Below are 57,671 nucleotides of genomic sequence, written 5' to 3'. Positions count from 1 at the left end.
CCTGCGGCGCCAGTAGCGATCTACACCTGCGTCGAGTTGGCGTTCGATCCAAGCTGTGGCCGCATCCTGTTGGTATTCAAAGGGCCAGACAAACTGTTCACCGAACAAATCTTCGACGGCTCGACGAGCAAGACGGTCGCCTCGGAACCATTCGAATGCAACGCGGTGCTTCCTCAGTTGCGAGTGAGCGAGCTCCTCGAAATGGCCAGCGCCAGGAAAAACAGCGACAAGGCTAATCGCACACTGGCCGACCACTCGCAGTTGTTGCTGGCGCTGAGCTGGATTGCCGCTACGGCCGATCTTGATCAGCCCGTGCATGTTTTGCATGACGTACAACGACATCGCGCGCGTTTCGTCATTTAGCAACGAGGGGAGTTCAGAGAATTGTGCTAGCTCGAACAGGATCATGACTGGTCAATCACCTAAATTTGAGATGCGAAGTGGACGAGAGTCGTTGTACGTCGATGAATCTGGACTCCAGATCATGGAACCGGTTGCTCCTATTCAAGCCCCCTGAGTTAGGGACGCACGATAGCGTTGGCATCGCTCGAGGTTCTGCGACACGATTACTCTTGCGGCATGCTCTGGATTGTCACTATGCTTCCGAGCAACGCTTGGTTGCTGCAAACTCTCACGGCTCGACTTTGAACTTCAAAGCAGCATCCTAGACTATTGATCCGAACGATGAGCCCTCTTGAAAAGCACCAGTCATTAGAGTCCCTGACGCTGCAGTACTTGGCAGAAGTTTGGCCTCCAGTGGAGCAACGTGATCTTGAAGCCGCAATGGCTGCTATGGAGCTGCCGGTTGCGATTGCACTATGGATAATGACATTCAGGCCCGGGCTCGCTCAGAAATCTGAGCTAACCATCGCTCTCCTTGGAGATCACTTTTTCCCCGATCAAGGCGAGTGGTTGCTTTCACTGCCATTTCTACTCGGCAACGCTCAGCTGCATGTGCGATTCTTGGTTGGAAGCCATGAACCAGGAAGGCGGCTTCGAAGTACAGGACTTCCGGTTCATCAAAATCCGGGGCAGATCCGCCGAATTGCTGCCGATTTCTCCGGAGTCCAGGCCATCCTGGAGGAGCGGTCACTCGATCTTGCGCTCGTCAACGGTATCGCAGTATTAGTTGATCCAGCCTTTCGCGAGGAGTCTGATCGAGCGCGTGCCGACAGCGAGATCCTCGCCATCACCAAGATGTTTTCGAGCGTGGGCATGATCGGCGGTATTTCCACGTCAGAGGCGGCGTTTGCCTTGGACAGTGGTGTATTGTCGGCGGCAGGCTTCGGAATGGAGTCTAAACCGTGCGTGAACGCCATAACCTTGGACGGCAAGACCGCAATCCAGGGGCCCTATCACACATTATGGAAGGTCAGCAGTTACATCCCACCGAAGGATCACGATACGGTTTCTTTAGTCATTGCAAGGTTCGCTAGCATCTTCGACGCATTTGCAGCCCTTGCGCCACTTGCAGACCCAAATCTGGCCAAGTGGGGAGTTCTTCTTGGTCAGGATATTGACTCGGAAGGCGACATTATCGTTGGGTTGCCTGGGGCCTTAGTTGCCGAAATCGATACGGGCGAGATCAAGTTGGAAGTTAGCCCCGGCGAGTTAATGGAATCAGAGTTCCTGAGTGCAGTCGTGGAGCGTGAGCCCGAGCTTCGTGATGCAATTCGATCATGGAACGAAAACCTCAGTGTTCTAGAAAGGATGCGGTGGGCGGCAGACATCTTCAATCGGTGGATTGAACCGCATATGCAGGTATTGGGGCCGCAGTTGCTTGCTATTGCTTTCCATGAGCATATGGGGGATCTCAGAGCAGGCCTCGAAGAGGAAGATGACAGCCAGGCAGTAGACGAATTGGCGGACGACCTGCGAGATGTTGTGATTGCCGCTGAGTCCTCACCAATGGTTGCGCTGCAGTCCGCCTTGACGATTGCTTTGGAAGCGGTGGAGCAACTTGTAGAGGAGCCCGGAAGGGCGTTAGACGATTCGGTGCTTTACCGAGAATTGTTGGATAGGCGAATGCTGGCTGCAGCGGTCCATTTTCTTAGCGACCGACCAAGTCTCGTAAACCATCTCGACAGTGACGGCGTGGAACTAGAACATCTCCTTGCCATTGCCAGTAGATTTGATCTCTTATGCCACCTGATTACTGAGCACGAACCAGAGTTTTCAGAGGAATCTGCTACACACCTTCTGTGGCACTTGTGCGAGGACGATTACAAGCCGACAGGCTTTGAACAGAAGACAGTGTTTTTATTGTCGACAAGATACGCGGACCTGAATGTGCAAGCACTTGATTTTTCCACGCCCTTAGCAAAAGCCATTGAAACAAAGAAGTGGGATGTGTGCAGAGCCCTGTGCGAACTTGGTGCTCACTTTGACGCGAGATACTTTGCAGGCCGTCTCAACTCGATCAAGCAGTCATTGCCATCTGACTTACTAAGCCATTTTGAGCAGCTGAAGCGGTGAACCAGGTCAGCGTAGCGCCAAAGAGCAGCCTCGAGCGCCCAGCAACGCAACAGCCGTAAACCTACCGTCCTGACGCGCATAATGTATATTATGTTAACCATAGAGCACATTTCGACTGTCAGGCACATCGACGTGCTGGTGGACGGAAGCAGTTGTTCATTCTCGACTGCCCGTCCCGTCCATCGTTGAGGTCCGTTCCCGTAGGGCGTCTGTATCTGCCAGCTTTGCGAGCAACTCGCGTTGGCATGCCATGACGAGTCCCTGCCAGCCTGGTGCGTCAGGATCAACACCATACCTTGCCCGCACCAACTGCTTTGCTTCGCTCTCGACAGCCGCCAGTTCTGCGGCTGTTGGTCCCGGTGCCGGCACGTCACGCGCAGCCGACGGCCTCGCAATAAACATTGCGCCTGTCCGCACGGACTGAACAAGCGGGCGCGCTCCGCGGGAGTGGCGGCGCAACCTTTCCTGCGCATGCTGAAACTCCGCCTCAAATCGCGCGACCAGTTGTTCTGCATTCTGCGCAAGAATCTGCCGCTCATCAGCACTAAGCAAGCGACCAATGGTGCTGCCATAGCGAGGAGAACTCGCCCTGGTTATGTGCCTGAATAAGCGATCAAAGCAATCGGACCCGTACACTCTGACAAGACCGTCGTGACGGACGACATGGATTCGCTTGTAGACGGCATGTCCACATCCAGGCGCTTGGCACGTCACCCGTTCAGGGGTAATCGTACTTTTCGTGCAAAATCTGGCGGTTTCCCCACAAGGCCTTTATTCATAAGGCTCCCAGGTCTTTGTCGACAATTGTCTGCTGTCCTCAAGTGACTTCAGGAGTACGATGTTCGCCCGCGATTTCGGATCGCGCCACCTTGATGGGGGCTGAAGATGCCGGGCTTGGAATTTCGCTATGTGGGAAAGGACTCCTTGCCCACGCGGTTGTCAGAGTTCGACGTCGACCGCTACTTCGCGCTGACCGAGAGCGATATCTTCGCGATCAACCAGAAATTCCGGCGTGACGGCCGCGCAGGAGCCGCCATCCAACTGGTCTTTCTTCGCGCCAGCGGTCATACCCTCGACCAACTCAACACCCTTCCCCGGCAGTTGCTGCGCTATGTCGGCGCAAGGCTGGGGGTGTCGACGCCAACCATTGCTTCGCTGCGCACCATTTATCAGCGATACAAGACCCTTTACGAACATCAGGTTTGGGCATGCGACTACCTTGGCCTGACGCGGCTTGATGGCGACCAGTGGACTGGGCTGGAAGCCTGGATGCGGCAGGATGCCGCCGAATCGCTGACGATCGATGAGTTGCTCCAGCACGCTCACTTCTGGCTGTATGAGCGACGGATTCTGATCCCTTCTACCCGCGCACTGCTGGATATTGCCCGCTCCATTTGGGCCGGCATCGAGCGCGAATTGCTGGCCATGATTGAGGCGGTTGTTCCGCTAACGCAGATCGCACAGGCCGAAGCGGCTGTGTTCGTTCAGCATGCAACATCGGGTACGACCATACTCGAATGGCTCAAGACCCCACCAGCCCGGCACAGCCCGTCAACCATGACCGAGACGCTGGACAAGATCCGCTTCCTGAAGGATCTCGGCGCACATACCTGGGCATTCGATGCTGTCCCCATCGAAAAACAGCGCGCCTACGGCCAGCGCATCCAGGCTCGCCGCCCCGCCAAAGTCCGCGAACTGAAAACCTCCACGCGCACGATCGAACTGGTGTTCTTCCTGCGTGTGACCCTGCTGGAGCTGACGGATGCGATGGCCTACCAATCCGGGCGGCGCGTTTCCGACCTGGTCCGCCGGGCTTACAACAAGACCACGGCCAAGCAAGTGCGCTCGGCGGTTGAATACCGGCAGCAGTTGGTCGACATCAAAGCGCTGGTTGACGATACCCGTCGTTCAGCGGAAGACCGGCTGGCCGACATCGGCAAGTTGCTGGAGGGCTTCTCGACCAAACCACCCGCGAGCCACGCGGCCAGTGTGCGAGAGACGCTCACCGAAGACCCACACCGTATCCGCAATCTCCTGACTGCTCTGCGCGGCTTGGAGTTTGCCAGCAACGGCGCCGATCCTGCTGTGCAGCAGCTAGAGTTCGTCGGCAGATTGCATGATCGAGGGGCGACGGAGTTGCCGCCCGACTGCCAGGTGCCAGTCAGTGCCAGTTGGCGCGACTTGGTTAACAGCGAAGACCGTCAGCGCGCGATGCGCGCCATGGAAGCCAGCGCGATGCTGGGCTTGCGCCGAGGGCTGCGCCGCGGCACGGTGTGGATCAACCACAGCCTGTCGTTCCGTGAGCGCGATCAGTTGCTGATCCCACCTGCGCAGTGGGATGCCGAACGTGACCGGTATCTGTCCTCGCTCGGCTTGCCGAGCCAAGCGGACACCTATCTCAACCGGCTGACGGACCACCTGAAAGCGAGTCTCGCCGCACTGAACGAGGCCCGCGAAGCCGGCCACTTCACCATTGATGCAAATGGCGTGCTCCATCAGTCGCCGCTCGAAGCGGCGGACACGGACGGCATACCCACGCGCACCCGTGATCTGCTGTTCAAGGACATCGGCAACGCGCAGTTTGCCGACATGATCCTGGAGATGGATGCGCGTACCAATTTCAGTGAAGTGCTGCTGGCCCGCAAGGCCAGAGACTCGCAAGAACTGATCGCGCTCTACGCAGGGCTCATTGCCCACGGCACCGAACTGGATGCCAAGGGTGTGGCGGCCATGATCCCGCAACTGGACCCCGCTCACGTCTCAACCGCGATGCGCGCCCTGGAGATGCCTGGGCGGCTGCGCCGTGCGAACGAGCGGGTGGTGGAATTCCAGCGCACGCACCCGATCACCGAGCTGTGGGGAACGGGGCAACTGGCGTCGAGCGATTCGATGAGCCTGGATACCTCACCCCACCTGTTCTACGCTCGCGCCGACCCACGCCGCCGCACCCATGCTGTCGGGATCTATACGCACGTGCTGGACCAGCACGGGATCGTCTACAACCAGCCCATGGTGCTCAACGAGCGCCAGACTGGCGTTGCGATCGAAGGCGTGATGCGCCACAACGAGACCCGCGCCGACGGCGGGTTGCTCCGTCTTGCCGTGGATACCCATGGATACACGAACGTGGGGATGGCGGTAGCCAAGTTGCTCGGCTTCGATCTGTGTCCCTGGCTGCGCAATCTGTCGGAGCGCAAGCTGTACCTGCCGCGCGGCCTGCAGGTGCCAGACGGTTTGGAGGGTGCCGTCTCGCTCGACATCTCGCCCAAGGCGATCCGTGAAGGCTGGGATGGTTTGCTGCGCCTGGTGGCCTCCATTCACTCTGGGCGCGTGAGCGCAATCGTGGCGCTGCAGCGATTTGGCAGTGCTGCCCAGGGCGACCCGATCCACCGGGCAGCCGATCACCTCGGCAAGCTGTTGCGCACGCTGTTCCTGTGCGATTTCTTCAGCAACAGCGAGTTTCGGCGGGAGCTGCGCACGCTGCTCAACCGTGGCGAATCGGTACACCAGCTCCAGCGGGCCATCTACTCCAGCAAAGTCCAGCACGATCGTGGGCGGCGTCAGGACGAGATGATGGCGATTTCCGGATCGCTCACGCTGCTGACGAATCTGGTGATCGGCTGGAACACGCAACGGATGCAAGTCACAGTCGACGCATGGCGCGGTAAGGGGCAACGCGTCGACGATGACTGGCTCCGACGCATGGGGCCGGCACACTTCGCACATGTGAATTTCCGGGGCATTCTGAGCTTCCCGATCCACCAGTACCAGGACGCATTGTTGGAGGCGGCACCTCGGCGACGCGCAAGCCAAGCGTGACGGACAACTTGGTGCGGGTGCGGCGTCACGTCTCATGCGCCCTAGTCAACCCCAATCGTGCCCGTTAGCGGGTCATGCAAGGTCGCTTCGCCAAAGCAATTGAAGAGGTCCGCTTGATCGAACCTGTCAGCCTGCAATGCCCGGCGGCGGTGCGACCGACAGCGCTGCTTCGATCCGATGCTGTGCAAAGGGGTCGGCCGCGTCGATATAGCGCATGGCCGAGCGTACGTCCTTCCAGCCGACGTACTCCATCAGCATCTTGAGATCCCACTGGTTCGAATTCGCCCAGGTTGCAAAGCCGCGTCGCAGCGAGTGACTGCTGTAGCGGTCCGATTGCGGCAGTCCCGCGCGATGGAGCAGCGCGCGCAACAAAGGCACGATGCTGCTGGCCTGCAGTCCATCGGTGGCGATTCGGCTCCAGCGGTCAATCCTGCGGAACACCGGGCCCTCAGTCAGGCCGGACGCCGCCAGCCAGGCCTCGTAGGCGGCGACTGGGCACAAGCGCGACAACGTGGGCGCCTTGTGGGTCGTGCCGACATGGTTGCGATCCGTCTTGGTGCGCGGCAGGAAAATCGTCATGCCCCGGCCGGGCTCCACCGTGATGTGCTCGATCTGCAGCCGACTCAGTTCGTCCGACCGGAAGCCCCGCCAGAAGCCGATCAGCACCAGCGCCTTGTTGCGGGTATGCACCTGGAGTTGATGGGCGTTGCCCTCAGACGAGGCGGCGATCTGCGTATCCAGCCAGGCAACCATTTGCTCCAACTGGGCGAGCTGCAACGGCTTGGCACGCCGCTCCTGCGCTGGGTGCAGTGCCTGAATGCCCTTGAGCACCTTGCGGACATGCGGTGCTCGGGTGGGATCGGGAAAGCCCTGCGCAACATGCCATTGCGCGATCGCAGCCAACCGTTGGCGCAGTGTATTGATGGAGAGCACCTGCGCGTGCTCGGCCAGATAGCGCGCGATGCTGTCAGCGCTGGCCGGCAGGAAGCCACCCCATTCCCGCTCGAAATGACGGATGGCGGACTGATAGCTGCGCCGCGTGTGATCGCGGGTCGCAGCCTGCAAATACCTGTCGATATCCGCCATTGAACTGTCAAATACAGGTGGGGACTACGCTTTGCTCGATGCCTTCTGCGATCGTAGGTTATACGCGATGCTGAGCGCAATAATGAACAAGATCGCCACTTGTGCGATTACCGTCTGCACGGAGGGATAAATGCCGAGCATGTCGATGCGTGGCATCGAAATCGGCGTGATGTGCAGGAAGCCGACTTTCTGCAGTGCAGCGACCCCTTTTCCGATCAGCACCACCGCCAGGACAGCAACCAAGGCCGAACTGAAGGCAAAGAATTGGCGGATCGGCAGGCGCGCGGAGGAGCGCAGCAGAACGACGGCGATGACCGCCAGGATCGCAATCCCCGAACCCAAGCCGGCCAGCAGGTAGATGCCGTTCCCTTCGCTCCACAGCGCGGCGTAGAACAGCACGGTCTCAAACACCTCGCGATACACCGTCACGAACGACAGCACGAACAGCATGATCGCCGAGCGCTTGTTCAGCGCGGAGGACAGCTTCTGCTTCACGTAGGCCTGCCAGCGGCCGGCCAGGCTCTTCTGGTGCATCCACATGCCCACGCCGAGCAGGACCACGGCCGCAAAGATTGCCGAGAAGCCTTCGGTCATCTCGCGGCTGGCACCGCTCAGGTCCACCAGGTAGGTAGCGACGGCCCAGGTCAGCCCACCGGCGGCCAGCGCAACAATCCAGCCCGCATGGACGTACGGCAGCACGTCGGTGCGTTCGGCCTTCTTCAGGAAGGCCATCATGGCGACCACGACGAGCAGCGCTTCCAGGCCTTCACGCAGAAGGATCGTCAAGGCGCCCAGGAACGTAGAGAGCGGATCGTTAGTGCCACCCAGTGCATCCTGGGCTTCAGTCAGCATCGTCTGCAGATGCTGCGCGATGTCCCGTACCTGCTCGGCCTGACCGGTAGTGATCGCGTTGCGATACAGGCCCATCGTTTTTTCGATGTCCTGGAACAGTGCCTGGTTCTTGGCGGCCAAGGCGGGTTCAACCGGCTCGAAGCCATCGAGGTAGGCGGAAAGCGCTAGGCGTGAGGCAGTTGCCTTATCGCCCTGGCCGAAGGCGGCCACGCTTTCTTTCAGTTTGTCCTTGGCGATCGCGAGACTGTCTGTATTGGAGGCGCTCAGCACGTCCGGCGCGCTTCTCAAATACGCCGTCAATTGCCGTGCCGCATCCGGGCTGACTGTCTTGGCGAGCGACGCCTCGGGTGTCTGGCTGAGCTTGGCGAGTGTGGGCACTGCGCTATGCAGCTCCGGGCGGGAAGCCCACAGTTTGGCGCCGGCTTGCCGATCCGCATCGGAATACGACAAGGTCGACGCGAAATAAGCCAGCGCCCAGCGATCGTCGTCAGTGAGCTGCGCGAAACTGGGCATGGAGGTGCCCTCAACACCGCGCGTGATGATCTGCTGGAGCGCGAAGACGCTGCGCTCCTGGGCCCGCTGATGGTCGGCCAGGGCAATGGGCGGCGGGCTTAGTTTGGCGGCCAGCGGGCCATCTGCGTGTCCGGAGCTGCCGTGGCAGGACGCGCACTGGCTTTGATACAGCGTGGCCCCGTGCTTGAGGTCCGGCACCTTGCTGGGCGCCATCGGCACCGGATAGGCGGCCAGCAAGCTGTCCGCGAGCTTATGTGCCTGTTCACCGACGACGGTGGGTGCGGCTTTGTCGGCGATGAGCGTGCGCAATGCCCCTGCATCCTTGAGCAAGGCTTGCGTCTGCGGCCCCGCCGGCAACTCGGCAATCTGACGTTCCGCCGCATGCGCAAACTCCTGCATTTCGGCGTACTCGTCGGCATTGGCCACCTGGCCGTCCTTGACGGAGCGACCATAATCGACCGCCAGATAGTCGAGCAACTGCCAGACTTGCTTGGTCTTGTCTTGGGTGGACAGCGTGTCGGCGTACGCGCTTGAGACCGATGTCAGCAGGTAAAACAGGATGAGGGAGACGACGCGCTGCAGTTGCATGAAGAGCCTACCGGCGAAGCGGGAGAAATGGCTTTAAATGAGAATGATTGTAATTCATGTTTCGCGACGCGGATATCGCGCTGACCGAAAAACAAGCGGCCGAGGTGCGGTCATGCTGCGAACCCACCTCGCCACACCCCCCCGTGTCAGTGCGGGTGCGTGACGTCTCCAGCGCATGCGCAGCCGCCGTCGGACAACCCCTGCAGGATTCCACAGGCTTCAGCGGCTCGCCCATCGGAACAGGTTTCACGCAGAACGCACAAGTGGCGCTTTAGAACCGTCAGCGCGTCGATACGCCGCTCGACTTCCTCGATGTGCTTGTCTAGGAGGGTGTTCACCGCGCCGCAATCCTCGTCTGGTCGCTCGCGGTAGCGCAGGAGCGTCCGCACGTCGTTCAGCGGCATGTCCAGCGACCGGCAGTGGAGGATGAACTGCAGTTGCTCGATGTGCCGCTCGCCATACAGCCGGAAGTTGCCCGAGCTGCGGTCCGGCGGGAGCAAGAGGCCCTCGCGCTCGTAATACCGGATGGTTTGAACCGAGCAGGCTGTGCGCTTGGCTAGCTCGCCAATCTGAATGCTCATGATGTCGGACAGGGAGATCTTGACTCTATAGTAACTATAGAGTGTGTACTTGAGTCCGATCCATTTCAAGCGACAAGGAGATGCTGTGAGTGATTGCGGCTCCAAGGGATGCGGTTGTGCTGCCGCCAACATGGTGACGCCGGCGGACGGCGATACGGCGGCTGTCGACCTGAAACGATCTCGCTACCGGATCGACAACATGGACTGCCCGACGGAAGAAGCGCTCATTCGCAATAAGCTGGCGGCGCTGCCGGGCGTGGTCAACCTTGAGTTCAACCTGATGCAGCGTTCGCTGGCCGTCCAGCACCGGCTGCCATCCCCGGCGCCGATCGACCAGGCGCTCTCAGCTATCGGCATGCGGGCGGTTCGCGCGGATGAAAGCCCCGCCGGGCAGAGCACGGTCCTGACCATTCGTCAGATGGACTGCCCGACAGAAGAAACGCTGATTCGCGGCAAGCTGACGGGTATGCCCGGCGTGTCAGGCATGCAGTTCAATCTCGTACAGCGCACACTCGCCGTTCAGCACGCTGCGGACGCGCTACCGCAAGTGCTGGCTGCCATTCAATCGCTCGGTTTCGATGCCGAGGTCCGTGACACCTCTGCTGCCGCACCCGCTCACGTCCAGGATGCTGCGCCCACCAAATGGTGGCTGCTTGCCATTGCCGGTGCGAACGCCGTGCTGGCAGAAGTGGTCTACTGGCTCAACGGCGGCAATCACTGGGTGGTGGTGATCCTGGCGCTGGCCGCGATCCTGACCGGCGGGCTGTCCACTTACAAGAAAGGCTGGATCGCACTCAAGAACCGCAACCTGAACATGAATGCCCTCATGTCGATTGCGGTCACGGGCGCGATGGTGATCGGCCACTGGCCAGAAGCGGCGATGGTGATGGTCTTGTTCGCGCTGGCGGAAGTCATCGAAGCCCGCTCGCTTGACCGCGCTCGCAACGCGATTCGTGGTCTGATGGATCTCGCGCCCGAGACCGCCACGGTTCAGCGTAGCGATGGGAGTTGGTCCGACGTTGATGCCAAGACCGTTGCGGTTGGCAGCCGGGTGCGGGTCAAGCCGGGCGAGCGTATCGCGCTCGATGGCTCGGTCCTGCAGGGGCGCTCCTCCGTCAATCAAGCGCCGATCACGGGCGAGAGCCTGCCGGTCGAGAAGGCTGAAGGCGACCCGGTGTTCGCCGGCACCATCAATGAGTCCGGGTCGTTCGAGTACCGTGTCACCGCGGCGGCAAGCGACTCCACGCTGGCGCGCATCATCCACGCTGTGGAGGCCGCTCAAGGCAGTCGTGCACCTACGCAGCGTTTCGTTGACCAGTTCGCCCGGTTGTACACGCCCATCGTGTTTGCGGTCGCGCTGCTGGTGGCGATTTTCCCGCCGCTCCTATTCGGTGCCTCCTGGTTGGATTGGATCTACAAGGCCTTGGTGCTGCTGGTGATCGCCTGCCCCTGTGCCCTCGTGATCTCGACGCCGGTGAGCATTGTCAGCGGTCTGGCCGCCGCCGCGCGGCGCGGCATCCTCATCAAGGGCGGGGCCTATCTCGAGGAAGGCCGCAAGCTGAAATGGTTGGCGCTGGACAAGACCGGCACCATCACACATGGCAAGCCGGCGCAGACCGACGTCGTGGCTTGGAGCGGTGCGGACACTTCGGCCGCCGAGAGGCTCGCCGCCAGTCTGGCGGTTCGCTCCGACCACCCAGTCTCCCAGGCGGTGGCCCGCGCGGCGCGGGACCAAGGTCGAGCCCTGCGCGACGTTACCGACTTTGCGGCCTTGCCCGGGCGTGGCGTCCGGGGTTATATCGACGGTGCGCTCTATCACCTGGGCAACCATCGCCTGGTCGAGGAACTCGCGGTGTGCTCGCCGGCGCTGGAAGCCAACCTTGCCGCGCTTGAAACTCAGGGCAAAACGGTCGTGATGCTGATCGGTCCGGACGGCGTACGCGCGCTGTTCGGTGTGGCCGACACCGTCAAGGACAGCAGTCGCCAAGCGATCAAGGACTTGCATGCGCTGGGCATCAAAACCCTGATGTTGAGCGGAGACAACCCGCATACCGCAGAGGCGATCGCTCAGCAGGTCGGTATCGACGAAGCTCGGGGCAACCTGCTGCCGGAAGACAAGCAGCGCGAAATCGAGCAGCTATCCGCACAGGGGACCATCGGCATGGTCGGCGATGGCATCAACGACGCGCCTGCATTGGCCCGGGCCGATATCGGTTTCGCGATGGGGGCCGCCGGGACGGACACGGCGATCGAAACGGCCGACGTCGCGCTGATGGACGACGATCTGCGCAAGCTCCCGGCCTTTGTGCGGCTGTCCCGGTCTACGGCGGGTGTTCTGAAGCAGAACATTGCGCTGGCGCTCGGCATCAAAGCCGTATTCCTGGTGCTGACCTTTACCGGCCAGGCCACCATGTGGATGGCGGTGTTTGCCGACATGGGCGCCAGCCTGCTGGTGGTCGGCAATGGGCTGAGGTTGCTGCGCAAATGACTGGGAAGTTCCAACCAGCGACAACCGTGACACCGCAAAAGCTTCTGGAAGGACCTCTTTGATTGCGCCATGGTCATGCTTCATTCATCACGAACAGACGAGTGGCCGCGCTGGCTGTTGCTGGCGGGGCTGATCGCGCTGTTCGATCAAGCCGTCAAGCTCGGCGTGGCAGTCTTCATACCGCTCGGCACGCGTTTGGAGATCGCACCGTTCTTCAATCTCGTGCATGTGCGCAATCCTGGCGCGGCGTTCAGCTTTCTGGCCGGGGCCGGCGGTTGGCAACGATATTTCTTGATCGCACTCGCCTTCGCCGCATCTGCGTGGTTGATCTGGATGCTCCGCCGCAAGTTGCCTCGATTGGAATCTGTGTCCTATGCGCTGATTCTCGCGGGCGCTCTCGGCAATGCAGCGGACCGGATGGGGCGTGGGCAGGTCGTCGATTATCTGGACTTCTATTGGCGAGCGTGGCACTGGCCCGCGTTCAACTTGGCTGATGTAGCGATTTCACTTGGCGTGATCTGTCTCTTGGGGGCCACCAGGACGCAAAGTCGGTGCGCCCGGTCGGGCGCCGAGTCAAGTTGAACGATACCAAGTACTACCCTTTACACCCGTGCTTCAATTTTAGATTACCGCTAAGCCACACAGATGAACTTGCTACAGATTCTTGTCCTTGCCGTCATTCAAGGGGCAGCCGAACTCCTGCCGGTATCTAGCTCGGCCCATGTCATTGCGGCCGAGAAGCTGATGGGGCTGGATCCAACGGCGCCTCAAATGACGCTTTTGCTGGTCATGCTGCATACCGGCACGATGTTCGCGGTCATTGCCTATTTCTGGAAATCGTGGCGCACCACCTATTTCAGTTCAGGGCAGGCATTTCGCACTAACGCCCTGTGCATACTGGTTGCAACGCTCGCAACCGGTATCGTGGGGGTGGCGCTGCTGCAATTCATTAAGCACGTAGTGGTAGCTGATTCATCGAATTTCGAGATCGAACATCTGTTTGGCAACTCGCGTCTGATAGCCGCTGCCTTGGCTGCAGCCGGCCTGTTGATCATTGTGTCTTCCCGTCTCCAGGATCGGGGGATCGATAACCTCACCCTGCGCCAATCGGCATGGATTGGCGCCGTGCAGGGGCTGTGTCTTCCATTTCGCGGTTTCTCTCGTTCGGGAGCCACTATCTCGACCGGGCTTGCCTTAGGTGTGACGCGGCGGCGTGCCGAAGAGTTTAGCTTTGCGTTGGCCGTAGTATTAACCCCAGCAGTGATCGCCAAAGAAGCGTATCGACTCTACAAAGAATACGCAGCTACCACCACAGCAATGCACTCGGATGGACTCTTGCACCTCATGGGGCCAAGCATGATCGGCATGGCGCTGAGCTTCTTGGCAGGTTTGGTTGCGCTGCGGTGGCTGTCACGCTGGCTGGAGCAAGGCCGATGGCATTTCTTCGGCTGTTACTGCTTGTTGGCTTCGCTGTTGGTACTGTGGATTGGCTAACCACGTTTGTCATGTGCTTCTGCCGAATTGGAGCTTTTTCAGAAGGCTTCGATATTCGGCCTTTCGCTATAGCGAGGTCAGCCGGTTGAGTGATGTGAATCGACGCTCCATGTTACTTCGACGCGCCATTGTCATCGGGCCAGCGATGCTGGCCCTCTTGATCGCCATTGGATTCCTCACAGTGGCATGGCAGATTGTCAGTTACGGAGAGCAGTCGTTTAATGCTCCCGTGGATGCGGCTGTTGTTCTTGGCGCTGCAGCATGGGGGAATAGGCCGTCTCCCGTTTATCGGGAGCGGATTAACGAGGCGATTGCACGCTACCAGAACAAGCAGGTGAAATACCTGGTTTTCACCGGCGGGACACCGGGGGCAGGTTATCCCAGCGAAGGCGAGGTCGGCCGCGAGTATGCGATCAAGCACGGTGTTCCACCTGACGCGATCTTGGCGGAGACCACCTCGCGTACGACTTGGCAAAACCTTGTCAATGCAAAGAAATTATTAGACCCACTTGGGATTCGCACGGTTCTGTTGGTCAGCGATCCGCTACATTTGCGAAGAGCAACGGCAATGGCTAACGATCTTGGACTCCAGGCCCTGCCTGGGCCTACGTCCTCTAGCCGTTTCGAATCCTTGACCACTCGAGCGAACTTTCTGTGGCGCGAAATTTGGCTTTATCTCGACTACCTTGTCTTTAAAAAGCCGTCCTGAAAACCCAAATACATCCAGGTACGCCACGCATGACTCAGGGACAGCCACGTTGCTGCGACGGGCCATTGCTTTCCCTGTGGATGCCACGACAAGGCGCTTTCGTGAGCAGCCCACCCGACTGATCCCGCTCAGCCGGGTGGCGCACGACCGTTGGCCCGTACGCCGCCGACGGCTTACTTGCTCCGCAAATCGACGACGGTCGGCTGACCATCGACCGTATCAAAGACCGCCCACACAGCTTGGCCCTCCCTGAAATTCTTCAGCGACGCCTTGTCCTTGACGGAAAACGTCATCGTCATGGCGCCCATGCCGAGGTTGTCGATGGCGCCATGCTTGAGCGTGACCTTGCCGGTGTCGGGGTAGACCTTGCGGACTTCTGCTGAAACGGGCTTGGGTGCTTGCTGAGACTGCGCTGCCGGCTTCATATCCATACCTTCCATCGGCGTGGCGGCAAAGGCTGCGGGGGCGGATGCCAGCATCAGGGCGAATGTAAGAGCGGAAACGTATTTCATCGTGAGACTTCGTCATGAGAGGGTGGTTGGGAAACAGATGTTGTGTCTGGCCGATGGATGTCCGGGTCGCCGCACTCCTGACTCGAGCGCATGCCGCGATTTATGCGACTGGATGCTTCGAAGCGGCCCAGGCTTTACCCAATGGGGGCCGCAGGGCGGTGACTTACTTGCGGCGGCGGCTCGCGGTCTTGCGAGAACGCGTGCGCGCGCGGGCTTGTCCACGCGGATGACCGGTGCCATATCGTCGGCGCAGGTACCAAGCGAATAAACAGATCGCACAAAATGTCAGCGCCACGGCGACCAAGATGGTCACAATGACATTGAGCGGAAGATCGAAGACGGGGGCTCTATTCACAGTGAGTCACACGCATTGCGATTTGCATCGACGGTCGACTGAAAGCCAGGAACGCCTCAGCATCCCTTGCTTCTTCATCATGCAGTTGGCGGGACAGCGTCAGGCCGCTGATGTGTTCCGACCTGTCAGCGCGTTGCGGCCATCGGTGTACGGGTCGCGCGGATCGTTCACCGAGCGTGCGCCGTCGGTGTAGATATCACGCTTGTCTGCGATGTGCGCACCATCGTGGTAGGGGTCTACCTTCTGCGCGGCCATCACCACACCGGCGGTTGCGCCAAGAGACACCAGTACCGTGCTGGCGAGAATGATCTTCTTGATCGTTTGCATGATATTTCTCCAATCGTGCGGATCTGAGTGGGCTGCGTCGCCATCGCTCAGAATCCCGTGTTGCTCATATCCAGTGATGCGGCGCGAAATGCGCCGGCTCCTGAGATTCCGTCAGCTCACCGCGAGTTGATTTAGTGGCCGGCGTACAGGCCGGTGCCGTTTGGATAGGCCCAGACACCCTTGGCGGCAGGAATCTCCGGAAAGAGCGTGCTCAGCTCGACGGCGGAGTTGCCCTGCCGCGCGGCGAAGGTCCATGCGGTTGAGCTCTGACCGAAGTCAAAGCGCACCGTTTCGCCAGCGCGCACGGGAACGGCTTTCATCCCCGGGACGACGACAACCGTGCGCGAGCCTACGGGCATCGCCGCAGCCCGCTCGCCGAACAGCGCGGCGCCCGCATTGCTCGGCTGGCTGTCCGACCGATGCATCATTTGCTGGTGCATCTTGTCTCCTGTTGCAGACATCTGCCCCATCATTGCGCAGTGATCGCGCATCGCTTGATCGCTCGCATCGCCCGCACTCGCAACCCGTTGTTGTTGCGCGGCCTTGCGGGCACTGTTGATGGCGTCCCAGTTTGGGCCTGCAAAGGCGGATGCACTGAGTGCGGCGAAGGTAATAGCGGAAAGAACTTGGATAGCTTTCATGATTGATCCCGAATGTTGACTGTCAGAGGCGCGACACCACATGGCGTGCATTGTTCGCAGCAAGGTGTGCGCATGGTTTCTGCAATTGGCAGCAGCAACTGCTGCCATTCGGGGTCAATCAGAGTCGTAGTCTGGCCGTCTGAAGATAGATCGGCGCAGATACCACCGTGTAGAGCGACAGGGGATGCAAGGCATCGCTGCGCCCCAACATCTCCGGGCGGGGATAGCGAGCTTCCCGCACTGGTGGCCCATCGCCATCGGGTGGATGGCCCTTGTTGTCGGCCCAGAGACGCCCATCGCCAAACGAGTCGGCACACAGCACCAACTGGTCGCCGCCGGCATTCAGGCAGTCGTCGCGCGACACCAGATTCTGGTGCGCCGGCTCGTACACCGATTCCATCGGGCACACATACCCTGCTGCCGCCAGACGGGTGAAAAGTAAGCTGGCCAGGACGACCCAGCCGGCCAATCGGCGGAGGATCCCGCTGCCGGCCCTCATCGGAGCGACCCCGTTTGCAAACCTGCGACGAGGTTGCGGCCGTGGACATCAAACCGGCCGCGCGCATGCCACCGCCCGGCAAAGCCAGCCGGTGTGGGGAGCATGTCCATGACCTGAGTTCTCACGACGGGGATTCCTGTTTGGTAGTCGAAGCGATGACTTCAAGATAAACCTTCCATTCGTGGGAAGGTCAGGGGGTGCATCGAAAATATTCGAAATCCTGCGGCTCATCATTTTTCGAGCCGCTGCGCGTTGAGGCACACTCCCGCGCTCATCAGCGGGAGCGCACTCTGGCATTTACTTGCGCTGAATATCCACCACGGTTGGTTTGCCACCGACCTTATCGAACATGACCGAGACCGACTCGCCTTCCTTGAAGTTCTTCAGCGAAGCGCGGTCCTTGACCGGAAACGCCATGGTCATGGCCGGCATGCCGAGGTTCTCAATCGCAGCATGTTTGAGGGTGACCTTGCCCGCTTGCAGGTCGATCTTCTGGATATCCGCGGCAACCGGGCTCGGCGCCTGCTTGGCGTGGCCCGCCGGCTTCATGTCCATGCCATCCATGGATTCGGCCGCAAATGCCGCCGGTGCAGCAGCGAGAGCAAGCACGATTGCAAAGGTCTTGATGTGTTTCATAGTGATTCCTCTTGATGTGAGGGGTGGGTGGAAAGCGGTGACGATTCCGTCTGCCGACGGCGGATCAGCAGATACACGGCCGGGACGACGAACAGGGACAGCAATGGCGCGGTGACCATGCCGCCAACCATCGGAGCGGCAATGCGCTGCATGATCTCGGAACCTGTGCCGTGCGCCCACATGATCGGAATCAGACCGGCCAGAATGACGGCGACCGTCATGGCCTTCGGGCGCACGCGCAGGACGGCGCCTTCCTGAATGGCTTCCAGCAGCGCCTCGGTTGTGTTGCGGCCGGCTTCCTGTCGCTCCGTCCAAGCCTGTTTGAGATAGAGCAGCATGATCACGCCGAACTCGGCTGCCACCCCGGCCAGCGCGATGAAGCCGACAACCCCGGCCACCGACAGGTTGTAGCCCAGCCCGTAGAGCAGCCAGAAGCCGCCGATCAGCGCCAGCGGCAGCGTGCCCATGATGAGCAGCGCCTCGTCGATGCGGCCAAACACGAGGTACAGCAGCACGAAGATGATGAGCAAGGTGAACGGCACGACCACCTTCAGCTTGGCGCTGGCGCGCTCCAGGTACTCGAACTGGCCGGACCAGCTCAGCGCGTAGCCAGCCGGCATTGGCACCGCTTTGGCCACCGCCGCCTGCATGTCCTGCACCGCCGAGCGCAGGTCGCGCCCCCGAATGTCCACGTACACCCAGCCGGACAAGCGGGCGTTCTCGCTGCGCAACATCGGTGGCCCTTGCACCACCTGGATTCGGGCGACATCAGACAGCGTGATCTGCTGGCCGCGGTCGGTGACGATCGGCAGGCCGCGCAGTTGCTCGACCGAGTCGCGGTAGTCGCGCGGGTAACGCACATTGATCGGGAACCGGGCCAGGCCGTCGACCACTTCACCCACGTTATCCCCGCCCACCGCCGACGACACGATGCTCTGGACATCTTCGATATTGAGGCCATACCGCCCGGCGGCCATCCGGTCGATGTCGACATTGACGTAGCGCCCGCCGGACAGCCGCTCCGCCAGCGCCGAAGTGACACCGGGCACGGTCTTCACCGCCGCCTCGATCTGCGTGGTCAGCCGGTCGATTTCCTTCAAGTCCGTGCCCGCCACCTTGATGCCGACCGGGCTCTTGATGCCGGTGGCCAGCATGTCGATGCGGTTGCGGATGGGCGGCACCCAGATGTTAGACAGGCCCGGCACCTTGACCACGCGGTCCAGCTCTTCGACCAGCTTGTCGGTCGTCAAGCCAGGCCGCCATTGGTCGCGCGGCTTGAATTGAATGGTGGTCTCGAACATCTCGATGGGCGCCGGGTCGGTCGCGGTATCAGCGCGGCCGGCCTTGCCGAACACGGTGGCAACCTCCGGGACGGTCTTGATGAGGCGGTCGGTCTGCTGCAACAGTTGGGCCGCTTTGCCTGCAGACAACCCCGGCAGTGCCGATGGCATGTACAACAGGTCGCCCTCGTCCAGCGGCGGCATGAACTCACCGCCCGTGCGCAGGATCGGCCAGGCCGTGGCCGCAAGCAGCACGGCGGCGATGACAACCGTCGTCTTGGGATACGCCAGCACCCTAGCCAACACCGGTTGATAAAGCCGGATCAGCCAGCGGCTGAGCGGATTCGATTGCTCGGTCGGGATGCGCCCGCGGATCAGGTAACCCATCAGCACCGGCACGAGTGTCACGGACAGCCCCGCGGCAGCGGCCATCGAGTAGGTCTTGGTGAAAGCCAGCGGCGAGAACAGCCGGCCTTCCTGCGCCTCCAGTGTGAACACGGGGATGAACGACAGCGTGATGATCAGCAGCGAGAAGAACAGCGCCGGGCCCACTTCCGCCGCCGACTCGCCGATCACGCTCCAGCGCTCGTGTCCGGTCAGCTCCCGGCCGGGATTGTCCGCATGCCAGTGTTCCAGATGCTTGTGCGCGTTCTCGATCATGACCACGGCTGCGTCGACCATGGCACCGACGGCGATGGCGATGCCGCCCAGCGACATGATGTTGGCATTGACGCCCTGATAGCGCATCACCAGGAAGGCGGCGAGCACGCCCAGCGGCAGCGAAACGATCGCGACCAGCGCCGAGCGCAAGTGGAACAGGAACACCAGGCACACGAGCGCGACGACGATGAACTCCTCGATCAGCTTGTGCGTCAGGTTCTCTACCGCGCGGTTAATCAACTCGGAACGATCGTAGGTCGGCACGATCTCGACGCCGGCAGGCAGGCTCTTCTGCAGCGTGGCGAGCTTGGCCTTGACGGCTTCGATGGTTTCTAATGCGTTCTTGCCGGAGCGCATCACGATGACGCCGCCGGCGACTTCACCCTGGCCATCGAGATCAGCAATACCGCGGCGCATCTCTGGCCCGAGCTGGACGGTCGCGACATCGCCCAGGCGAACGGCGATGCCTGCATCGCTTGTCGTCAGTGGAATCTGGCGGAAGTCATCGAGCGTCTTCAAGTAGCCGCTTGCGCGAACCATGTACTCCGCCTCGCCCAGTTCCAGCACCGAGCCGCCGGTCTCCTGGTTGGCGCCCTTGAGCGCCGCCAGCACCTTGGCTTGGGACAGGTTGTAGGCGCGTAACCGGTCCGGCATCAGGACGACCTGGAACTGCTTGACCATCCCACCAAGCGATGCCACCTCGGCCACATTAGGCAGCGATTTGAGCTCGAAGCGCAGGAACCAGTCCTGCAGTGCGCGCAATTGGCTGAGGTCGTGCTGGCCGGTCTTGTCCACCAGTGCGTACTCGTAGATCCAGCCCACGCCGGTCGCGTCCGGGCCCAGCGCCGGCTTGGCGGCGGCCGGCAGGCGGGATTGCACTTGGTTCAGGTATTCCAGCACGCGTGAGCGGGCCCAATACAGGTCCGTGCCATCCTCGAACAACACGTAGACGAAGGAATCTCCGAAGAACGAATAGCCGCGCACCGTCTTGGCGCCGGGCACCGACAGCATGGTGGTGGTCAGCGGATAGGTGACCTGGTTCTCCACGATCTGTGGCGCCTGACCGGGGAATGGCGTGCGGATGATGACCTGCACGTCTGAAAGATCGGGCAGCGCATCGAGCGGCGTGCTACGCACGGCCCACAATCCCCACGCGGTCAGCATCAGCGTCGCCAGCAGGATCAGGAAGCGGTTGCGGATGGACGCCAGAATCAGCCGGGCGATCATGGCTTGCCTCCCTGATCCGTGCTGGCGGACGCGACCGAGGACAGGACCGCCATGCCATCCTTGTCTAGGTGGAAGCGGAACCGCACCCGGTCGCCCGACTTCAGGCCTTTTGGCAGACCTGCCGGCGGCGCCGCGAAGTCCATCGTCATGGCGCCCCACTGGATCGACGGAATCGGCCCGTGCGAGATCGTCAGGCCTCCACCCGTGACGGCCTCGATGCGGCCGACGCCTTCGTGCTCGGTGGTGGCTGCTGCGGGCGCGGAGGCCGCAGCCGGTGCCGCCATGCGCTCGGTGGTGCCGCGCAGGCTGGCTTCCGAATCGATCAGGAACTGGCCGGAGGTGACCACTTTCTGACCAGCCTTGAGGCCCGCCAGGATTTCGACCATGCCGGCGGCCTCGCGGCCGGTCTTGATCTCCGTGGCCACAAAGCCGGCCTGGCCTTCATCGACCATGACAATGCTGCGCTGACCAGTACGGATGACGGCCTCCAACGGGATGGTAAGCACGTCCTGCTGCTCGCCACTGTCGAAGCGGACCGTGGCAAACATGCCCGGCAACAGGTGTCGGCCCTTGTTGGGCAGGACAATGCGCACCTTGATGGTCCGCGTTGCCGGGTTGACGTCGGGCAACACGGTGTCGACCTTGCCGATCAGCGGCTCGGCTGCCCCGGTCGGCAGCACCTTGACCGCCAGGCCGGGCGAGATGGTGCGAGCCTGGCCTTCCGGCACCTCGGCAACCACCCAGACCTGGCTCAAGTCGGCCAGGCGGAACAGCGTCATGCCGGGGGAGACCGTCATCCCGTCACGCACCGCGACCTCGGTCACGATGCCATCGATGGGGCTCGCGATACCCACGCTGGGCTGCAGCCGGCCGGATGCCTCGACCGCACTGACCTGGCCCGGCGTCATGCCGGCCTGCAGCATGCGCGCCTTGGCCGCACCGGCGAGATCGGCCTGACCGTGTGCCGACTGACGCAACACAGCCAGATACTCTTCCTGCGCCGCCACCCAGTCCGGCGAATACAGCGTCACCAGTGCCTGCCCACGCCGCACGGGGTCAAGCGTCGCCCTGACCGCGACGTGCTGGACGAAGGCGTTTGTGCGCGCCTGGATTACTTGCACGCTGCGCTCGTCGATGGCGATGTTGCCGGGCGCCTCCAGTACCGCGCTCAACCGGCCGGCTTTGACTTCGGCCGTGCGGATGCCGAGGTTTTGCGCGACACGGCTATCGACCGTGATGCCGCTGGCACCGCTATCCCCGTCCGCATAGACCGGCACCAACTGCATGTCCATGAAAGGGGATTTGCCCGGCTTGTCGAAACGTTGCCCGGGCACCATGGGGTCGTGCCAGTACAGCACCTTCTTTCCGGTCTTGGGATCGATGCCGCCGGATGCCGTGCTGGCCGGCATCGACGATGGTGCCGACCGGGCACCCTGCGTGACGCCGACCCGGTAGGCGCCATAGATCGCGGTCCCGACAAGAACGAGCCCCACAGCCGTGGCGATGATCTGTTTTTTCATTTGCGTTCCTTGATGGCGGACTCGGTCTGCGCGGTGGGCAGCGGAACTAGGAAGGTCAGGTCCGCCCACAGCTTGGCCGTCTTGGCTTCCAGTGCGAGTCGCTCCAATTCCGTGTCGATGGCGCGATGATTGGCTTCAGCCACGGCCAGCAGCGATCCGGTATTGGCCCGATACGCCGTCAAGGCCGCCTCCGCCTGTGCGTTGGCGAGCGGCAAGGTTTGTTGGTCGTAGCGCTTGAGCCGTTCGGTATTGCGCTGCAACTCGGCCAGCTTGGCGCCGACCATGGCCTGGGTATCGCGCCGGATGATTTCGGACTTGGCGCGCGCTGCCTGGGCCTGCGCCAGCCTAGCCGCGACTTCGCGGTCCTGCCGGTTGCCCTGGTCCCAAGGCAGCGGAAAGCTGATGTTCACGGAACCCATGTTTGAGAACGCAGAGCCGCGCTGGCTATACATGAACTCGACCGTGACATCCGGCTTCTTGGCTTGCGCAGCGGCCCGGATCTCGCTCTCTGCTAGCCCTACCTCACGCTGCGCGGCGGTGATCTCAGGCACGGTATCCAACTCACCGCGCGCCAACCGCTCGACCGGCGGGGGAACGTCCAGGCGCGGCGGCTCGGAGAGCGGGCGGGTGGCGGCCGGGCCGATCCAGCGTTCCAGTGCCACGGCACTGGCCGTCACGGCGGCGCGGTTTTCGTCCAGGCGGTCCTGCAGTTTCTGGATTTCCAGTTCCATCGCCAGCACGTCGGCGCGCGTGCCCCGTCCACTGCGATACGCGGCGGTTGCCGCTTGCAACGCGAGTTCCAGTGGATGTCCATGGTGGCCCAGCAAGGCCCCCGTTTGCTCGGCATACCAGCGGTCCAGCCATGCGCCGACGGCGTTGCGCTGCACGTTGGCCAAGGCGACCGCGCGCTGCGCTTCGGCGGCGTCGGCTTCCGCTTCGAAGCGTGCCGCCTTGGCGCGGCGCTTGTCCGCACGCGTGAATTCCTGCATCACGCTGATGGAGCGCATGGTCATGAAATCCCGGCTGACCGAGAACTGGTCCGGGCCATTGACCGGCACGTTGTTGATGCCGAGCTTGAGTACGGGGTCCGGCAACTGGCCGGCGGCGACCGCCATTTGGGTCGCGGCGTCGATGGTGCCGCGCGAGGATTCGGCGTCGCCGGCATGCACGGTGGCAAGCGCAACGGTTTCCTCAACAGAAAGCGGAGGAACAGATTGCGAGGTCGCGGCATGCGACATCGCGATGCCGAAGGCAGGCGCGCAAAGCAACGCCAGCGTCAGGCGACGTGGAAAAAGCATAAAGCCTCCATGAACGACGACAGCTACCCCAGTCTAGAGAGGGCAGCACCGGATGACGTCGATCTGAAGGCTACGTTTGGAAACTGCAGTGAAGAATGGCCAGTGGCGGCGGTGGCGCGCGCGCTGTCACTTGAGCGCGCAGCACGGTGCGGAGATTGGCAAAAGCCACGGTGGCCGGTTCGATGACGCCCGTCAGCACCGGCAAGAATACCGGCAGTTGCGGTGCGACATGGTCGGCGCTCTTGGAGTCAGCCTGGCAGTGAGCCTGGCAAAGCGCGCCGTTGTCCATGTCCTGGCTGCTGCCCTGATCGGTCCCGCTGGCCATGTCGGCGCAGGATTCGGTCGGGGCGGCCTTCATGTTGTCGCTGCCCACTTGGTATCGGCTGCCGGCACAAGCGTACGCCGCCGCTGCCAGTTGGACTGACAGGAAGACCAGCAGGAGGATGCCAGCGAAGAAAGGATGCCGGCGCAGCGTGTGACGCAAGGGTTCTTTGCAGTGGCAGGATTTTCGCAAGGATACCGTGTTTTGCTCGCAATGCAACTGCGCGGAAAACAGGATCAGACGCCCGCATGGGCGTCGGGCAAAAGGACGATTGCGACGTCCTTGACCTTCCCACTTGGGAAGGGTGTACCGTGAAATCGTGAAGATTTGGGCACGCGCCGGTTCCGTGAAAGATGCCACGAACACCGGATACCGAAGGTGCCATGCGCACAGGAAGCGAGGAGCACGCCATGAATATCGGACAAGCCGCGAGCGTCTCCGGCGTCTCGGCCAAGATGATCCGCTACTACGAAAGTATTGGCCTGGTCGCTTCGGCTGCCCGGAGCGAGGGCAACTACCGGATGTATCGTGAAATCGACATCCACACCCTGCGCTTCATCGGGCGTGCGCGGGCCTTGGGTTTCTCCATGGAGCAGATTCGAGAGCTGCTCGGGTTGTGGCAAAACAAGCGGCGCGCGAGCGTGGCGGTGAAGGCCATCGCGTTGCAGCGCATTCAGGAACTGGACGCCCGGATTGCCGCGGTCAGCGGCATGCGGGACACCCTGCTGTATCTGGCGCAGCATTGTGATGGCGACGATCGACCTGCTTGCCCGATCTTGGAGGCGATCAGCAGCGCAGCCCCACGGCAATTGCCCGCACCGCAGGCCACAAGGCATTGAGGCTGCGCGAAAATGAGCAACCAACAACCGCATCCGCATATGTCATCCGCCGCGCCCGGGCACGACGGCGAGCCGGAACGTGCACAAGCTGGAGGCCACCCGCATGCCACGGCGACGCGACTGACGCTCGTGACCGCCACGGAGGAACGGGACCCGGTGTGCGGTATGACGGTCAAGCCCAATACGCCGTACCAGTCAAGCTACGCGGGGACCCGATACAGCTTCTGTGGTGCAGCATGTCAGCGGAAGTTCGAGGCGGACCCCACGCGGTACACGCATCCACATGTCGCCTCCGCTGTGGACGATGCCAACGCGGCGCCGGACACCGTTTACACCTGCCCCATGCACCCCGAGATCCGCCAGGATCATCCCGGGAGTTGCCCGAAGTGCGGCATGGCGCTTGAGCCGGCGATGCCGAGTCTTGAAGCGGATGAGAATCCCGAACTCGCGGCGTTCCGCCGGCGCTTCTGGTGGAGCTTGCCGCTGACGATCGCTGTCGTAGCGCTGGTAATGCTGGGGGGGCGTGTCGCTGGCGTGGCCCCGGCGGCGCAAGGCTGGGTGGAGTTTGCCTTGTCCGCGCCCGTAGTCTTGTGGGCCGGCTTCCCCATCTATGCCCGGTGCCTGCAATCGTTCCGCAACCGCAGCCCGAACATGTGGACTCTGATCGGGCTGGGCACCGGTGCGGCCTTCATATACAGCGTTGCGGCCACTGTTGCGCCCGAGCTGTTTCCCCGCAGCTTTGTTGTGCATGGCCGCATTGCGGTCTACTTCGAAGCCGCCGCCGTCATCATTTCACTGACGCTGCTGGGCCAGATCTTCGAATTGAAGGCACGTTCGCAGACTTCGGCCGCCATCAAGTCGCTGCTCGGTCTGGCGCCAAAAACGGCGCGCCGCCTCAATCCTGACGGCAGCGAAGAGGATATCCCGCTCACGCACGTACATGTCGGCGACCTGCTGCGGATTCGCCCCGGCGAAAAGGTGCCAACCGATGGCATCGTGACCGAAGGAGCAAGCGCCATCGACGAATCGATGATCACCGGCGAGCCGTTGCCTGTTTCCAAGCATGCTGGCGACCATGTGATCGGCGCCACACTCAATACGTCGGGCAGCCTGGTCATGCGTTCGGAAAAGGTCGGCGCACAGACAGTGCTGTCGCAGATCGTGCAGATGGTGGCCCAGGCCCAGCGCTCGAAGGCGCCCATGCAGCGCATGGCGGACCAGGTGGCGGGGGTATTCGTACTGGTGGTGGTAGCGATTGCCGTGCTTGCCTTCTTCGGCTGGGGATTTTTCGGCCCCGAGCCGAGCTGGGTCTTTGGACTGGTCAATGCCGTGGCCGTGTTGATCATCGCCTGTCCATGCGCGCTGGGGCTGGCTACGCCAATGTCGATCATGGTGGCGAGCGGCAAGGCCGCGACCCAGGGCATCCTGTTCCGGGATGCGGCGGCCATCGAGCATTTCCGCAAGGTTGACACTCTCATCGTCGACAAGACCGGCACGTTGACCGAGGGCCGTCCGGTCTTCGAGCGGGCATTGGCCGTCGATTCGCTCGATGAGACCACGGTGCTTCGTCTGGCGGCGAGTCTCGATCAGGGCAGCGAACACCCGCTGGCAGCCACCATTGTTGCGGCGGCGCGTGAGCGTGGCCTGACGTTAGGCAAGGCCGAACATTTCGCATCGGACGCGGGTATGGGCGTGCGGGGCCGGGTTGACGGTCACCAACTGATACTCGGCAATGCCTCCCTGATGCGTCGGGAGCAAGTCGCCATTGAATCACATGCGTTGCGGGCAAATGTGCTTGGTCAGTACGGCGCCAGTGTCATGTACCTGGCCGTTGACCGGAAATTGGCGGGGCTGCTGACGGTCTCGGACCCGGTCAAGGCCAGCACTCCCGAAGCGCTTGCGGCGCTCAAAGCGGCCGGGATTCGCGTGGTGATGGCAAGTGGCGACAGCATCGCGACAGCGCGAGCCGTGGCCGGCCCTCTTGGCATTAACGAGGTTCACGGCGAGGTCAAACCGGCTGACAAGCTGGCACTGGTCGCAAAACTCCAGAGCGAGGGCCACGTAGTGGCCATGGCTGGCGACGGCATCAACGATGCACCGGCACTGGCCAAAGCCGACGTCGGCATCGCCATGGGGACTGGAACCGATGTGGCGATGCACAGCGCCCAGGTCACGCTGGTCAAGGGCGACCTGCGCGGCCTTGCACGCGCGCGGGAACTGTCGCAAGCCACGATTGCCAATATGAAACAGAACCTGGGATTTGCGTTCGTCTACAACGCGCTGGGCATCCCACTGGCCGCAGGGGCGCTGTACCCGTTCACGGGGTGGCTGCTGTCACCGATGATTGCGGCCTTGGCCATGAGCTTGAGCTCGGTGTCGGTGATCTCCAATGCGCTTCGATTGAGGACACAAGTGCCTTAGGCGCAGCATTTTGGATGAACATCATGTCCACCGCCTACCGGCCTCCATTCGCGCCCGTCTTGTGGTCAAGTTTTGGCAGGCCTAGACTGAACGCACCTGTTTGCAGGGATACATGAAGCATCGCCATTCCCCCCTCGCGCAGTTGCTTGCGCTCGCGTTGCTCGCGACGGTGTTGTTCACGCGCGTGGCGATTGCGGGATACGTTTGCCCGCCCGAGGCAGGGGCCATAGTGGACGCCTCGGCGATGGCTGTTTCCGTCGTGAACTGCCAGGACATGGACGATGCGCAGCCTGCGCTCTGCGCGGACCATCGGCACGATGGCCGCCATTGGGCGGATGCCAACGGCCATGCGCCTGATCTTGGCATGCTGCCCGCCGCAATCGGGCTCGTGCATGTTCTTCCTCCCGCTCCAAATTATGATCTGCAGACTTCTACTGACGTCTGTAAGTCATTGAAAAAAGGGGCTTCGGCCCCTTTTTCCATTCCAGCGAGCGCCACGGAAATCCACCCACAGCTACCGTTTTTGAGTGACCAATTGAGGCACAAGAATACGGGTGGGACGGCTACCGGATAGTTGCTGGGGCTGAGCGGGAACCATGACGAGCATAGGGCCTAAGTCATTACTTAGGAGCCTCGAAATGGCACTCTCTGATCTGACCGTCCGGCAGGCAAGAACCACCGGAAAACGCTACACCCTCTCCGATAATGACTGCCTGGGCCTGATGGTCTCTGCTGCAGGCGGTAAGTCGTGGATGTTTCGCTACTACTGGCTGGGCAAGCAAAAACGTATGTCCCTGGGCGGATATCCTGCCCTCAGCTTGCGCGAGGCCCGCGCCGAGCGGGATAAGGCCCAAGCCCTGCTTGCCAGGGGGGTTGATCCGCAAATCGAGCGTGACCAGCGCCGGCACGCGGCCAAATTGGCGGGTGAATACACCTTTAGGAACGTTTTTGATGCCTGGGTCGAGCATCGCCGCAAGGAACTCAAGGAAGGCCGCCAGAGCACCCTGTCGCAGATTCTGCGCATCTTCAACAAGGACGTGCTGCCCGCCTTAGGGAAGATGTCGATCTACGACATTCGCCGCCCTCAGCTCCTGGGAGTTCTGGCGGCGATCGAGAAGCGCAAAGCGTTCACCACCGCCGAGAAGGTTCGCACCTGGTTCAACCAGATGTTCCGCTATGCCTTGGTCGTTGCCGAGGGCTTGGAGGTCAACCCTGCTGCTGACCTGGATGTGGTGGCCGAACCCAAGCCCCCGGTGACCCACAATCCCTATCTGCACCTGCCCGAGATGCCCGAGTTCCTTCAGAAGCTTCGGCTCTACACCCCCCGCGGCTGGCAGACCCAGCTTGGTGTGCGGCTGCTGTTGTTAACTGGGGTGCGGACGGGCGAATTGCGGCTGGCCGAGCCTGAGCAGTTCGACCTCGACCGCGGCTTGTGGATCATCCCGCCACAATTCGTCAAGCAGCTCCAGGACGAAATGCGCAAGGCCGGTAAGCGGCCGCAGGACGTGCCGCCCTACATCGTGCCCCTCTCTCTGCAGGCCATCGAGATCGTGCGCTATCTTCTGAGCGCGATGCGGCCGGCGCAGAAGTACTTGTTGGCTCATACCAGCGAACTCAAGAAGCGCATCAGCGAAAATACGCTGAACAAGGCCTTGCAGCTCATGGGTTACGAGGGGCGCCTGACCGGGCACGGCATCCGCGGCACCATCTCGACGGCGCTCAACGAAATCGGCTATCCGAAAATTTGGGTGGATGCACAGCTATCGCACTCCGACCCCAACAAGGTCAGCTCGGCCTACAACCACGCCAAATACGTGGAGCCGAGGCGCCGGATGATGCAGGACTGGGCCGATCGCCTCGACCTGCTCGAACAGGGCGAGGTAGAAGCTGCGAGCGCACACCTGACCATCCGCATCGATGGGGTGCCTGCGATGGCAGAAGTGGAAGAGGCGGTGGGTGCGGCCCCCATCGTGGCCGAGCCCCCTGTGCCCGGCGTGCAGTCCCTTGTCGCAACGCCCATTGTCGTCACTTCGAGCAGCGGCGGAATCACGTTCCGGAGACTGTCGCATCTGCCGCCGCCTCCGGTGCATGTCCCAGAGCCGGAAGTGTCCGCGATCCAGCGCGAGCGCGAGGAAATGCTGGCTATCTATGAGTCGCCGAACAGCCTGCCGGTCCCGTTGTTCGGCAAGCTGGCCGGGAAGTCCAAGGACCAGATCAACCGCGAACTGAAAGCCGGAAAGTTGCTGGCTATCAGCCTTGGCAATCGGGGACAGCGTGTTCCGGACTGGCAACTGGTGCCGCTCAAACACAGGCTGGCCCAGGTGCTCATGAACCAGTGCCCGCACGCGGATTCTTGGGGACTTTACCGCATGCTGACCCAGCCGCACCCTGACCTGGGCGATCGCGCCGCCATCGATGCGGTCACGCCGACCAACGTGCCGGCGATCGTACGGGTCATCATGGGCGACTACCAGCATCACGAGGATGTGCCCAAGGCCGTCGCCCCGCAGCCCGTCCCGGAAGATGTGCGGCAGAGCGTTCGTAGGCTAGTGGACAGCGCTGTGGTGATCGAGGGAACCTAATCCACGGGTCAGCCTATGGCCGGGATGACGCTTCCGGCCGTAGGCCCATCACCTTGCACCTTCCCCAGCAATCTGTAGCGCTCTACGCTCGAACCGCTTGGCAGCAGAATCGGCTTGCGCGTGGGGCCGTTGGAGGTACGTCACGATATTGTAGGGGCCATCGGCGAGCGGTCGCATGCCGATCCCCCATTGATGGGCACGCTCGATGCGCGATTGCGCGCATACGCCGATGCCGTAGCCGGATGAGACCCACAGCGCCATCATCTCGAATGAAGTTGCAGACAGGATGTTCTCTTGGTCCACTGGCATGAGGGAGGCCAACCTCTCGTCCAGCAAGGGGCAAGCCTCCACCCGCCAGCGATAGATTGGATAATCCTGAAGATCTGAGATGGTGAGCTTCGCCTGGTTAACTAAGCGGGACCGCGGTGGTATCGCAACGGCCATGCTTTCGCACCATAGCCTCCGGCTACTCGTCAGGTGATCCCCCGCACCGCTAAGAGATAGTCCCGCGTCGTAGCGGCCCTCCTGCAGGCCCGTCATCAACTCTTGATCCGAAACTTCACGCACGGCCATCGCGACGCCCGGCTCCTGCGCTCGCTGCAGTGCAAGCAGCGCCGACAGCCGTGAAGACGGTACACCTGGCGCTATGGCGAGTGTGAAATTCGGGGGCGGACTGATGACGTCATGCATGGATACCCCCAAAGAGGCGGCGGGAGGGGATCGAAAAGATCTACCGACATCATACTAAAGAGATATCTTTAACGTGGTTAAAGATCAGTGATTCCATGACGCTTCTGCGAATGCAGAAGCGCACTATTCGGCCTGGACGGCCCGCCGGAGTAACCACCTATGAGTCCGCACCGGCGTTGGCGTTCGGGCAAGCGGTGCGAGCCGCTCGCCTGGATCAGGGGATTGCTCAGGATGAGTTCGCGGGCTTGGCGGGGATCGCGCGTTCGCACATGGGCAAGATTGAGCGCGGCGAGCACATGCCGACACTCGCTCTCATTCTAAAAATTTCCCTGGCTCTCAAGATCAGCTCGGCCGAACTGATGACGGCCACGGAGCGCAACCTCTACCTTCAGGGCGATGCGTGACGCCGGGTGTGGCGCAGGCGCCGTAGCTAATCGCTCTTTGGCGAACGCAAACGCTCGATGAAGCGCTCTACGGGAACGGATAGTCCGCTACCGCCTTCGGGCCGAAGCAGGTAGGTGATGATGACGGCCGAATCGAGCGCCAACGGCCGGATCACCACGTCGGGACGTTGGCATACCGCGATTCGGGTCGCCGTTGCGAAGCCGATGCCGTAACCAGCTCCGACCAACGTGAGCATCATGTCCAGCGACGAGACATGCTCAACGATGGTGGACTCGCGCTCCAGGGGATGTAGCAGCCGGGTCAATTCGCGGCAGTAGCCCTCGCAAAGCTGCGGATCGCACATCACCAGCGGGTAACTCACGAGTTCACGTAGCGACACTTCCTTGTGGGCCAGCAACGGGTGCCGGATCGGCAAGGTCACCACCAGCGGGTCCTGCCAGATGGGCTCCGTCACCAGTCCGTCGCCGACGTCCGCAGTGTGTGCGAAACCGATCGCGAAGTCGCCGGATCGCAGCCCCCGCAACTGTTCCGCCAGGGTGACCTCGGAGAGCCGTATTTCGATCTCCGGCTCCTCCTGGCGGCACAGGGCAAGAAGTGCAGACAGCCGCGGGTCGATGGCGCCATCGGAGATGGCGATGCGCACGCTGCCTCTTAGGCCTGCGGCGATCGCCCTGACGTTTTCTCGTGCCTGCTCCAGGTTGGTGAACAGCCGGCGAATGTCCTGAAGGAAGGTGGTACCCGCTGGCGTCAACCGCGTTCCCCGCCGATCGCGGTCAAAGAGCAGCACCCCCAGTTCGTCTTCCAATTCCTTGATCGTGCGGGACAGCGGCGGCTGCTCGATGTGCAAGCGCTCCGCAGCACGGGTGAAATGCAGCTCTTCGGCGAGAGCCACGAAGCAGCGCAAATGACGAAGTTCCATGGGCACGTCCTTCAGCAATCCTGGTCATTGGGTTGGCCACGGCGCATTGCTGCCGAAGTGCGCTTAGAGGGGGCGAGGTAGTGCTGGGTCCCTCTTCAGGGCGAGGAAAAAGGCCATCGGTGTATCTGAATAAGAATACATATGTTCATGTATTAACTCAAGTCAAGAGTGGTAGCAACTGTTTCGGAACGTGACGCCGAACCCAACCCGCTCAATGCTTGAGCGGCTAAGGCCGTACTGACGCCAAAGTAGCGCGAGCCCACAGAGGGGCTCGCGAGATGTAGGACCGAAGGCGCTCTGCCTTCATGGAAAAGCCCAAATCAGGCCGGGTTGATTTCCAACGAGCCACGGTTGATCTGGTCGCGTTCCATCGACTCGAACAAGGCGCCGAAGTTTCCTTCGCCGAAGCCCTCGCGGTAGTTGCCCTTGCGCTCGATGAACTCGAAGAACACCGGGCCAAGCAGCGGCTCGGAGAATATCTGCAGCAGCAGGCGGGGCTGGCCGCCTTCGGTCGTGCCGTCGAGCAGAATGCCGCGCGCCTGCAACTCGGGCACGGGCTGGCCATGGCCGGGCAGGCGCTTTTCCAAGTTTGCGTAATAGATGTCGTTGGGGGCGGTCAGCAGCGGGATACCGGCCATCTGCACGCGGTCGAGCGCATCGAGTAGGTTGTCGCACAGCAGGGCGATGTGCTGGATGCCCTCGCCGCTGAACTGCATCAAGAATTCCTCAATCTGGCCGCCGCCCTGGCGTGCTTCCTCGTTCAGCGGGATGCGGATCAGGCCGTCCGGCGCGCTCATCGCCTTGGAAGCCAGGCCGGTGTACTCGCCGTTGATGTCGAAGTAGCGGATCTCCTGGAAGTTGAAGAACTTCGTGTAGAAGTCGGCCCAGTACGTCATGCGGCCGCGATAGACGTTGTGTGTGAGGTGATCGACGATCGAGAAGCCGTGGCCTTTGGGACGGCGATCCACACCGGGTAGGAATTCGAAGTCGATGTCGTAGATGGACTTGCCGTCCTCGAAGCGATCGATCAGGTACAGCGGCGCGCCGCCGATGCCCTTGATCGCCGGTAGGCGCAACTCCATCGGGCCAGTGGGAATGTCCATCGGCTGCGCGCCCAGCTCCAGCGCGCGGTGGTAGGCCTTGTGCGAATCCTTGACGCGGAACGCCAGCCCGCAGGGGCTGGGGCCGTGCTCGCCCGCGAAATACGCCGCCTGGCTTTTAGGCTCGCGGTTGACGATGAAGTTGATGTCGCCCTGGCGGTAGAGCGATACGTCCTTGGAGCGATGCCGGGCCACCTCGGTGAAGCCGAGCTTCTCGAACAGCGGCTCCAGCACGCCGGGCGTCGGCGAGGCGAACTCGACGAATTCAAAGCCGCACAGGCCCATCGGGTTGTCAAAAAGGTCGGTCATCAGGGGTGTCTCTCTTGGGTTTGGGGTGGAAATCTGGACACCCTAGATGGTAAGAAAAAGCCCGCACATCATTTCTGCAAAATCAATTGCAAATAGACTTCTTGATGCCTGATTCCTGCGTGGTGAAAGAAATGAGCACAGAAATAGTCCTTGATGGTACGGATAGACGCCTTATTGATGCATTGCAACGCAATGGAAGGTCCACCTTCGACGAACTGGCCGAACACGCAAGCCTGTCGTCCTCGGCCACGCTGAGGCGGGTGCGCCGCCTCGAAGAGGCTGGCGTCATCGCCGGCTATGTGGCCCTGGTGCACCCCGAACGCATCGGCCTCACCCTCACGGCCTACCTGAACGTGCGCCTCGAAAAGCACTCTGATTCGCACAAGCGCAACCCCATGGACGTGTTCCGCGCGTCGGTTCAGAACTGGCCCGAGGTGGTGGAGTGCCACGCGCTGACCGGCGACATGGACTACCTGTTGCGGGTGGTCGTCAGAGATATGGCCCACTACTCCCGCTTCGTGCTCGATACGCTGCTCAAGCACCCCAGCGTGCAAGACTGCAAGACCAGCTTCGTGCTGGACCGCGTGAAGAGCACCACGGCCTTGCCCCTATGAACATTCGGCAGGTTGGTGTGGCGGGGATGCAAATAGCGCTTGACCTTCCAACCGTGGCAAGGATCAAACTTTAAGCATCCCAACCCGAAAGGAGTTTTCCATGCAATTCCATCTCGAAGACATGACCTGCGGCGGCTGCGCCCGCACTGTGACGAAAACGATCCAAACGATCGACCCCAACGCCAAGATCGTTACGGACCCGCCGACCCGCCGTGTCGAGGTCCAGACCTCGGCCTCGCAAGAGCAGATCGCCGCGGCCCTGAGCGAAGCTGGCTTCCCGCCGCGCGCGCAGTAACACCGCGTCGTGGCCGGCATGCACACAGGACGGCCGATGCGAGCACGTGCGCTGCGCCATATCTGGCGCGGCGCTCAGTGCATCCCAAGGTAGGCGACCTTGGCCCACATCCACAGGGCCATCGCCACCATCATCAGGTTCTCGGTCAGGGACACGAAGTCCAGCGGCACGTTGCTGTCCCCGCCCACGCAGGCGCACTTGAGTTCCCGGCGATCGACATAGACCGCCTTGAAAACCGACACGGCCCCGACGGTCCCGATGAACAGCGCCAACGGAATCGACACCCACATCCCCACGCCCGCGACCATCAGGACGCCTGCGATGGCCTCCGCGAACGGGTAGAAATAGGCATACCGAACCCAGCGCTTGGCCAGCAGGTCGTAGTTGAGGAACATCGTCGCGAAGCCGTCCACGTCCTTGAGCTTCTGCAGCGCCAGGAGACACATGGCAAAGGCCACGAGCCACTCTGCCGCCTGAATGCTCCAGAGCTGGCCGAAGGCCGCCCAGCTCGCCGCCAGCGCCATCGCGGCCGCCATGGCGAACAGCGCGATCACAGGGGTGTAGGTCACGGCGTTCTTGTCCTTCACGGACATGCCGAAGAATTTGCGTAGGTCGTCGTAGCCGCCCACGCGCCGCCCGTTTATGAAGACCTGGGGCGTGGTCTCGACGCCATGCTCCTTCTTGAACGCATCCGTCTGCTCGCGGCTCGCCAAGTGTTTGTCCTCGACCTCGTAGCCCTTGCGTTTGAGCAGATCGAGCGACTTCAGCCCGTAGGGGCAGGTATGGCCGGGCATGACCATTCGGTAGAGCGTGGCTAGCTTGGGCGCAGACATGCAGGACTTCTCCTGTGTGACTTTCCATGGGCCGGCCGTCACGGATTTAAGGACGTTGATGACCTTTCCAGCCTAACCGACGACCGTGCAAAGGGAGTGTAGACACCTGGCTCGCGGGTTGGTCTGGCCCACGGGTTGGTTATCTGGCTGCAATGCCGTCAGTCCTCCATCTGCCAGAGCAACCCTGCCGCAGGCCGGTGCGCCTGAGGCAGCACGCAGGCTCCTAGTGGTTCTCCTTGGCATGGTTGATCGTGTACTTGGGGATCTCGACGGTCAGGTCTTCGGTCGCAACGATGGCCTGGCAGCTCAGCCGCGACTGCGCCTCCAGTCCCCAGGCCCGGTCGAGCAGATCATCCTCGCACTCCTCGACTTCGTTTAGAGAATTAAACCCCTTGCGCACGATGCAGTGACAGGTCGTGCAGGCACAGCTCATGTCGCAGGCATGCTCGATCTCGATGCCGTTGTCCAGCAGGGCCTCGCAGATCGAAGTGCCTGCTGGCACGTTCAGTTCGGCTCCCTCGGGAGCCAGTTCAGGATGGGGCAAGACTGTGATTTTGGGCATATCTCTCCTGGCTGCTCAGTGCGCACGCGGCTTTTTTCCTGCTGCGTTGGCTCGCGCGCGGCGCGGCACTGCGCCAGTGCGCGCTTCGGGCTTGTTGTCACTGGTATCGGGCTGCTCCAGCGTGTGCAGGATCGGGCAGTCGGGCCGTTCGTCGCCGGCGCAACACCGGATCAGCGCCTTGAGCGTCGCGGCCATCTCCAGCATGCTCTCGATGCGCCGGTCCAACTCGTCGATGTGTTGCTGGGCCAGACGCTTTACATCAGCACTCTGGCGCGACTTGTCATTCCACAGTCCCAGCAAGTCCGTGATCTCGGCTACCGAGAAGCCGAGGTCGCGCGAACGCCGGATGAAATGCAACCGGTGAACGTCGTCCTGGGTATAGGCGCGGTAGCCCGAATCGGTGCGGTCAGCCGGAGGGATCAGACCGATTTGCTCGTAGTAGCGGATCATTTTGGCCGAGACCTTCGAGGCCTTGGATGCTTCACCGATGTTCATGGTGTTCCTCCTTTCTCAATGAGCGGTATCCGCCGCCAGCGGCGGCTGGAAGCGGCGCAGGCGCAGCGCGTTTCCGAGCACGAACACGCTGGACAGCGCCATCGCGCCAGCCGCGAAGATCGGCGACAACAGCACACCGTATGCGGGGTACAGGACGCCAGCGGCCACCGGGATCAGGGCCGTGTTGTAGCCAAACGCCCAGAACAGGTTCTGGCGGATGTTGCCGATGGTCGCCTTGGACAGCGCGATGGCGTTGGGCACGCCCTGCAGGTTGCCCGACATCAGCACTACGTCGGCCGACTCCACCGCCACGTCGGTGCCGGTGCCGATGGCCAGGCCCACGTCGGCCTCGGCCAGCGCCGGGGCGTCGTTGATGCCGTCGCCCACGTAGGCGATCTGGCCGTGGCTGGCTTTCAGCCGGCGCACGGCTTCGACCTTGCCCTCGGGCAGCACTTCGGCCACCACCTCGTCGATGCCCAGTTGCTTGGCGATGGCCTGCGCGGTACGCGCGTTGTCGCCGGTGATCATCGCCACCTTCAGGCCGAGCTGGTGCAGCGCGGCAATGGCCGCGGGCGTGCTGGACTTGATCGGATCGGCCACCGCGATGATGGCGGCCAGCCGGCCGTCGATCGAGGCGTACAGCGGCGACTTGCCCTCGTTGCCTAGGCGCTCGGCCGTGCGAGCGAAGCCGCCCACGTCCAACCCCAGCTCACGCATGAAGCGATCGGCACCGACCTCGACACGCGCGCCGTCCACGGTGGCGCGCACGCCCATGCCCGTGACCGAATCGAAGTCTGTCATCGTCGGCAGCGCGATGCCACCTTCCACGGCCGACTCGACGATGGCGCGTGCGATCGGATGCTCCGAGCGCGATTCCACGGCGGCGACCTTCGCCAGCACCTGGTTGCGGTCAAAGCCGTCGGCAATCTCCAGGTCGGTCAGGACCGGGCGGCCCTCGGTCAGCGTGCCGGTCTTGTCCACGGCCACCACCTTGGCGTCCTTGAGCAGTTGCAGGGCTTCACCCTTGCGGAACAGCACGCCCATCTCAGCGCCCCGGCCCGTGCCGACCATGATGGAGGTCGGCGTCGCCAGACCCATGGCGCACGGGCAGGCAATGATCAGCACCGCCACGGCATTGACCAGCGCGAAGGACAGCGCGGGCGACGGGCCGAACACCAGCCAGACCAGGAAGGTCAGCACGGCGGCCAGCATGACGGCGGGCACGAACCACAGCGTCACCTTGTCCACCACGGCCTGGATCGGCAGCTTGGAACCTTGCGCCTGCTCGACCATGCGGATGATCTGCGCCAGCATGGTCTGACCGCCCACGGCGGTGGCACGCAGCGTCAGCGCACCCTTCTGGTTGACGGTGCCGCCGACCACGGTGCTGCCTTCCGCCTTTTCGACGGGAATCGGCTCGCCGGTGATCATCGACTCGTCCACGAAGCTGCGGCCCTCGGTCACTTCACCATCGACCGGCACGCGCTCGCCGGGGCGCACTTCCACGATGTCGCCCTGCGCCACGTCGTTGATCGGGATGTCCACGATGCGGCCGTCGCGCAGCACGTGCGCCTCCTTGGCCTGTAGGCCGACCAGGCGCTTGATGGCCTCGGAGGTGCGGCCCTTGGCCCGTGCCTCAAGAAAGCGGCCCAGCAGGATCAGCGCCACGATGACGGCGGCCGCCTCGTAGTACACGTTCACCGTGCCGGCCGGCAGCAGACTGGGCGCGAACGTGGCGACCATCGAATAGCCGAAGGCCGCGGCCGTGCCGACCGCGACCAGCGAGTTCATGTCGGGACCCAGGCGGAACAGCGCCGGGAAGCCCTTCTCGTAGAAGCGCCAGCCCGGAATGGCGAGCACCAGCAGGGTCAGCACGAACTGCAGATACCAGCTCTGCTGGATGCCGATGGTGGAAGCCACCCACTCGTGCATGCCGGGAATCATGTGCGAGCCCATTTCGAGCACGAACACAGGCAGCGCCAGCACGGCGGCCAGGGTCAGGTCGCGCTTGAGTTCGGCGCGCTCGGCGTCCTTTTTCTCGGCGGCTTCCTCGTCGGCCTGCATGCTGGTATCGACAGGGCTGGCCTCGTAGCCGACCTTATCGACAGCCGCGATTAGATCCTGCACGGATGCCACACCACGCACGGTAGCGCGCTCGGTCGCCAGATTGACCACAGCCTCAGTGACGCCCGGCACCGCCTTGAGCGCCTTCTCGACGCGGCCCACGCACGAAGCGCAGGTCATGCCTCCGATCGCCAGCTCGATGGTGCCCTGAGGCACGTCGTACCCTACCTTCTCGATCGCCTGGATCAGCGCCATGCGATCGACAGCACGGTTCAGGCGAATGTCCGCTCGCTCGGTGGCGAGATTGACAGACACGCTTGCCACGCCCTCGACCTTGGCAAGGGCGGCCTCGACTCGGCCGACGCAGCTTGCGCAGGTCATGCCCTCGATGGGCAGGCTGATTGCCGCTGCTTGGCCGCCAGCACTACTCGTTGTTGCCATGCTCATGGTGTGCTTCCCATAGTTGAAATTCGACATGGAGGGAGCTTAGGGTTTACCATCGTGGGAAGGTCAAGCGCTTTTTCGGATGCTGTCAGGTTTCAGAAATGACCCGGTGCACGGGGAGCGGAGGCCTTGCCTGCCAGGCTCGCACTGGTTCTTTGCTGCGCGCGCCTAAGCGGCTGCTGCCTTGTTAATTCTGAAGGGCGAAAACAGCCATTCGAGGTTAGGAAATATTTTAAAAATGAATACAAGTAAGCCATTCAGTACCCCACCGAAGGATCCCAGCGCCAATTTGGAATCGCTGTCACAGAATGACGTGACCATCTTGGCTGAGACATTCCGCCTCCTGGGTGACCCGTCCCGGCTGAGAATCATGCTGTGCTGCATGAAGGGCTCATCCTCGGTCGGGGATATCGCTGAAACCCTCGAACTCTCGCAGTCGCTGGTGAGCCACCACCTGCGGCTGCTGCGCGGTGCTCGCCTGGTCAAGGGCGTGCGCCAGGCCAAACAGATCTTCTATGAGGTGGCGGACAAGCACGTGAACCAGGTGCTGCTGGATATGGCCACCCACATCGCGGAAGACCACAACGACGAGTAACTGTTGGGCATAGCATGCCGTTGCAGCGTGGCCTACGTTCCATGGCGATATGCGCCCCACCGCCCGCAGCTGCGTTCGGTGAGGTGGTTTGGATGCCGCTTCCGATCAATCAGAAGTTGAGCGCGCGCTTGTCCACGGCCAGCGAGGCCTCTTTGAACGTCTCGGAGAGGGTCGGATGGGCAAAGCAGATGCGGGCGATGTCTTCGCTGCTGGCCTTGAACGCTATGGCGATCACGGCCTCGGCCACCAGTTCACTGGCCTGCGGGCCGACTACATGCACGCCGAGTATCTCGTCCGTGGCAGAATCGGCGATCACCTTGACGAGGCCCGTCGTGTCGCCCAGCGCACGCGCGCGGCCATTGGCCATGAACGGGAAGGAACCAATTCGATAGGCGGTGCCCTGCTCTTTGAGCTGCTGCTCGGTGCGGCCTACCCAGGCAATCTCCGGGCTGGTGTAGATGACGTTGGGGATCGTATTGAAATCGACGTGACCGTGCTGGCCGGCAATGCGCTCGGCCACTGCGACACCTTCCTCTTCCGCCTTGTGCGCCAACATCGGGCCACGCACCACGTCACCGATGGCCCAGATGCCGGGCACACTGGTGCGGCATTCATCGTCCACCAGTACGGCGCCGCGCTCATCCAATTGGAGTCCCACGGCGGCCGGATTCAGGCCTTCGGTGTTCGGCACACGGCCGATAGCCACGATCACTTTGTCTGCCTGCAAGGACTGCGTCTGGCCCTGGCTGTCGGTGTAGTGAATAGTCACGCCAGCCTCGGTTGCATTGACTTCGCGAACCTTCGCACCTAGTTCGATCTTCAGGCCTTGCTTGTCGAACGCCTTCTTCGCCTCCTTGGCGATGGCTTGGTCGACGATTGGCAGGAAGCTGGGCAAGCCTTCGAGGATCGTGACATCCGCCCCCAGGCGGCGCCAAACGGAGCCCAGCTCCAGGCCGATCACGCCGGCACCGATGACGGCCAACCGATCAGGCACAGCCGCGATGTCCAGCGCGCCGTCGTTGGAGAGCACGACCCGCTCATCGAACGGTAGGTTGGGGAGCGGCCGCACGTTGGAGCCTGTGGCAACGATGATCTGCTTGCCAACCAAGGTAACAGCCTCATCGGCGGCGACGCTCACCTCGAAGCCACCATCGACAGTCCTGGTGAAAGACGCCAGGCCGTTGAAAAACTGGACCTTGTTTTTGCGGAACAGATAAAGGATGCCTTCGTTGCTGGACTTCACGACCTGATTCTTACGTTCCAACATCGTGGTCACATCCATGCGCAGATCACCCGTGGAGATGCCGTGCGTGCCAAAGTGGTGCTTGGCTTGTTCAAAGTTCTCTGACGACTGCAGTAGCGCTTTCGAAGGGATACAACCGATGTTGTTGCAGGTGCCGCCAGGTGCTGGCTTTCCGTCCTTGTTCTTCCAGGCATCTACACAAGCGACCTTCATGCCTAATTGGGCAGCGCGAATGGCCGCGATGTATCCGCCTGGGCCGGCACCGATAACAATGACGTCGAAATGCATTTCCATGATTTACATCTCCAAAGTTTTTGAGGAAATAGTGAGCGCCTATGTCGCGCCTTTTGTCAGGTGGTCGCCAGATTACAGCTCGTTCCCTGACGATCACGTTGAACACTACGGAAGAACGAACCGGGCGCTCGCGGTATTGCCCCCACGTTCGACTTGGACAACGGCCTTCGTGCCCTTGGCTGCGGCGAAGGTCCCGCTGCCTTCGAGGCGGCTTCCGTCCGCGGCAGGCGTGAGTTGCACCTCCTGCTTTTGTGAGCCGGTCAACAGCGTGAGCTTGGCTTTGGTGTTGCTTACGTTGACCTGCTTGCCGTGGTCGCGCAGGTAGAGTTGCGCTGCTGCGGGCTGAACGACCAACTCGTAGTCCACGTCCCGGACTTCGGTCACGACGCCACCATGCAGCGGCTTGTGGTCATGCGCGTGGTCATGGTCGCCTGCGGCGAAGGCGGTGACGGATGCCAGGGCGAGGGCGGTGCCAGCCGTGAGGGAACGAAATCGAACAGACATGAAAGCTCCTATAGGGTTACGGTGGTTGAAATCGGGTGACAGAAGGCGTTGCATCAGAATGCCCCCGCGTCGCGGTCGTCCAGCAGGCGTTCGGCAGGCTTGCGGCCGAACAGCCAGAACATGGCGGGTGTAAGGAAGGTGTCCAGCAGCGTGGAGCTGACCAGCCCCGAGAAGATCACCACCGCGACGGGGTGCAGGATCTCAGTACCGGGTCGTGACGCCTCGAACAACAGCGGGGCCAGTGCGAAGGCCGTGACCAGCGCGGTCATCAGAACCGGGGAAAGCCGTTCGAGCGAGCCACGCACGATCATCTTCTGGTCGAAGTCCTCGCCCTCCATGCGCATGAGGTTGAGGTAGTGGCTCACCTTCAGGATGCCGTTGCGCACAGAAATACCCGCGAGCGTGATGAAGCCGACCAGAGCGGCCACGGACAACGGCTGGCCAGACAGCCACAGCCCCAGCACGGCGCCGACCAGGGCCAATGGAATGTTCACCATGATGAGCGCCGATAGGGCGACCGACTTGTAGCGCGTGTACAACACCACGAACATGAGCGTCAGGGAGACGATGGACAGCAGGCCCACCAGTCGCGAGGCTTCCTCTTGTGCCTGGAACTGGCCGCCCAGCGTGATGAAGTAGCCTTCGGGCAAGCGCACTTCTTGGACGACGCTGCGTATGTCGGCCACTACTTCGGACAGCGGCCGTCTCTGAGCGTTGGCCGACAAAACTATGCGCCGACGGCCATCGTCGCGGCTGACCTGGTTGGGGCCGTCGCTGTCTTCGATGGTGGCAAGGCGCGACAACGGGACCCGACCCATGGGCGTGTCGATGAGGATGCGGCTCAAGCCCTCAATCGACCGCGCCTGCTCGGGCAGGCGAACCACCAGCGCGAAGCGGCGGTTGCCCTCGATGACCTCGGTGATCTTTTCGCCTTCGACCAGGCTTTGTAGCGTGGACAGAATTTGCGGTGCGGCCACGCCGTAGCGTCCCGCCGCCGCATAATCCACGCGGATTTTGATCTGCGGCGCAAGGACCTGCTTTTCGATCTCCAGGTCAGCAAGCCCCGGAATTCCGGCCAGCTTGGCGCGCAGCAGATCCGCCTGCCCGCGCAGGACGTCCAGGTCCTCGCCGAACACCTTGATGGCGATCTGCGAGCGCACCCCCGACAACATGTGGTCGATGCGGTGCGAGATCGGCTGGCCAATGCCGATGGAGCCGGGCAAGTGAGCCAGACGCGAACGGATGTCGGCGGTGATCTCCTCCATGGAGCGCTTTAGCTCTGAGGCAGGCAGCAGACCCACGTCCAGTTCACTGACATGCACACCTTCGGCATGCTCGTCCAGCTCGGCCCGTCCGCTGCGCCGGCCCACGTGCTGCACCTCCGGCACCTGCGCGACCAGCAGCTCGGCTTGCTGGGCAAGCGCCGAAGATTCGGCCAGCGTCACACCGGGATTCAGGCGCAGGCCCACCAGCAACGTTCCTTCATTGAACGGGGGCAGGAACGTGGTCGGGAAGAATGGCACCGCGGCGACAGCCAGTGTGACAGCCACAGCGGCCATGCCAAGGGCGGCACGCGGCCGCTGCAAGACCCGCTGCAGGCCGCCCTGATAACGCGCCTTAAGCCAGGCTAGAATCCGAGTGTCGCCATGGTCCAGCGTCCTCATCTTGGGCAGCAGGTAGTACGACAGCACCGGAGTGACCGTCACAGAGACCAGCAGCGAGGCTAGCGTGGAGACGATGAAAGCGATGCCCAGCGGCACGAACAAGCGCCCTTCCATCCCCGGCAGCGCGAACAGGGGCAGGAACACCAGCACAATGATCATCGTGGCGTAGAGAATCGCCGAGCGAACCTCCATCGAGGCCCTGGCAACGATGACCAGGGGCGTCAGCCGGTTCTCAGGGTGGCGGGCGCGGTTCTCCTTGAGCCGCCGCATGATGTTCTCCACATCGACCACAGCATCGTCCACGAGACCGCCGATGGCGATCGCCAGCCCACCGAGCGTCATGGTGTTGATTGACAGGCCGAAATAGTGGAACACCAGCCCGGTCACGAAGATCGAGGCAGGAATCGCGGTCAACGCGATCACCAGGGGGCGCAAAGTGCCCAGGAAGAAGAACAGGATCACCGCCACGAAGACCGATGCGCCGATGAGCTTGCCTTGCAGCGTGCTGATGGACGCCTCGATGAAGTTGGCTTGTCGGAAGGTCACTTGCGGCTCGGCCATGCCAGCCGGCAGTGAGCCCTTCATGTCCGCTAACGCTGACTCGATCGAGCGGGTCAGTGCAATCGTATCGGCCGTGGGCTGCTTTTGGATGCCCAGGATCACGGCTGGCAGGCCCTCGAAGCCCGCATCGCCGCGCTTGATGGCTGGCGCAAACTGAACATCGGCGACCTGGTGGATCAGGATGGGTTGGCCCGCACGCACCGCGAGAGGCAGGTTACGCAGGTCGTCGAGTCGGGACGTGCGGCCCAGGTTGCGGATCAGGTACTCGCGGCCATTGATCTCCAGGAAGCCGCCGGAAGTGTTCGCGGAGAAGCCCTTGAGAGCCGCATCCAGATCGGACGCAGTCACGCCCAGCTCTGACATTCGCGTGGTGTTGGGCTGGACCTGGAACTGACGGACCTCGCCTCCGATCGGGATGACTTGGGCAACGCCAGGTATGGCCATCAGCCGGGGGCGTAACACCCAGTCCGCGTACTCGCGCGTGTCCATGGCCGACAGCGGCGGGGCTGCGTTCTTCTGCCCTGAGGGCTTGGCACCGATGGGGATTGCAATCTGCATGATCTCGCCCATCACTGAGCTGATTGGCCCCATCGTGGGCGTCACGCCCGGGGCTAGCCCTTCCTCCATGGACGTCAGGCGTTCGGAGACCATCTGGCGCGCCCGGAAGATGTCTGTCTTCCAGTCAAATGTCACGTAGATGAAGGAAAGCCCGGCGCTGGAGACCGAGCGCACGCTTTCGACGCTGGGCAGGCCGTTCATGGCCGTTTCGAGCGGGAACGTGATGAGCTGCTCGACTTCTTCGGCAGCCATGCCGCCAGCCTCCGTCATGAGAGTGACGGTCGGCTTGTTGAGATCGGGAAAGACATCTACCGGCGTGCGCGTCAGGGTGAACGCGCCATACGCCATCAGCACCAGCGCCCCGATGATGACCAGGAGCCGGTTTCGTAAGCTATTTTCGAGAAGCCACTTGAACATGGAATGGTGCCCCTCAACGAACTTGATTGATCAGGGACGCGCCCTCGACAACCACGCGGTCGCCGTCCGCCAGGCCCGAAGTGACAGCGATGGATGCACCATCCAAAGGAGTGATGTTCACGACACGTGGCTCGAAGCGCTCGGCCTGGTCTTTGACCCAGACGATGTTCTGGTTGGCAGGGTTCTTCATCAGCGCACCGGAAGGCACGCGGTAGCCAGGTACCGTCGTCGCCTCTTGCACGAAGACCACCACCGGCATACCGACCGCCAAGCGCGAGAGGCTTTCGCTGGTGCCCTTGAACAGCATGGGCAGGGCCTGCTCGCGCAGGCTGCTGGCGGCCCCGACGAAGCTCAGCGGCACCTTCTGACCGCCTACTGCGAGTGCAGCACCGGCCAGGTTCTGTGCCATTGCCGGATCGTAGGCAAGCGCCTCGATGCGCAGTTGGGTCGGATCGACCACCTCAAACACCAGTTCGCGCGCATCCACGACCTGCCCGGCAACTGCGGGGCTGGATGCGATGACGCCGCTGACTGGGGCCTTTAGTACGTCCCTGCCGGCGAGGCCCCCGCTCAAGGCGCGGGCGCGTTCGGTCAGGCTGTTTACTTCGCTTTCGGCTGCTTCGATCTCCTTGCGGGGCACGGTCTCCGACAGCTCGCGCAGCCGGGCCAGGCGCTTCTGCGCGAGCGCTTGGCCCGCACGCAGCTCGGCAACCTGGGCCATCTGGCCTGAGCGCTCCAGCACACCGCTGGCCGGTTCGATGTAAGCCAGCACCTGGCCCTTGCGCACGGATTGGCCGATCTGCGGCAGACCATCCGGCCCGGGCACCAGCCGGCCCATTACCATTGCCTGGACCTTGCCGCCTGTCGTCGGGTCCATGATTACTTTGCCAGCCAGTTCATGGCTGCGGGCCAAGGGCTCCTGCTTGATCAGCTGGGTGCGTACACCGATCTGACGTTGTGACGGTTTCGGAAGAAACACGCTGCCATCAGGCTGGCGCTGGGGGCCATTGGAAGACGCAGCCGGCGCTTCGTCGCCGTGGTCGTGACCGTCGTGAGCGAACGCGGGAGCAGCCAGAGCCAATGCAGCCGCCATGGCCGTCGTCATTAGGAAACGGAAGTTGCGCTTCATGCTGCACCTCGCAGTGCACCGTTGGTGCGTGTACGTCTGCGCAGCGCCCACGCTAGGACACCGACGCCGAGGACTGCGGCACCGCCACCTAGTACGAGCACACGGCCGGATGCGACGGCATGCTCGTGTTCGGCGTCTTCGCTATGAACATCGAGAACGCCAGTCAACAGGTCCGATTGGCTCTGCGCAGTAACAGTGGCCATGATTGAGGTCTCGCCATCGGATAGCGGCTCAGTCAGATCGGCCTCGAACTCTCCAACCCCGTGTGGGCTGACCTTTACCTGTCGACCACCCAGCTCGAGGGTCAGCTCGCCATTGGTCACCGGCCGGTTGTCGGCAGCATGGTCGAGGTAGAGTGTGAGACGCTGGCCGTTCAGCACACCCACCAGTTCGAAGTCATCGGAAACTGCGGCAAAGCGCGGAAGCGCGGCCGCTGCGGGGGCAGGAGCGGCTTCGCCATGGTCATGGCCGTCGCCGGCCCACGTTGCGCTGGTGCCAAGCAGGAGGCTGGACAAGGCAGCAGCACGCCAGAAAGAGGATTGCGACATTTCTAAGGTTCCAGGATGGTTGAGCGCGCGCTGATCAGCGCGTGCCGGAGATGTCAGTGAAAGTCTCGGTCGGCTGCGGCAGCGTGCCTTGAGCCTGCAACAGGGACGAGATGGCCGCGGCATGCTCCACCTTGGCGAGCAGCGCCGCGCGCTCGGCCTCGGTGGCCTCCTGCTCGATGCGAAGGCGTGTCGGCATGTCCGTCTCGCCCATCGCGAACGACTTTTGGTAGAAGGTGCGCGTTTGTTGGGCTAGGGCGTGTTAACACTAATGGCGATCGTGGCGATTGCATCGGACAATCTCGGGCATGGAGATCACGCCCGCACAATTCGCCACTATTGAGCACTGCCTGCCCAAGCAGCGTGGCAACGTCAGCCTGAGTAACCTGCAGGTGGTCAATGCGATCCTCTATGTGGCCGAGCATGGCTGCAAGTGGCGCGGACTGCCCAAGCGCTTCGGCAACTGGCACACGATTTACACGCGTATGAACCGCTGGACCAAAGCAGGCGTCCTGGATCGCATGTTCGAGGAGTTACAGCGCGCGCAGGTCGTGCGCATCAAGATCGAGGCGGTCTCGCTGGACTCCACAAGCATCAAGGTCCATCCCGACGGCACGGGGGCACTAAAAAAAACGGCCCACAAGCCATCGGAAAGTCCCGAGGCGGATGGAACACCAAGATTCATATGGTTGCCGCGGATGCTCGAACGGCCGTGACGTTCTGCCTCTCGCCTGGTCAGGCGCACGACGCGCCTGAAGGCCGGCGCCTGCTCAGCAGTCTTGGGCCGACCAGCAGACCAGTGCACTTGTTGATGGACCGTGCCTACGAAGGCAACGAGACGCGGCAGCTGGCACTTGATCTGGGCTTCATTCCGGTTGTGCCACCCATGAGGACTCGGATCGAACCTTGGGAGTACGACCGCGAGATGTACAAGCGTCGCAACGAGGTCGAGCGCTTGTTCCGTCGGCTCAAGGGCTATCGCCGCATCTTCTCGCGGTTCGAGAAACTCGACCTCATGTTCCTGGGCTTCATCAGCTTCGTCCTTGTCGCTGATGGACTTCGGATGTGTTAACAGGCCCTAGTCGCTGGCGCTCCGAAGCGGCCTGCATCTGGGTGCTGGTTGCCAGTTCGCGCGATTGGGCAGTTCGAATTTCCGAGAGTAGCCGGGTGCGCTGGGCCGCGAGTGCCGACTCAGCCTCCAGTGCCTGCGCATTGGCGCTGGACAATTGCTCGGTATGACGGCTACCCGTACCGAAGGGAATGCGCACACCCACCGTGATCGTCTGGTTGTAGCGTTCGCCGTAGCCGCCCCGATCCCGCGTGGTCGCCAGGGTCAGTTCGGGGTTGGCGTACTTCTGATGGGACACCAGTTCCGCAGAGCGGCGGGCCGCCAGCGCCTTGTGCTGCAGTTCCAGCAGCGCAGGGTGGTTACCCAACAACGCGCCGGACGGCTGTGCCGATGCCGGTTGAACTCGGACACCTGACTGCTCCGGCTGCGCGGAATCGGCCTGCGACGGGATACTCTCGATGCCGGTCAGTGCCAACAACGCCTCGCGCTGCGTGACTTCTTCGGCCTGAGCAATGGCCAGGGCACTACGAGCCGACGCCAAGGCGCCATCGGCCTGGTTTCTGTCGGCTTGCGCCAGGTCGCCCGCGCGAACCCGGCGAGCCACATCTTGCGCCAACTCGTCCGCGCTGCGGGTGCGATCCTGCGCCGCCATCAATTCGGCCTGGGCACGCTGCCATGCCCACCATGCCTGGCGAACCTGTCCGGCCGTGCGTAGCTTGGCGGCCAGCATCCGGCTGGATAGAGCGAGGCTTTCCGCGTCCGCCCAGCGTGCCGACGAGGCGCGCTCACCAGGCATCCAAAGGGGAATAGCCACCCCGACTTCATATTCGCGCTTTCCGTTGCGGTTGTTGAACCGATCAGTTTTGGTGGAGGCTTCCAGCGCCATCGGACCTGCCACCCAACTACCGGCCGTCTCTTGGCGTGCTTGGGCGGCCTGCTGCCAGGCGCCTTCTCCAGCGGCTTCTGGCTGCCGCTGCCAAGCTGACTCCCACAATTGGGCGACCATGTGGCTGTCTGGTCTGGATGGGACGTGAGGGGCGGCTACTGGCTGGGCTAGCACGGTGCCGGCCCAAAGCGTGGATACCGCCCATATCCATCCCTTGCGTATGTCTTTGCGAAGCATTCAATTCTCCATCGGTGTTGCATCAGTACTTACCCCCGGCTGGGTGTTCTCTTTCCGAGCAAGTGCTTGTCGTTGAAAAGCCACTGTCTACTGGCTTAGATATGAACAATTGTATATTTATTCATATGAATGGGAAAGAAAACCTTACCTCCTTTGAGCACCAATCGCCTTAGAGAGGGCGTCGGGCGCAAGACATCGAGAGGCGAGGTGGGGCTAATCCACTGCGCAAACAGCTATGCAGACTCCTTGAGCATATCCCCCAGGGGGGGATATGATTGCTGCATGAAAGAGATGCACAAGCACACCAGCCACCCAGATCTCGTGAAACGGCTCAAGCGCGCCGAGGGTCATCTGCGACACGTCATCGGGATGATCGAAGGAGAAGAAACCTGCCTGGACATCGCTCGCCAGCTCGCTGCGGTGGAGAGCGCCGTCACAGCGGCCAAGCGCGTCCTGATCCATGACCACATCGACCACTGCCTGTCTCATGATGAGGACTCCGTTCTGGCCGAAATGAAGGCACTAACCAAACTGCTCTGAGGTCTCTCGATGCTCTCCGTCCTAAAGAACCGCACCTACCGCCACCTGTTCACCGCGCAGGTGATCGCACTCGTCGGCACAGGCCTTCGCCGACCAGTTCCCGCGACGGTCATTACTCGTAGCGCTGGACCTGGTACGAGCGGTTGTCGCGATCTGTTTGCCATTTGTCACCGAGGTCTGGCAGATCTATCTGCTGATCTTTGTCCTGCAAGCGGCATCCGCCGGCTTCACGCCGACTTTCCAAGCCACTATCCCGGACATCCTTCCCGATGAAGAGGACTACACGAAGGCGCTGTCGCTGTCCCGGCTGGCCTATGACCTGGAAAGCCTGATTTCCCCGATGCTGGCTGCTGCGCTGCTGACCGTCATCAGCTTTCACAACCTGTTCGCGGGAACAGTGCTCGGTTTCCTCGTTTCAGCCGCGCTCGTGGTCAGCGTGCGGTTGCCCACAACTATTCCCGGACCGCGCCGCGGCATTTGGGATCGCACGACCCGCGGCACACGCATCTATCTCGCTACGCCACGCCTGCGGGGCCTGCTGGCGATCAGCTTGGCCGTCTCGGCGGCGGGCGCCATGGTGATCGTGAACACGGTGGTTCTCGTGAAGGCGCGCTTTGGCCTAGGCGAGGTCGAAGTGGCGTCGGCACTGGCGGCATTCGGAGGCGGTTCGATGGTGGCAGCCTTCGTTCTGCCATCCTTACTGGAAAAGGTGGCCGACCGAACCGCGATGCTCACCGGCGCTACCGTACTGGTCGTGGGCACGGGGATCGGCGCACTGCTGCCGAGCTATGCATTGTTGCTGCCGCTGTGGTTGATCATCGGCTTTGGCTACAGCGTGGCGCAAACGCCATCCGGCCGTCTTCTGCGCCGCTCGGCCCATGCCGAGGACCGTCCTGCGATCTTCGCGGCACACTTCGCGCTGTCGCACGCCTGTTGGCTCATCTGCTACCCACTTGCCGGCCGCTTCGGCGCGGTCATGGGCTTGCCATCGACCTTCATTGTCATGTCCCTGGTCGGCTTGGCCGGCGTGGCGCTGACGCTCTGGCTGTGGCCGGCCAGCGACCCTTCTGACGTGGCGCATGACCACCCCAGCTTGCCGCCGGATCACCCTCATTTACGCACACACGCAGACCAAGGCAGGCACCATCACCAGCTGATTCTGGATGACCTGCACCGTATCTGGCCGAAAGGATAGGCACATTTTCTCGTTGCGGCATCACAACGCATGGCTTCGGAGGCTGAGAAGGGTGAGCCAAAATATATCAAATGAACACATATTCATGTGTTATATTTCACCATAGTCAAACACTCAACCAGCAGAGGCGCCCATGTCCCAATCCAATGCACATGATCATGGTCACGACCATGATCACGACCACACCCCCACAGTGACCAGCGCCAACGAGCGCAAGGTTCTGGTTTCCTTCTTCCTGATCTTCGGCTTCATGCTCGTGGAAGCTGTCGGCGGCGTGCTGTCGGGCTCGCTAGCCCTACTTGCCGATGCTGGCCACATGCTGACCGACGCCGTGGCACTTGCCCTGGCTTACGCTGCCTTCCGATTCGGTCGCCGCGCAGCCGACAGCAAACGCACATTCGGTTACCTGCGCTTCGAGGTCATCGCCGGCTTCCTGAACGCCGTGACCCTGTTCGCGATCGTCGCATGGATCGCCTACGAGGCGTGGGAGCGGCTGCAGGCGCCGCCCGTCATCCTCGCCGGCCCGATGATGATCGTCGCCGTGCTCGGCTTACTGATCAACGTCCTCGTGCTGTGGATCATGACCCGCGGCGAAACCGATCACGTCAATGTGAAAGGTGCCATCCTCCACGTGATGGGTGACCTGCTCGGCTCTGTCGGCGCCATCGTTGCAGCGATCGTCATCTACTTCACCGGCTGGACTCCGATCGACCCCATCCTGTCGGTTCTAGTAGCGGCGTTGATTCTGCGCAGCGCCTGGAAGCTCCTGGCCAAGTCGATCCATATCCTGTTGGAGGGTGCGCCAGAGGACGCTTCGCCGGAAAAGGTGGAACAAGGCCTGATGAGCACTGTGCCCGGCCTGGCGGCTGTCAGCCATGTTCACGTGTGGCAACTCACTTCCGGTCGCACGATGGCCACGCTACACGTTCGACCCAACGTGGACGAGGAGGCGCGAGCTGTGGTCAAGCGCGTCGAGGCGGTGCTGCGAGAGCAGTTCAGCATCGAACACGCCACAGTCGGAATCGACTGGAACTCGGAGGCTGACGAGAACATCTGCAGCCTGCAACCCACGACAGGCCGTCAGGACCACAGCGGCCACGACCACAGTGAGCACAATCATGACCATGACCATGACCACTCCGCTCCCGGTCACAAGCATTGAGGCCGTGCTAGACGGTTCGCAGTTCACTTGAGGGTTTGAATCCATGACATCCCGCAAAACCACCAGCGCCGCTATTGTGCAATGTTCGACCTCTAACCATGGCACGACCACTGATGTCCTCGCACTATCGCAAAGTGACGTCGCTGTTCTGGCAGAGACCTTCCGCCTGCTGGGCGACCAATCGCGATTGAAAATCCTGTTGCTGTGCATGCGCGGATCGGTCGCAGTGGGCGACATTGCTGGCTCGCTAGACCTGTCGCAGTCCTTGGTCAGCCATCACCTGCGCCTGTTGCGCGGCGCGCGCCTCGTGCGCGGCGAGCGCCAAGCCAAGCACATCTTCTACGGCATTGCCGACCAGCACGTCAGCCAGGTACTCCAGGACATGGCGGTTCACATTTCGGAGGACAGACACGACGATTGACTGAACATGTGAGTGCGCGCCGGCCTACTCCTTCAAGGGGTAGGCTTTTTTTGGCTATCAATCTAGAGAGACACCGGCGCGCCTTGCTGAATGCCTAGAAGGGGTCATGCCAAGATAAGGCCAATTCGCTATCATAAGCCCGCCAGTTATGTAGAAGTTTGCATGCATGCCTCTTGGTTATAAAGAGCCTCTGGATTTCCGCCTTTGCCGTCGGCTAGACTGGCCGGCCCTTCAGCGATTGTGGAGATCCCTGTATGGCCACCGTCGAGCGCACTGCCTACCCGCGTTTCCCAAAGGTCTTCTCCACGAAAGAGCTGCAGGCCTGCTACACGCCGACCGCTGAGGAGTTGGACTGGGCAACCCGCTCGACCCGCGGCCAGAGTCCGCGCCTAGGTCTCTTGGTGCTGCTCAAGATCTTCCAGCAACTGCACTATTTCCCCTATCTTGATGCGATTCCCACCGCCGTAGTCGATCACGTGCGAGTTTGCGCGGGGTTGGACCCCGATACGCCGTTCGGTTACGACCGCAAAGTCTCTCCCACGCTGTTCCGGCATTACGTCGTCGTGCGGCAATTCCTCGGCGTGCAACCCTACATTGGCACCGACGCCAATGAGGTCACCATCCGCGCTGCACGTGAAGCGGCCGAGACGATGGATCAGCCGGTGGACATTATCAACGCGACTATTGATGCGCTGATCTTGCAGCAGGTTGAACTGCCTGCGTTCTCAACGCTCGACACCATCGTCGAGCAAATCCATGCCCGCACCCAAAACGCAATGTTCAGGCGGGTCGCACGCCGGCTCTCTGAAGAGGATCGGCAGCGCCTGGACAAGCTTCTCACGCGCGAATTCGCCAACCGGCAGACCGCCTACAACAACATCAAGCGACATGCCCGGCGGCCCTCGCGCAAACACCTGAACCTGCTGATCGAGCATCTGGAGTGGTTGGATTCTTTTGGCGACCTATCCGGCGTCCTGGAAGGCGTGCCTGCCACCAAGCTACGTTCGCTGGCCAACCAGGCCATGGGCCTGGACGCAGCCAACCTCAAGGAAACGCTGCCTGAGAAGCGCTATACGTTGATCGTGGCCTTGCTTGCTCACATGCGCGTGCGCAGTCGCGACGATCTCGCCGAAATGTTTATCCGGCGTATGGGCGCGATCCACAAGCGGGCCCAGGACGAACTGGAATACATCCAGTCTCGCCAGCGCGCCAAGCTCGAAGGCCTTGTCACCGTGCTGGACGGTGTCGTCGATATCGTCGCCGATGGCGGTGACGATGCCCGAATCGGCGCGCAGGTGCGCAAGCTGTTGGCTCCCAATGGCGACCTGGAGCCCCTGCGCGAGCGCTGCGCCGAAGTGCGGGCTTTCAGCGGCAACAACTATCTGCCGCTGTTGTGGCGGCACTTCCGCGCCCACCGTTCGGTGATGTTGCGCCTCGCCCGCGTGTTGGAGTGGGAGTCGACCAGCCAATCACGCACGTTGTTAGCCGGGCTGGAGGTCGCGCTGGAAAACGAATCACTGCACCGGGAGTGGATCGCTGCTGAAGTCGATCTCAGTTTTGCCTCCGAGCGCTGGCGCAAGCTGGTCCGGCGAGCGCACCACGAGGGTCCGCCCACCAACCGGCGCTACTTGGAGTTGTGCGTGCTGTCCCACATGGTCAACGAGTTGCGCTCGGGTGATCTGTGCGTGGTGGGGTCAGACGCCTTTGCCGACTACCGGGGCCACCTGTTGCCGTGGCGCGAGTGCGAGCGGCGCTTGCCAGAGTACTGCGCCAAGCTGGATCTGCCGGCCAACGCGCAGGAGTTCGTCGCGCACCTCAAGCAGTGGCTGGCCGACGCCGCGCAGACGCTGGACAAAAGTTTTCCGGACAAGCGCCAGCACGTCACCATCAGCGCTGACGGCGAACCCTTACTCAAGCGCACCGCTGCGCGCGAAACTCCGCCCTCGGCCGTTGCCTTGCAGCAGGCGCTGATCCGCCGCATGCCGACGCGCAACCTGCTCGACGTGCTGGCCAATATCGAGCACTGGACCCAGTTCACCCGGCACTTCGGGCCGCTCTCCGGCAACGATCCTAAGATCCGCAACGCCGCCGAACGCTATCTGCTGACGATCTTCGCGATGGGTTGCAATCTCGGACCCACTCAAGCTGCGCGCCATATGGGCGATCGCGTCACCCCCATATGATGTCGTTCGTCAACCGGCGGCACATGAGCCTGGAGAAGCTGGAGACCGCGCAGCGCGAGCTGATCGAGCTGTACCTGCGCCTGGATTTGCCTAAACACTGGGGCGACGGCAAAACGGTGGCCGCCGACGGTACCCAATACGACTTCTACGACAACAATCTGCTGGCCGGCTATCATTTTCGTTACCACAAGATGGGCGCCGTGGCTTACCGGCATGTGGCCGACAATTACATCGCGGTGTTTCGGCACTTCATCCCGCCTGGTGTGTGGGAAGCCATCTATGTCATCGAAGGGCTGCTCAAGGCCAACCTGAGCGTCGAGGCCGACACCGTGCACGCCGACACGCAGGGGCAGTCGGCGGCGGTCTTCGCTTTCACCCACTTGCTTGGCATCAATCTGATGCCCCGCATTCGCAACTGGAAGGAACTGGATCTGTACAAGCCCGATGCCGGCGTCAAATACAAGCACATCGATTCGTTGTTCTCGGCGGTGGTCGACTGGGATCTGATCGCTTTTCACTGGCAGGACCTGATGCAGGTGGCGCTGTCGATCCAGGCCGGCACCATCTCTTCGCCGCTGCTGCTGCGCAGATTGGGCTCGGAGAGCCGCAAGAACCGCCTCTACCTGGCCGCGCGAGAACTGGGCAACGTCGTGCGCACCGTGTACCTGCTCGAATGGGTCGGCAGTCGCGAGCTGCGCCAGGAAGTGACCGCCACCACCAACAAGATCGAGTCGTACAACGGCTTTGCGAAGTGGTTCTCGTTCGGTGGTGACGTGATCGCGGAAAACGAGCCCGAGGAGCAGCAGAAACGCCTGCGCTACAACGACCTGATCGCCTCGGCCGTGATCCTCCAGAACACCGCAGACCTGATGCAGGCCCTACGCACGATGGTCAGCGAGGGCATCAAAGTGAACGTCGCCGACATCGAATTCCTGAGTCCTTATCTGACCCACAACATCAAGCGCTTTGGTGACTACAAGCTGCACCTAGAGCGCGTACCGGAGGCCTGGATTCGCGATGGGTTGTTCGCGGGACCCGCCCGCGCTGTCCGCAGGGCTCGCCATGCCTGAGACCAAGACCCCTACGGGGATGTCGACAGCGAAGCATTGCAGGGGCTCCGGCAGTCGTTCGATACCCGCACCATTCTGCATGCGGTGGAGTTGCTCGATGGGATTCGAGCACGATGCGCGCCGGACGGGTTGCGCGACGATCTGCTGCGCCTGCACGGCATGGCTCATACCGTGATTAACGACGCGAGCCTAGCCTACAGCACGGATGGACCGACACTGGTTGAACAAGTCGACGCGGTGCTGATGGAGCTTGGCGACTGGCTCGCGGCACTGGAGCGGATGCGCCAATCATTGGAGCCACTGGAACACCTGAGCCCAGCCGACTAGCCGAGCCATTCGGCCCGAAAGCCAACGTAGAAGGCGTCGCCACGCTTCGTTGGCCAGCTCATGGTGGCGCCTTCGATGCGCTGGCTGCCATGGCGATTTGCCCGTTTTCGTGGGTGATGCCGGCAGCCGCCGCGCGTGGAGCATGCCATCGAGAATTGGGTACGCTCAGTTCCAGCCAAGCCGGTGGCTGGCTTGCGTTGCCTGGTGGCGTGCGTCATCTTCCGCGTGGAGGTAGACACTCGTCGTGGCGAGCGACGCATGGCCGAAGTTGTCACGCACGAAGCGCAGGTCCACCTGTTGGTCGGACATGTGCGAGCCGGCCGTGTGGCGCAGCCAGTGGGACGATGCGCTGGCGAGCACGTCAGCCTGCGCGCCAAACTCGGGACCCTGTGCACGCACGCGGTCGGCCGCGAGCTTGAACACCTCCTTGACGATCAGGTGAATCGCCGCGCGCGATAACGGCTTTTCCGGGCCGATCACGGGCAGCAGCAAAGGGCGTGTTTCGCCGATCTGCGGTGACGGCGGCAGGCCGCAGATGCGCCGATAGCGCGCCAGCTCCGCGATCAGTTCATCGGTGGCGGGCACCAGGCGCGTCTTGCCGCCTTTGCCGTGCACCTCGATCCACCAGCGCTCGACGCCCGCCGCGTCCCGGCGAGAGAACACGGCGCCCATGCGCGTGGAGGCGATTTCCGCTAAGCGCAGGCCGGCCAAATACAGCACGGAGAACAACCACCGGCAACGGGCCGCGTGCAGCCGGTCGCGTTCCGTCGCGACGGGCAGGGTTTCGATCGTGGCTTTGACGATGTCCCAATGCGCATGCGTGAGGTAGCGCGTCACGCGCGGGGCTGTCTTGGCGCTGCGACGGCGCGCGAGCGAGAGCGGATTCCCGGCGAGGTATCCGGCTTGCACCAGCCAGGCGAAGAGCGCGTTGAGGATCGTCATCGCATGCCGCACGCTCGTGGGCGACAGTGGACCGGCGAAGGGGCGCCAGTCGGGCGAGCTTCTCGCCAGCTTCTTGCGTGAGGCCATCACCCAACGCCAAGCTGGCTGCGGGTCGGCCAGGAAGCGCTCGTAGAGCAGCAGGTCCTCGTGGGTGAGTGAAGACAGCGGCTTGCCGTGCTGGAGAATCGCCCACAGTATCAGGCGTTCGGCTTCCTTGCGGTAGGTGGCGACCGTGCCGGGCACGCCGGCATAGCGGGCGAGCCACGCAGCCACGGCGGCCAGGTCGTCATCCGCCGTGATTTGGCGGCTCGCTTCGCGTGCGCGGTTGGCGCCGTGAAGGCCCGAGAGCGCTGGCGGGATGCGCAACTGCTCGATGGCCACCGCGGGACCGTTGAACGATGGAACGGGATGGGTCATCGATGCAGGGCCGCCGTCCTAGCGTGCGGGCGTTTCACCACTCGAAGTCCGGCCAGTCTTCGTCGCTGTCGACGAAGGCGGTGGGTGGGATGACATCGGGGCGCAACGTGATATCCGACTTGGCCAAGATCCCGTACATCGGGTCGAACGTCGCCATCACCTTGGGCAGCATCTTGAGGCGCTGTTTGGGCGGCAGTGCAATGAAGTACCGGCAGCGGCTATCGAGCACGCTGTCTAGGTGGACATAGGTGGCGCTCGCAGCGGACCGCGTGCGGTGGATGACTTCATCGGCCAACACCGGCGTGGCGGCGCGCACCGCCGATTCGACCACGTGCTCCAGCTCGAACATGATCGACTGGTCCAGCTTGTTGGTCGGGATGAAGGCCATGGCCTGGCGCAGCACCCCGACTTGCGTCAGGAGTACGGGCCACAGGACTTCGACGCCGTAGATACGGCAACGGTCGTCCTTGGTATCGCCGCGTTGGTCCACGCTGCGCTGCCCCGAATAGGCTTTGCGCACGTCGTACGCCAAGCCGAGCACGAAGCCTTCCTTGTCCTCGATGTAGACGCTTTCCTGCACGACGTAGTGGATGAAGCCGTGCAGGCGCTCCAGCGCCGCGAAATCCCACCACAATGCGACGCCGGCATGGTTCGGCGTCAGTCGGTACTCCAGCATGGTCTTGCTCCCTGTTATCGGTCTTCGCGGGTGTGCCACAGCCGCAGCAGGTAAATGCTCTCGCCCCGGATCTCGTAGCGCATTTCATACTGGCCGACGAGCATGCGCCGCACTTCGCGCGGTTCGAACTGGAACAGTTGCTCGCCCACGCGCGGGTTGGTCAGCAGGATTTCTGGCGCCTTGACCAAAGCCTGCACCGCGCGCGCGGCGGCCGGCCTGTTCACCGGCGCGAGAAACTCATACAGGCGCGTGAGGTCTTCCTGCGCCTTGCTGGTCCACTGCAGTTCCATCAGCGCGGCACCGGCTCACCGGCACCCAGGCTGTCCGCCCAGGCCTGCACGGCCTGGTGGCCAATGACGCGGCCGGCGTCCACGTCGGCCAGCGCCTCGCGGGTGAGGCGGTCGCGCTCCTCTTCCTGGGCGATCCAGGCCGACAGTGCCTGTTTCATGATCCAGCCGCGCGAGCGTTCGAGGCGGTCGGCCAACTGGTCCACCTTCTCGGCCAGCGGCACTGGGACATGTGCGGTCAATACGCGGGTTTCGGCTTTGGACATGGCGTCCTCCTGAAATCGGGTCAATGCAG

49 protein-coding genes and 3 pseudogenes (1 of these 52 cut by a window edge) are annotated in these 57,671 nt (G+C 62.2%); 21 read left to right on the top strand and 31 right to left on the bottom strand.

The features are described 5' to 3' along the window. Positions 1-408 carry the 5' portion of a GIY-YIG nuclease family protein gene (locus tag V6657_RS30920; RefSeq protein WP_024979350.1) on the bottom strand. Its footprint begins 363 nt before the window's first position, so 408 of the gene's 771 nt are visible here — the first part of the coding sequence; the start codon lies at positions 406-408; the stop codon falls past the left edge of the window. Positions 409-684: 276 nt separating this feature from the next. Here V6657_RS30920 and V6657_RS30915 point away from each other — a divergent pair, with 276 nt between their 5' ends. Both V6657_RS30915 and V6657_RS30910 read left to right on the top strand, forming a co-directional pair. Continuing rightward, positions 685-2,475 carry a hypothetical protein gene (locus V6657_RS30915; RefSeq protein WP_024979351.1) on the top strand — a complete coding sequence of 597 codons (1,791 nt, stop codon included), beginning with the start codon at positions 685-687 and terminating at the stop codon, positions 2,473-2,475. Positions 2,476-3,360: 885 nt separating this feature from the next. Beyond that, a complete protein-coding gene (locus V6657_RS30910) occupies positions 3,361-6,294 on the top strand; it encodes a Tn3 family transposase (protein ID WP_024979352.1) in 2,934 nt (977 codons plus the stop codon). Positions 6,295-6,420: 126 nt separating this feature from the next. On the opposite strand, the gene V6657_RS30905 is transcribed toward V6657_RS30910, so the two are convergent. The 3 genes from V6657_RS30905 to cadR form a co-directional block, all read right to left on the bottom strand. Then, entirely contained in the window at positions 6,421-7,380 is a 960-nt protein-coding gene (locus tag V6657_RS30905) for a site-specific integrase (protein ID WP_045220193.1), read from the bottom strand. Positions 7,381-7,404: 24 nt separating this feature from the next. After that, entirely contained in the window at positions 7,405-9,333 is a 1,929-nt protein-coding gene (locus V6657_RS30900) for a cytochrome c/FTR1 family iron permease (protein WP_024979354.1), read from the bottom strand. A gap of 146 nt (positions 9,334-9,479) precedes the next feature. Continuing rightward, positions 9,480-9,914, bottom strand: coding sequence for a Cd(II)/Pb(II)-responsive transcriptional regulator (gene cadR, locus V6657_RS30895; RefSeq protein WP_024979355.1), 435 nt, complete (start codon positions 9,912-9,914; stop codon positions 9,480-9,482). A 130-nt stretch (positions 9,915-10,044) separates the two neighbouring features. Between cadR and V6657_RS30890 the strand changes: the two genes are divergently transcribed. The 4 genes from V6657_RS30890 to V6657_RS30875 all read left to right on the top strand — a co-directional run bounded on the left by V6657_RS30890 (position 10,045) and on the right by V6657_RS30875 (position 14,605). Then, positions 10,045-12,402, top strand: a complete 2,358-nt coding sequence (locus tag V6657_RS30890; RefSeq protein ID WP_231973577.1) for a heavy metal translocating P-type ATPase — start codon at positions 10,045-10,047, stop codon at positions 12,400-12,402. A 69-nt stretch (positions 12,403-12,471) separates the two neighbouring features. Beyond that, positions 12,472-12,984: a signal peptidase II gene (gene lspA / locus V6657_RS30885; protein ID WP_064809139.1), complete on the top strand. Its 513-nt coding sequence runs from the start codon at positions 12,472-12,474 to the stop codon at positions 12,982-12,984. A gap of 63 nt (positions 12,985-13,047) precedes the next feature. Then, positions 13,048-13,896: an undecaprenyl-diphosphate phosphatase gene (locus V6657_RS30880; RefSeq protein ID WP_024979358.1), complete on the top strand. Its 849-nt coding sequence runs from the start codon at positions 13,048-13,050 to the stop codon at positions 13,894-13,896. After that, positions 13,889-14,605 (top strand): YdcF family protein, encoded by a 717-nt coding sequence (locus V6657_RS30875; RefSeq protein ID WP_248694826.1) that lies wholly within the window; start codon positions 13,889-13,891, stop codon positions 14,603-14,605. Before V6657_RS30880 ends, V6657_RS30875 begins: the two co-directional genes overlap by 8 nt. Before the next feature lie 173 nt (positions 14,606-14,778). Here the strand turns inward: V6657_RS30875 and V6657_RS30870 are convergent, their stop codons facing one another. From V6657_RS30870 to V6657_RS30830, 9 genes are all read right to left on the bottom strand, one after another. Then, positions 14,779-15,117: a copper-binding protein gene (locus V6657_RS30870; RefSeq protein WP_024979360.1), complete on the bottom strand. Its 339-nt coding sequence runs from the start codon at positions 15,115-15,117 to the stop codon at positions 14,779-14,781. Positions 15,118-15,571: 454 nt separating this feature from the next. Further along, the gene (locus V6657_RS30865) at positions 15,572-15,799 is read right to left on the bottom strand and encodes a hypothetical protein (protein ID WP_024979361.1); all 228 of its coding nucleotides are present in this window, start codon (positions 15,797-15,799) and stop codon (positions 15,572-15,574) included. Between the two features lie 131 nt (positions 15,800-15,930). After that, complete coding sequence (locus V6657_RS30860) at positions 15,931-16,440, bottom strand: CzcE family metal-binding protein (RefSeq protein WP_160169402.1); 510 nt, start codon at positions 16,438-16,440, stop codon at positions 15,931-15,933. Between the two features lie 118 nt (positions 16,441-16,558). Continuing rightward, positions 16,559-16,840 (bottom strand): hypothetical protein, encoded by a 282-nt coding sequence (locus V6657_RS30855; protein ID WP_024979363.1) that lies wholly within the window; start codon positions 16,838-16,840, stop codon positions 16,559-16,561. Between the two features lie 396 nt (positions 16,841-17,236). Beyond that, complete coding sequence (locus V6657_RS30850; RefSeq protein WP_024979364.1) at positions 17,237-17,575, bottom strand: copper-binding protein; 339 nt, start codon at positions 17,573-17,575, stop codon at positions 17,237-17,239. Then, complete coding sequence (locus V6657_RS30845; protein ID WP_024979365.1) at positions 17,572-20,742, bottom strand: efflux RND transporter permease subunit; 3,171 nt, start codon at positions 20,740-20,742, stop codon at positions 17,572-17,574. The genes V6657_RS30850 and V6657_RS30845 overlap by 4 nt, the downstream gene beginning before the upstream one ends. Further along, positions 20,739-22,262 (bottom strand): efflux RND transporter periplasmic adaptor subunit, encoded by a 1,524-nt coding sequence (locus tag V6657_RS30840; protein WP_024979366.1) that lies wholly within the window; start codon positions 22,260-22,262, stop codon positions 20,739-20,741. The genes V6657_RS30845 and V6657_RS30840 overlap by 4 nt, the downstream gene beginning before the upstream one ends. Continuing rightward, positions 22,259-23,560: a TolC family protein gene (locus tag V6657_RS30835; RefSeq protein WP_024979367.1), complete on the bottom strand. Its 1,302-nt coding sequence runs from the start codon at positions 23,558-23,560 to the stop codon at positions 22,259-22,261. Before V6657_RS30835 ends, V6657_RS30840 begins: the two co-directional genes overlap by 4 nt. 70 nt (positions 23,561-23,630) lie before the next feature. Continuing rightward, the gene (locus V6657_RS30830) at positions 23,631-24,044 is read right to left on the bottom strand and encodes a hypothetical protein (RefSeq protein WP_024979368.1); all 414 of its coding nucleotides are present in this window, start codon (positions 24,042-24,044) and stop codon (positions 23,631-23,633) included. Between the two features lie 248 nt (positions 24,045-24,292). Here V6657_RS30830 and cueR (V6657_RS30825) point away from each other — a divergent pair, with 248 nt between their 5' ends. From cueR (V6657_RS30825) to V6657_RS30810, 4 genes are all read left to right on the top strand, one after another. After that, positions 24,293-24,721: a Cu(I)-responsive transcriptional regulator gene (cueR, locus tag V6657_RS30825; RefSeq protein ID WP_024979369.1), complete on the top strand. Its 429-nt coding sequence runs from the start codon at positions 24,293-24,295 to the stop codon at positions 24,719-24,721. Positions 24,722-24,733: 12 nt separating this feature from the next. Further along, on the top strand, positions 24,734-27,142 hold the full coding sequence (locus V6657_RS30820; RefSeq protein ID WP_024979370.1) for a heavy metal translocating P-type ATPase: 2,409 nt from the start codon (positions 24,734-24,736) through the stop codon (positions 27,140-27,142). Between the two features lie 112 nt (positions 27,143-27,254). Then, positions 27,255-27,716, top strand: coding sequence for a hypothetical protein (locus tag V6657_RS30815; RefSeq protein WP_338755992.1), 462 nt, complete (start codon positions 27,255-27,257; stop codon positions 27,714-27,716). A gap of 64 nt (positions 27,717-27,780) precedes the next feature. Continuing rightward, positions 27,781-29,724, top strand: coding sequence for an integrase arm-type DNA-binding domain-containing protein (locus V6657_RS30810; protein ID WP_017642575.1), 1,944 nt, complete (start codon positions 27,781-27,783; stop codon positions 29,722-29,724). A gap of 48 nt (positions 29,725-29,772) precedes the next feature. Here V6657_RS30810 and V6657_RS30805 read toward each other — a convergent pair whose 3' ends face one another. Next, positions 29,773-30,414, bottom strand: a complete 642-nt coding sequence (locus tag V6657_RS30805; protein ID WP_023110687.1) for a substrate-binding domain-containing protein — start codon at positions 30,412-30,414, stop codon at positions 29,773-29,775. Positions 30,415-30,524: 110 nt separating this feature from the next. Between V6657_RS30805 and V6657_RS30800 the strand changes: the two genes are divergently transcribed. Then, positions 30,525-30,818, top strand: a complete 294-nt coding sequence (locus V6657_RS30800; protein ID WP_003821173.1) for a helix-turn-helix transcriptional regulator — start codon at positions 30,525-30,527, stop codon at positions 30,816-30,818. Positions 30,819-30,844: 26 nt separating this feature from the next. On the opposite strand, the gene V6657_RS30795 is transcribed toward V6657_RS30800, so the two are convergent. Next, complete coding sequence (locus V6657_RS30795; protein WP_003821171.1) at positions 30,845-31,738, bottom strand: LysR family transcriptional regulator; 894 nt, start codon at positions 31,736-31,738, stop codon at positions 30,845-30,847. A gap of 320 nt (positions 31,739-32,058) precedes the next feature. Then, the gene (hppD, locus tag V6657_RS30790) at positions 32,059-33,147 is read right to left on the bottom strand and encodes a 4-hydroxyphenylpyruvate dioxygenase (protein WP_003821169.1); all 1,089 of its coding nucleotides are present in this window, start codon (positions 33,145-33,147) and stop codon (positions 32,059-32,061) included. Positions 33,148-33,278: 131 nt separating this feature from the next. Here hppD and V6657_RS30785 point away from each other — a divergent pair, with 131 nt between their 5' ends. Further along, positions 33,279-33,761 carry an Lrp/AsnC family transcriptional regulator gene (locus tag V6657_RS30785; RefSeq protein WP_033471055.1) on the top strand — a complete coding sequence of 161 codons (483 nt, stop codon included), beginning with the start codon at positions 33,279-33,281 and terminating at the stop codon, positions 33,759-33,761. Between the two features lie 100 nt (positions 33,762-33,861). Continuing rightward, a complete protein-coding gene (locus V6657_RS30780; RefSeq protein WP_003821167.1) occupies positions 33,862-34,056 on the top strand; it encodes a heavy-metal-associated domain-containing protein in 195 nt (64 codons plus the stop codon). 74 nt (positions 34,057-34,130) lie between these two features. Here V6657_RS30780 and V6657_RS30775 read toward each other — a convergent pair whose 3' ends face one another. From V6657_RS30775 to V6657_RS30760, 4 genes are all read right to left on the bottom strand, one after another. Continuing rightward, positions 34,131-34,889 carry a glutaredoxin gene (locus tag V6657_RS30775; protein ID WP_017642570.1) on the bottom strand — a complete coding sequence of 253 codons (759 nt, stop codon included), beginning with the start codon at positions 34,887-34,889 and terminating at the stop codon, positions 34,131-34,133. Between the two features lie 223 nt (positions 34,890-35,112). Next, positions 35,113-35,451 carry an ISC system 2Fe-2S type ferredoxin gene (gene fdx, locus V6657_RS30770; RefSeq protein WP_003821165.1) on the bottom strand — a complete coding sequence of 113 codons (339 nt, stop codon included), beginning with the start codon at positions 35,449-35,451 and terminating at the stop codon, positions 35,113-35,115. Positions 35,452-35,466: 15 nt separating this feature from the next. Beyond that, positions 35,467-35,946, bottom strand: coding sequence for a Cu(I)-responsive transcriptional regulator (cueR, locus tag V6657_RS30765; protein WP_003821164.1), 480 nt, complete (start codon positions 35,944-35,946; stop codon positions 35,467-35,469). A gap of 15 nt (positions 35,947-35,961) precedes the next feature. Continuing rightward, on the bottom strand, positions 35,962-38,457 hold the full coding sequence (locus tag V6657_RS30760) for a heavy metal translocating P-type ATPase (protein WP_033471058.1): 2,496 nt from the start codon (positions 38,455-38,457) through the stop codon (positions 35,962-35,964). Positions 38,458-38,692: 235 nt separating this feature from the next. Here V6657_RS30760 and V6657_RS30755 point away from each other — a divergent pair, with 235 nt between their 5' ends. Then, entirely contained in the window at positions 38,693-39,049 is a 357-nt protein-coding gene (locus tag V6657_RS30755) for a metalloregulator ArsR/SmtB family transcription factor (RefSeq protein ID WP_003821162.1), read from the top strand. A 109-nt stretch (positions 39,050-39,158) separates the two neighbouring features. Here the strand turns inward: V6657_RS30755 and lpdA are convergent, their stop codons facing one another. From lpdA to V6657_RS30725, 6 genes and pseudogenes are all read right to left on the bottom strand, one after another. Next, positions 39,159-40,586: a dihydrolipoyl dehydrogenase gene (lpdA, locus tag V6657_RS30750; RefSeq protein ID WP_039016761.1), complete on the bottom strand. Its 1,428-nt coding sequence runs from the start codon at positions 40,584-40,586 to the stop codon at positions 39,159-39,161. Between the two features lie 105 nt (positions 40,587-40,691). Continuing rightward, complete coding sequence (locus V6657_RS30745) at positions 40,692-41,090, bottom strand: hypothetical protein (protein WP_015912828.1); 399 nt, start codon at positions 41,088-41,090, stop codon at positions 40,692-40,694. Positions 41,091-41,143: 53 nt separating this feature from the next. Beyond that, a complete protein-coding gene (locus V6657_RS30740; RefSeq protein ID WP_039016762.1) occupies positions 41,144-44,290 on the bottom strand; it encodes an efflux RND transporter permease subunit in 3,147 nt (1,048 codons plus the stop codon). A 13-nt stretch (positions 44,291-44,303) separates the two neighbouring features. After that, positions 44,304-45,419 carry an HlyD family efflux transporter periplasmic adaptor subunit gene (locus V6657_RS30735; protein WP_003821159.1) on the bottom strand — a complete coding sequence of 372 codons (1,116 nt, stop codon included), beginning with the start codon at positions 45,417-45,419 and terminating at the stop codon, positions 44,304-44,306. Beyond that, entirely contained in the window at positions 45,416-45,967 is a 552-nt protein-coding gene (locus V6657_RS30730; RefSeq protein ID WP_039016763.1) for a hypothetical protein, read from the bottom strand. Before V6657_RS30730 ends, V6657_RS30735 begins: the two co-directional genes overlap by 4 nt. 34 nt (positions 45,968-46,001) lie before the next feature. Then, positions 46,002-46,220: pseudogene (locus V6657_RS30725) on the bottom strand (transporter); the annotation flags it as partial. Between the two features lie 52 nt (positions 46,221-46,272). Between V6657_RS30725 and V6657_RS30720 the strand changes: the two are divergent. After that, a protein-coding gene (locus tag V6657_RS30720) for an IS5 family transposase (protein WP_128654794.1) occupies positions 46,273-47,036 on the top strand; the annotation gives its coding sequence in 2 pieces (ribosomal slippage) (positions 46,273-46,588 and positions 46,588-47,036; 765 coding nt in all). On the opposite strand, the gene V6657_RS30715 is transcribed toward V6657_RS30720, so the two are convergent. Then, positions 46,996-48,039 carry a TolC family protein gene (locus V6657_RS30715; RefSeq protein WP_224031673.1) on the bottom strand — a complete coding sequence of 348 codons (1,044 nt, stop codon included), beginning with the start codon at positions 48,037-48,039 and terminating at the stop codon, positions 46,996-46,998. The genes V6657_RS30720 and V6657_RS30715 overlap by 41 nt on opposite strands. Positions 48,040-48,438: 399 nt before the next feature. Here V6657_RS30715 and V6657_RS30710 point away from each other — a divergent pair, with 399 nt between their 5' ends. The 6 genes and pseudogenes from V6657_RS30710 (at position 48,439) to tnpC (ending at position 55,054) form a co-directional block, all read left to right on the top strand. After that, complete coding sequence (locus tag V6657_RS30710) at positions 48,439-48,696, top strand: metal-sensing transcriptional repressor (protein WP_039016764.1); 258 nt, start codon at positions 48,439-48,441, stop codon at positions 48,694-48,696. Between the two features lie 9 nt (positions 48,697-48,705). Beyond that, positions 48,706-49,891 (top strand): annotated as a pseudogene (locus V6657_RS30705) (MFS transporter). 133 nt (positions 49,892-50,024) lie between these two features. Then, complete coding sequence (locus tag V6657_RS30700; RefSeq protein ID WP_021205762.1) at positions 50,025-51,053, top strand: cation diffusion facilitator family transporter; 1,029 nt, start codon at positions 50,025-50,027, stop codon at positions 51,051-51,053. A gap of 43 nt (positions 51,054-51,096) precedes the next feature. Further along, entirely contained in the window at positions 51,097-51,474 is a 378-nt protein-coding gene (locus V6657_RS30695; RefSeq protein WP_023110690.1) for a metalloregulator ArsR/SmtB family transcription factor, read from the top strand. Positions 51,475-51,728: 254 nt separating this feature from the next. Continuing rightward, positions 51,729-54,727: pseudogene (locus tag V6657_RS30690) on the top strand (Tn3 family transposase). A gap of 36 nt (positions 54,728-54,763) precedes the next feature. Further along, positions 54,764-55,054, top strand: coding sequence for a Tn3 family transposase post-transcriptional regulator TnpC (gene tnpC, locus V6657_RS30685; RefSeq protein ID WP_338755337.1), 291 nt, complete (start codon positions 54,764-54,766; stop codon positions 55,052-55,054). A gap of 165 nt (positions 55,055-55,219) precedes the next feature. On the opposite strand, the gene V6657_RS30680 is transcribed toward tnpC, so the two are convergent. Genes V6657_RS30680 through V6657_RS30665 form a run of 4 tightly spaced genes read right to left on the bottom strand, consistent with a single transcriptional unit; the run spans position 55,220 to position 57,642 of the window. Continuing rightward, positions 55,220-56,413: a tyrosine-type recombinase/integrase gene (locus tag V6657_RS30680; RefSeq protein ID WP_004637351.1), complete on the bottom strand. Its 1,194-nt coding sequence runs from the start codon at positions 56,411-56,413 to the stop codon at positions 55,220-55,222. A gap of 34 nt (positions 56,414-56,447) precedes the next feature. Then, positions 56,448-57,089, bottom strand: coding sequence for a hypothetical protein (locus V6657_RS30675; protein ID WP_004637349.1), 642 nt, complete (start codon positions 57,087-57,089; stop codon positions 56,448-56,450). Positions 57,090-57,103: 14 nt separating this feature from the next. Continuing rightward, positions 57,104-57,379: a type II toxin-antitoxin system RelE/ParE family toxin gene (locus V6657_RS30670; RefSeq protein ID WP_004637348.1), complete on the bottom strand. Its 276-nt coding sequence runs from the start codon at positions 57,377-57,379 to the stop codon at positions 57,104-57,106. Then, positions 57,379-57,642, bottom strand: coding sequence for a ribbon-helix-helix domain-containing protein (locus tag V6657_RS30665; protein WP_004637345.1), 264 nt, complete (start codon positions 57,640-57,642; stop codon positions 57,379-57,381). Before V6657_RS30665 ends, V6657_RS30670 begins: the two co-directional genes overlap by 1 nt. Between the last annotated feature and the right edge of the window lie 29 nt (positions 57,643-57,671).

Source organism: Ralstonia sp. RRA, assembly GCF_037023145.1.
In the GTDB taxonomy this organism is placed as follows: Bacteria; Pseudomonadota; Gammaproteobacteria; order Burkholderiales; family Burkholderiaceae; genus Ralstonia.
This window is presented reverse-complemented; position numbering and strand designations above follow the sequence as displayed.

What these genes read in the sequence shown, in the direction of transcription:
- V6657_RS30915 (WP_024979351.1), top strand. Translation starts at nt 685, where the DNA reads ATGAGCCCTCTTGAAAAGCACCAGTCATTAGAGTCCCTGACGCTGCAG.
- V6657_RS30910 (WP_024979352.1), top strand. Translation starts at nt 3,361, where the DNA reads ATGCCGGGCTTGGAATTTCGCTATGTGGGAAAGGACTCCTTGCCCACG.
- V6657_RS30905 (WP_045220193.1), bottom strand. Translation starts at nt 7,380, where the DNA reads ATGGCGGATATCGACAGGTATTTGCAGGCTGCGACCCGCGATCACACG.
- V6657_RS30900 (WP_024979354.1), bottom strand. Translation starts at nt 9,333, where the DNA reads ATGCAACTGCAGCGCGTCGTCTCCCTCATCCTGTTTTACCTGCTGACA.
- cadR (WP_024979355.1), bottom strand. Translation starts at nt 9,914, where the DNA reads ATGAGCATTCAGATTGGCGAGCTAGCCAAGCGCACAGCCTGCTCGGTT.
- V6657_RS30890 (WP_231973577.1), top strand. Translation starts at nt 10,045, where the DNA reads ATGGTGACGCCGGCGGACGGCGATACGGCGGCTGTCGACCTGAAACGA.
- lspA (WP_064809139.1), top strand. Translation starts at nt 12,472, where the DNA reads ATGGTCATGCTTCATTCATCACGAACAGACGAGTGGCCGCGCTGGCTG.
- V6657_RS30880 (WP_024979358.1), top strand. Translation starts at nt 13,048, where the DNA reads ATGAACTTGCTACAGATTCTTGTCCTTGCCGTCATTCAAGGGGCAGCC.
- V6657_RS30870 (WP_024979360.1), bottom strand. Translation starts at nt 15,117, where the DNA reads ATGAAATACGTTTCCGCTCTTACATTCGCCCTGATGCTGGCATCCGCC.
- V6657_RS30865 (WP_024979361.1), bottom strand. Translation starts at nt 15,799, where the DNA reads ATGCAAACGATCAAGAAGATCATTCTCGCCAGCACGGTACTGGTGTCT.
- V6657_RS30860 (WP_160169402.1), bottom strand. Translation starts at nt 16,440, where the DNA reads ATGAAAGCTATCCAAGTTCTTTCCGCTATTACCTTCGCCGCACTCAGT.
- V6657_RS30855 (WP_024979363.1), bottom strand. Translation starts at nt 16,840, where the DNA reads ATGGAATCGGTGTACGAGCCGGCGCACCAGAATCTGGTGTCGCGCGAC.
- V6657_RS30850 (WP_024979364.1), bottom strand. Translation starts at nt 17,575, where the DNA reads ATGAAACACATCAAGACCTTTGCAATCGTGCTTGCTCTCGCTGCTGCA.
- V6657_RS30845 (WP_024979365.1), bottom strand. Translation starts at nt 20,742, where the DNA reads ATGATCGCCCGGCTGATTCTGGCGTCCATCCGCAACCGCTTCCTGATC.
- V6657_RS30840 (WP_024979366.1), bottom strand. Translation starts at nt 22,262, where the DNA reads ATGAAAAAACAGATCATCGCCACGGCTGTGGGGCTCGTTCTTGTCGGG.
- V6657_RS30835 (WP_024979367.1), bottom strand. Translation starts at nt 23,560, where the DNA reads ATGCTTTTTCCACGTCGCCTGACGCTGGCGTTGCTTTGCGCGCCTGCC.
- cueR (WP_024979369.1), top strand. Translation starts at nt 24,293, where the DNA reads ATGAATATCGGACAAGCCGCGAGCGTCTCCGGCGTCTCGGCCAAGATG.
- V6657_RS30820 (WP_024979370.1), top strand. Translation starts at nt 24,734, where the DNA reads ATGAGCAACCAACAACCGCATCCGCATATGTCATCCGCCGCGCCCGGG.
- V6657_RS30815 (WP_338755992.1), top strand. Translation starts at nt 27,255, where the DNA reads ATGAAGCATCGCCATTCCCCCCTCGCGCAGTTGCTTGCGCTCGCGTTG.
- V6657_RS30810 (WP_017642575.1), top strand. Translation starts at nt 27,781, where the DNA reads ATGGCACTCTCTGATCTGACCGTCCGGCAGGCAAGAACCACCGGAAAA.
- V6657_RS30805 (WP_023110687.1), bottom strand. Translation starts at nt 30,414, where the DNA reads ATGCATGACGTCATCAGTCCGCCCCCGAATTTCACACTCGCCATAGCG.
- V6657_RS30800 (WP_003821173.1), top strand. Translation starts at nt 30,525, where the DNA reads ATGCAGAAGCGCACTATTCGGCCTGGACGGCCCGCCGGAGTAACCACC.
- V6657_RS30795 (WP_003821171.1), bottom strand. Translation starts at nt 31,738, where the DNA reads ATGGAACTTCGTCATTTGCGCTGCTTCGTGGCTCTCGCCGAAGAGCTG.
- hppD (WP_003821169.1), bottom strand. Translation starts at nt 33,147, where the DNA reads ATGACCGACCTTTTTGACAACCCGATGGGCCTGTGCGGCTTTGAATTC.
- V6657_RS30785 (WP_033471055.1), top strand. Translation starts at nt 33,279, where the DNA reads ATGAGCACAGAAATAGTCCTTGATGGTACGGATAGACGCCTTATTGAT.
- V6657_RS30780 (WP_003821167.1), top strand. Translation starts at nt 33,862, where the DNA reads ATGCAATTCCATCTCGAAGACATGACCTGCGGCGGCTGCGCCCGCACT.
- V6657_RS30775 (WP_017642570.1), bottom strand. Translation starts at nt 34,889, where the DNA reads ATGTCTGCGCCCAAGCTAGCCACGCTCTACCGAATGGTCATGCCCGGC.
- fdx (WP_003821165.1), bottom strand. Translation starts at nt 35,451, where the DNA reads ATGCCCAAAATCACAGTCTTGCCCCATCCTGAACTGGCTCCCGAGGGA.
- cueR (WP_003821164.1), bottom strand. Translation starts at nt 35,946, where the DNA reads ATGAACATCGGTGAAGCATCCAAGGCCTCGAAGGTCTCGGCCAAAATG.
- V6657_RS30760 (WP_033471058.1), bottom strand. Translation starts at nt 38,457, where the DNA reads ATGAGCATGGCAACAACGAGTAGTGCTGGCGGCCAAGCAGCGGCAATC.
- V6657_RS30755 (WP_003821162.1), top strand. Translation starts at nt 38,693, where the DNA reads ATGAATACAAGTAAGCCATTCAGTACCCCACCGAAGGATCCCAGCGCC.
- lpdA (WP_039016761.1), bottom strand. Translation starts at nt 40,586, where the DNA reads ATGGAAATGCATTTCGACGTCATTGTTATCGGTGCCGGCCCAGGCGGA.
- V6657_RS30745 (WP_015912828.1), bottom strand. Translation starts at nt 41,090, where the DNA reads ATGTCTGTTCGATTTCGTTCCCTCACGGCTGGCACCGCCCTCGCCCTG.
- V6657_RS30740 (WP_039016762.1), bottom strand. Translation starts at nt 44,290, where the DNA reads ATGTTCAAGTGGCTTCTCGAAAATAGCTTACGAAACCGGCTCCTGGTC.
- V6657_RS30735 (WP_003821159.1), bottom strand. Translation starts at nt 45,419, where the DNA reads ATGAAGCGCAACTTCCGTTTCCTAATGACGACGGCCATGGCGGCTGCA.
- V6657_RS30730 (WP_039016763.1), bottom strand. Translation starts at nt 45,967, where the DNA reads ATGTCGCAATCCTCTTTCTGGCGTGCTGCTGCCTTGTCCAGCCTCCTG.
- V6657_RS30715 (WP_224031673.1), bottom strand. Translation starts at nt 48,039, where the DNA reads ATGGTCGCCCAATTGTGGGAGTCAGCTTGGCAGCGGCAGCCAGAAGCC.
- V6657_RS30710 (WP_039016764.1), top strand. Translation starts at nt 48,439, where the DNA reads ATGAAAGAGATGCACAAGCACACCAGCCACCCAGATCTCGTGAAACGG.
- V6657_RS30700 (WP_021205762.1), top strand. Translation starts at nt 50,025, where the DNA reads ATGTCCCAATCCAATGCACATGATCATGGTCACGACCATGATCACGAC.
- V6657_RS30695 (WP_023110690.1), top strand. Translation starts at nt 51,097, where the DNA reads ATGACATCCCGCAAAACCACCAGCGCCGCTATTGTGCAATGTTCGACC.
- V6657_RS30680 (WP_004637351.1), bottom strand. Translation starts at nt 56,413, where the DNA reads ATGACCCATCCCGTTCCATCGTTCAACGGTCCCGCGGTGGCCATCGAG.
- V6657_RS30675 (WP_004637349.1), bottom strand. Translation starts at nt 57,089, where the DNA reads ATGCTGGAGTACCGACTGACGCCGAACCATGCCGGCGTCGCATTGTGG.
- V6657_RS30670 (WP_004637348.1), bottom strand. Translation starts at nt 57,379, where the DNA reads ATGGAACTGCAGTGGACCAGCAAGGCGCAGGAAGACCTCACGCGCCTG.
- V6657_RS30665 (WP_004637345.1), bottom strand. Translation starts at nt 57,642, where the DNA reads ATGTCCAAAGCCGAAACCCGCGTATTGACCGCACATGTCCCAGTGCCG.